Source organism: Streptomyces sp. NPDC024017 (assembly GCF_040638895.1).
In the GTDB taxonomy this organism is placed as follows: domain Bacteria; phylum Actinomycetota; class Actinomycetes; order Streptomycetales; family Streptomycetaceae; genus Streptomyces.
Genome location: NZ_JBEZYZ010000016.1, coordinates 1 through 55,192, shown reverse-complemented (window position 1 = coordinate 55,192; position 55,192 = coordinate 1). Strand labels below are relative to the sequence as shown.

At 71.3% G+C, this 55,192-nt stretch carries 57 protein-coding genes (1 of these 57 cut by a window edge); 31 read left to right on the top strand and 26 right to left on the bottom strand.

The window, feature by feature from the left end:
* Together AB0G20_RS34625 and AB0G20_RS34620 are read left to right on the top strand one after the other, a co-directional pair.
* Window positions 1-1,035, top strand: partial view of an alpha/beta fold hydrolase gene (locus AB0G20_RS34625; protein WP_361309449.1) — the 3' portion only. It extends 93 nt beyond the left edge of the window; the window shows 1,035 of its 1,128 coding nt (coding positions 94-1,128); the start codon falls outside the window, past its left edge; its stop codon occupies window positions 1,033-1,035.
* A gap of 278 nt (window positions 1,036-1,313) precedes the next feature.
* Window positions 1,314-2,714 (top strand): hypothetical protein, encoded by a 1,401-nt coding sequence (locus AB0G20_RS34620; RefSeq protein WP_361309447.1) that lies wholly within the window; start codon window positions 1,314-1,316, stop codon window positions 2,712-2,714.
* 48 nt (window positions 2,715-2,762) lie between these two features.
* Here the strand turns inward: AB0G20_RS34620 and AB0G20_RS34615 are convergent, their stop codons facing one another.
* Window positions 2,763-3,176 (bottom strand): VOC family protein, encoded by a 414-nt coding sequence (locus AB0G20_RS34615; protein WP_361309445.1) that lies wholly within the window; start codon window positions 3,174-3,176, stop codon window positions 2,763-2,765.
* Between the two features lie 252 nt (window positions 3,177-3,428).
* Here AB0G20_RS34615 and AB0G20_RS34610 point away from each other — a divergent pair, with 252 nt between their 5' ends.
* From AB0G20_RS34610 to AB0G20_RS34600, 3 genes are all read left to right on the top strand, one after another.
* Window positions 3,429-5,027, top strand: coding sequence for an ABC-F family ATP-binding cassette domain-containing protein (locus AB0G20_RS34610; RefSeq protein WP_361309443.1), 1,599 nt, complete (start codon window positions 3,429-3,431; stop codon window positions 5,025-5,027).
* Window positions 5,028-5,383: 356 nt separating this feature from the next.
* Window positions 5,384-5,602 (top strand): helix-turn-helix domain-containing protein, encoded by a 219-nt coding sequence (locus tag AB0G20_RS34605; protein WP_010037790.1) that lies wholly within the window; start codon window positions 5,384-5,386, stop codon window positions 5,600-5,602.
* A 151-nt stretch (window positions 5,603-5,753) separates the two neighbouring features.
* Window positions 5,754-6,557, top strand: coding sequence for an enoyl-CoA hydratase/isomerase family protein (locus AB0G20_RS34600; protein WP_361309440.1), 804 nt, complete (start codon window positions 5,754-5,756; stop codon window positions 6,555-6,557).
* A 27-nt stretch (window positions 6,558-6,584) separates the two neighbouring features.
* Here AB0G20_RS34600 and AB0G20_RS34595 read toward each other — a convergent pair whose 3' ends face one another.
* A complete protein-coding gene (locus AB0G20_RS34595) occupies window positions 6,585-7,307 on the bottom strand; it encodes a nucleopolyhedrovirus P10 family protein (protein ID WP_361309438.1) in 723 nt (240 codons plus the stop codon).
* A gap of 83 nt (window positions 7,308-7,390) precedes the next feature.
* On the opposite strand from AB0G20_RS34595, the gene AB0G20_RS34590 reads away from it, so the two are divergent.
* Genes AB0G20_RS34590 through amaP form a run of 5 tightly spaced genes read left to right on the top strand, consistent with a single transcriptional unit; the run spans window position 7,391 to window position 9,766 of the window.
* The gene (locus AB0G20_RS34590) at window positions 7,391-7,864 is read left to right on the top strand and encodes an Asp23/Gls24 family envelope stress response protein (protein WP_361309435.1); all 474 of its coding nucleotides are present in this window, start codon (window positions 7,391-7,393) and stop codon (window positions 7,862-7,864) included.
* 57 nt (window positions 7,865-7,921) lie between these two features.
* Window positions 7,922-8,110, top strand: a complete 189-nt coding sequence (locus AB0G20_RS34585) for a hypothetical protein (protein WP_031142734.1) — start codon at window positions 7,922-7,924, stop codon at window positions 8,108-8,110.
* A gap of 5 nt (window positions 8,111-8,115) precedes the next feature.
* Window positions 8,116-8,490, top strand: coding sequence for a hypothetical protein (locus AB0G20_RS34580; RefSeq protein WP_361309432.1), 375 nt, complete (start codon window positions 8,116-8,118; stop codon window positions 8,488-8,490).
* Complete coding sequence (locus AB0G20_RS34575) at window positions 8,487-9,182, top strand: DUF6286 domain-containing protein (RefSeq protein WP_361309430.1); 696 nt, start codon at window positions 8,487-8,489, stop codon at window positions 9,180-9,182. The genes AB0G20_RS34580 and AB0G20_RS34575 overlap by 4 nt, the downstream gene beginning before the upstream one ends.
* Window positions 9,179-9,766 (top strand): alkaline shock response membrane anchor protein AmaP, encoded by a 588-nt coding sequence (gene amaP, locus AB0G20_RS34570; RefSeq protein ID WP_361309428.1) that lies wholly within the window; start codon window positions 9,179-9,181, stop codon window positions 9,764-9,766. The genes AB0G20_RS34575 and amaP overlap by 4 nt, the downstream gene beginning before the upstream one ends.
* A 10-nt stretch (window positions 9,767-9,776) precedes the next feature.
* On the opposite strand, the gene AB0G20_RS34565 is transcribed toward amaP, so the two are convergent.
* From AB0G20_RS34565 to AB0G20_RS34545, 5 genes are all read right to left on the bottom strand, one after another.
* The gene (locus tag AB0G20_RS34565) at window positions 9,777-10,532 is read right to left on the bottom strand and encodes an SDR family oxidoreductase (protein ID WP_361309426.1); all 756 of its coding nucleotides are present in this window, start codon (window positions 10,530-10,532) and stop codon (window positions 9,777-9,779) included.
* Window positions 10,533-10,537: 5 nt separating this feature from the next.
* Window positions 10,538-12,322 carry a glycoside hydrolase family 15 protein gene (locus tag AB0G20_RS34560; protein ID WP_361309424.1) on the bottom strand — a complete coding sequence of 595 codons (1,785 nt, stop codon included), beginning with the start codon at window positions 12,320-12,322 and terminating at the stop codon, window positions 10,538-10,540.
* Window positions 12,323-12,600: 278 nt separating this feature from the next.
* Window positions 12,601-13,398, bottom strand: a complete 798-nt coding sequence (locus AB0G20_RS34555; protein ID WP_361309422.1) for an SURF1 family protein — start codon at window positions 13,396-13,398, stop codon at window positions 12,601-12,603.
* Window positions 13,399-13,447: 49 nt separating this feature from the next.
* Entirely contained in the window at window positions 13,448-13,681 is a 234-nt protein-coding gene (locus tag AB0G20_RS34550; protein ID WP_078625432.1) for a hypothetical protein, read from the bottom strand.
* 79 nt (window positions 13,682-13,760) lie between these two features.
* On the bottom strand, window positions 13,761-14,762 hold the full coding sequence (locus tag AB0G20_RS34545; RefSeq protein WP_361309420.1) for a DEDDh family exonuclease: 1,002 nt from the start codon (window positions 14,760-14,762) through the stop codon (window positions 13,761-13,763).
* Between the two features lie 278 nt (window positions 14,763-15,040).
* On the opposite strand from AB0G20_RS34545, the gene AB0G20_RS34540 reads away from it, so the two are divergent.
* Window positions 15,041-15,982 (top strand): sterol desaturase family protein, encoded by a 942-nt coding sequence (locus AB0G20_RS34540; RefSeq protein ID WP_361309417.1) that lies wholly within the window; start codon window positions 15,041-15,043, stop codon window positions 15,980-15,982.
* Window positions 15,979-16,659, top strand: coding sequence for a lysoplasmalogenase (locus AB0G20_RS34535; protein WP_361309415.1), 681 nt, complete (start codon window positions 15,979-15,981; stop codon window positions 16,657-16,659). Before AB0G20_RS34540 ends, AB0G20_RS34535 begins: the two co-directional genes overlap by 4 nt.
* Window positions 16,660-16,672: 13 nt before the next feature.
* Here AB0G20_RS34535 and AB0G20_RS34530 read toward each other — a convergent pair whose 3' ends face one another.
* The 4 genes from AB0G20_RS34530 to AB0G20_RS34515 all read right to left on the bottom strand — a co-directional run bounded on the left by AB0G20_RS34530 (window position 16,673) and on the right by AB0G20_RS34515 (window position 21,466).
* Entirely contained in the window at window positions 16,673-17,671 is a 999-nt protein-coding gene (locus tag AB0G20_RS34530) for a CopD family protein (RefSeq protein ID WP_361309412.1), read from the bottom strand.
* 74 nt (window positions 17,672-17,745) lie between these two features.
* Complete coding sequence (locus tag AB0G20_RS34525) at window positions 17,746-18,276, bottom strand: hypothetical protein (RefSeq protein ID WP_361309410.1); 531 nt, start codon at window positions 18,274-18,276, stop codon at window positions 17,746-17,748.
* 77 nt (window positions 18,277-18,353) lie between these two features.
* The gene (locus AB0G20_RS34520; protein WP_361309408.1) at window positions 18,354-19,874 is read right to left on the bottom strand and encodes a S8 family serine peptidase; all 1,521 of its coding nucleotides are present in this window, start codon (window positions 19,872-19,874) and stop codon (window positions 18,354-18,356) included.
* A gap of 62 nt (window positions 19,875-19,936) precedes the next feature.
* Window positions 19,937-21,466 (bottom strand): S8 family serine peptidase, encoded by a 1,530-nt coding sequence (locus AB0G20_RS34515; protein WP_361309406.1) that lies wholly within the window; start codon window positions 21,464-21,466, stop codon window positions 19,937-19,939.
* A gap of 254 nt (window positions 21,467-21,720) precedes the next feature.
* On the opposite strand from AB0G20_RS34515, the gene AB0G20_RS34510 reads away from it, so the two are divergent.
* From AB0G20_RS34510 to moaA, 3 genes are all read left to right on the top strand, one after another.
* Window positions 21,721-22,077 carry a DUF485 domain-containing protein gene (locus tag AB0G20_RS34510; RefSeq protein WP_361309403.1) on the top strand — a complete coding sequence of 119 codons (357 nt, stop codon included), beginning with the start codon at window positions 21,721-21,723 and terminating at the stop codon, window positions 22,075-22,077.
* Window positions 22,074-23,699 (top strand): cation acetate symporter, encoded by a 1,626-nt coding sequence (locus tag AB0G20_RS34505; RefSeq protein ID WP_361309400.1) that lies wholly within the window; start codon window positions 22,074-22,076, stop codon window positions 23,697-23,699. Before AB0G20_RS34510 ends, AB0G20_RS34505 begins: the two co-directional genes overlap by 4 nt.
* 171 nt (window positions 23,700-23,870) lie before the next feature.
* Complete coding sequence (gene moaA, locus AB0G20_RS34500) at window positions 23,871-24,860, top strand: GTP 3',8-cyclase MoaA (protein WP_361309397.1); 990 nt, start codon at window positions 23,871-23,873, stop codon at window positions 24,858-24,860.
* 3 nt (window positions 24,861-24,863) lie between these two features.
* Here moaA and AB0G20_RS34495 read toward each other — a convergent pair whose 3' ends face one another.
* Both AB0G20_RS34495 and AB0G20_RS34490 read right to left on the bottom strand, forming a co-directional pair.
* Window positions 24,864-25,076, bottom strand: coding sequence for a hypothetical protein (locus tag AB0G20_RS34495; RefSeq protein ID WP_361309394.1), 213 nt, complete (start codon window positions 25,074-25,076; stop codon window positions 24,864-24,866).
* A 226-nt stretch (window positions 25,077-25,302) separates the two neighbouring features.
* Window positions 25,303-25,698, bottom strand: coding sequence for a DUF3099 domain-containing protein (locus AB0G20_RS34490; protein ID WP_361309392.1), 396 nt, complete (start codon window positions 25,696-25,698; stop codon window positions 25,303-25,305).
* Between the two features lie 244 nt (window positions 25,699-25,942).
* Here AB0G20_RS34490 and AB0G20_RS34485 point away from each other — a divergent pair, with 244 nt between their 5' ends.
* Window positions 25,943-26,218 carry a GlsB/YeaQ/YmgE family stress response membrane protein gene (locus AB0G20_RS34485; RefSeq protein WP_361309389.1) on the top strand — a complete coding sequence of 92 codons (276 nt, stop codon included), beginning with the start codon at window positions 25,943-25,945 and terminating at the stop codon, window positions 26,216-26,218.
* 60 nt (window positions 26,219-26,278) lie between these two features.
* On the opposite strand, the gene tyrS is transcribed toward AB0G20_RS34485, so the two are convergent.
* The 3 genes from tyrS to AB0G20_RS34470 are packed head-to-tail and all read right to left on the bottom strand — an operon-like array spanning window position 26,279 to window position 30,518.
* A complete protein-coding gene (tyrS, locus tag AB0G20_RS34480) occupies window positions 26,279-27,547 on the bottom strand; it encodes a tyrosine--tRNA ligase (protein WP_361309386.1) in 1,269 nt (422 codons plus the stop codon).
* Between the two features lie 56 nt (window positions 27,548-27,603).
* A complete protein-coding gene (locus tag AB0G20_RS34475; RefSeq protein ID WP_361309383.1) occupies window positions 27,604-28,998 on the bottom strand; it encodes a metallopeptidase TldD-related protein in 1,395 nt (464 codons plus the stop codon).
* Window positions 28,995-30,518 (bottom strand): TldD/PmbA family protein, encoded by a 1,524-nt coding sequence (locus tag AB0G20_RS34470; RefSeq protein ID WP_361309381.1) that lies wholly within the window; start codon window positions 30,516-30,518, stop codon window positions 28,995-28,997. The genes AB0G20_RS34475 and AB0G20_RS34470 overlap by 4 nt, the downstream gene beginning before the upstream one ends.
* A 270-nt stretch (window positions 30,519-30,788) precedes the next feature.
* Here AB0G20_RS34470 and fabG point away from each other — a divergent pair, with 270 nt between their 5' ends.
* The 3 genes from fabG to AB0G20_RS34455 all read left to right on the top strand — a co-directional run bounded on the left by fabG (window position 30,789) and on the right by AB0G20_RS34455 (window position 32,777).
* On the top strand, window positions 30,789-31,493 hold the full coding sequence (fabG, locus tag AB0G20_RS34465; RefSeq protein WP_361309378.1) for a 3-oxoacyl-[acyl-carrier-protein] reductase: 705 nt from the start codon (window positions 30,789-30,791) through the stop codon (window positions 31,491-31,493).
* A 5-nt stretch (window positions 31,494-31,498) separates the two neighbouring features.
* The gene (gene fabI / locus AB0G20_RS34460; protein WP_248501591.1) at window positions 31,499-32,266 is read left to right on the top strand and encodes an enoyl-ACP reductase FabI; all 768 of its coding nucleotides are present in this window, start codon (window positions 31,499-31,501) and stop codon (window positions 32,264-32,266) included.
* 160 nt (window positions 32,267-32,426) lie between these two features.
* Window positions 32,427-32,777 (top strand): hypothetical protein, encoded by a 351-nt coding sequence (locus AB0G20_RS34455; protein WP_361309374.1) that lies wholly within the window; start codon window positions 32,427-32,429, stop codon window positions 32,775-32,777.
* On the opposite strand, the gene AB0G20_RS34450 is transcribed toward AB0G20_RS34455, so the two are convergent.
* A complete protein-coding gene (locus AB0G20_RS34450) occupies window positions 32,755-33,447 on the bottom strand; it encodes an FCD domain-containing protein (protein ID WP_248501593.1) in 693 nt (230 codons plus the stop codon). The genes AB0G20_RS34455 and AB0G20_RS34450 overlap by 23 nt on opposite strands.
* A gap of 70 nt (window positions 33,448-33,517) precedes the next feature.
* Between AB0G20_RS34450 and AB0G20_RS34445 the strand changes: the two genes are divergently transcribed.
* From AB0G20_RS34445 to AB0G20_RS34430, 4 genes are all read left to right on the top strand, one after another.
* On the top strand, window positions 33,518-34,897 hold the full coding sequence (locus AB0G20_RS34445) for a CynX/NimT family MFS transporter (RefSeq protein ID WP_361309372.1): 1,380 nt from the start codon (window positions 33,518-33,520) through the stop codon (window positions 34,895-34,897).
* A gap of 69 nt (window positions 34,898-34,966) precedes the next feature.
* Window positions 34,967-35,083: an SGM_5486 family transporter-associated protein gene (locus AB0G20_RS34440; protein ID WP_097215821.1), complete on the top strand. Its 117-nt coding sequence runs from the start codon at window positions 34,967-34,969 to the stop codon at window positions 35,081-35,083.
* A gap of 165 nt (window positions 35,084-35,248) precedes the next feature.
* Window positions 35,249-35,455 (top strand): hypothetical protein, encoded by a 207-nt coding sequence (locus AB0G20_RS34435; RefSeq protein WP_361309369.1) that lies wholly within the window; start codon window positions 35,249-35,251, stop codon window positions 35,453-35,455.
* Between the two features lie 65 nt (window positions 35,456-35,520).
* Window positions 35,521-36,039, top strand: coding sequence for a histidine phosphatase family protein (locus AB0G20_RS34430; RefSeq protein ID WP_361309366.1), 519 nt, complete (start codon window positions 35,521-35,523; stop codon window positions 36,037-36,039).
* A gap of 57 nt (window positions 36,040-36,096) precedes the next feature.
* Here AB0G20_RS34430 and serB read toward each other — a convergent pair whose 3' ends face one another.
* Together serB and AB0G20_RS34420 are read right to left on the bottom strand one after the other, a co-directional pair.
* A complete protein-coding gene (serB, locus tag AB0G20_RS34425) occupies window positions 36,097-37,323 on the bottom strand; it encodes a phosphoserine phosphatase SerB (protein ID WP_361309364.1) in 1,227 nt (408 codons plus the stop codon).
* 129 nt (window positions 37,324-37,452) lie between these two features.
* The gene (locus AB0G20_RS34420; protein WP_361309361.1) at window positions 37,453-40,212 is read right to left on the bottom strand and encodes a streptophobe family protein; all 2,760 of its coding nucleotides are present in this window, start codon (window positions 40,210-40,212) and stop codon (window positions 37,453-37,455) included.
* Between the two features lie 241 nt (window positions 40,213-40,453).
* Between AB0G20_RS34420 and AB0G20_RS34415 the strand changes: the two genes are divergently transcribed.
* The gene (locus AB0G20_RS34415) at window positions 40,454-42,991 is read left to right on the top strand and encodes an FHA domain-containing protein (protein ID WP_361309358.1); all 2,538 of its coding nucleotides are present in this window, start codon (window positions 40,454-40,456) and stop codon (window positions 42,989-42,991) included.
* Between the two features lie 97 nt (window positions 42,992-43,088).
* Here AB0G20_RS34415 and AB0G20_RS34410 read toward each other — a convergent pair whose 3' ends face one another.
* From AB0G20_RS34410 to AB0G20_RS34400, 3 genes are all read right to left on the bottom strand, one after another.
* Window positions 43,089-43,811, bottom strand: a complete 723-nt coding sequence (locus AB0G20_RS34410; RefSeq protein WP_361309355.1) for a transglycosylase SLT domain-containing protein — start codon at window positions 43,809-43,811, stop codon at window positions 43,089-43,091.
* Between the two features lie 342 nt (window positions 43,812-44,153).
* Window positions 44,154-45,197 (bottom strand): S-adenosylmethionine:tRNA ribosyltransferase-isomerase, encoded by a 1,044-nt coding sequence (locus tag AB0G20_RS34405; RefSeq protein ID WP_361309353.1) that lies wholly within the window; start codon window positions 45,195-45,197, stop codon window positions 44,154-44,156.
* Window positions 45,194-45,892 carry an SDR family oxidoreductase gene (locus AB0G20_RS34400; RefSeq protein ID WP_361309351.1) on the bottom strand — a complete coding sequence of 233 codons (699 nt, stop codon included), beginning with the start codon at window positions 45,890-45,892 and terminating at the stop codon, window positions 45,194-45,196. Before AB0G20_RS34400 ends, AB0G20_RS34405 begins: the two co-directional genes overlap by 4 nt.
* Before the next feature lie 241 nt (window positions 45,893-46,133).
* Between AB0G20_RS34400 and AB0G20_RS34395 the strand changes: the two genes are divergently transcribed.
* The 3 genes from AB0G20_RS34395 to AB0G20_RS34385 all read left to right on the top strand — a co-directional run bounded on the left by AB0G20_RS34395 (window position 46,134) and on the right by AB0G20_RS34385 (window position 48,345).
* A complete protein-coding gene (locus AB0G20_RS34395) occupies window positions 46,134-47,312 on the top strand; it encodes a GAF domain-containing sensor histidine kinase (RefSeq protein ID WP_361309348.1) in 1,179 nt (392 codons plus the stop codon).
* Window positions 47,305-47,946, top strand: a complete 642-nt coding sequence (locus AB0G20_RS34390) for a response regulator transcription factor (protein WP_361309345.1) — start codon at window positions 47,305-47,307, stop codon at window positions 47,944-47,946. Before AB0G20_RS34395 ends, AB0G20_RS34390 begins: the two co-directional genes overlap by 8 nt.
* A 156-nt stretch (window positions 47,947-48,102) precedes the next feature.
* Entirely contained in the window at window positions 48,103-48,345 is a 243-nt protein-coding gene (locus tag AB0G20_RS34385) for a chaplin (protein WP_190897712.1), read from the top strand.
* Between the two features lie 203 nt (window positions 48,346-48,548).
* Here AB0G20_RS34385 and AB0G20_RS34380 read toward each other — a convergent pair whose 3' ends face one another.
* Window positions 48,549-49,337: a hypothetical protein gene (locus AB0G20_RS34380; RefSeq protein WP_361309341.1), complete on the bottom strand. Its 789-nt coding sequence runs from the start codon at window positions 49,335-49,337 to the stop codon at window positions 48,549-48,551.
* A 161-nt stretch (window positions 49,338-49,498) separates the two neighbouring features.
* On the opposite strand from AB0G20_RS34380, the gene AB0G20_RS34375 reads away from it, so the two are divergent.
* The 3 genes from AB0G20_RS34375 to AB0G20_RS34365 all read left to right on the top strand — a co-directional run bounded on the left by AB0G20_RS34375 (window position 49,499) and on the right by AB0G20_RS34365 (window position 51,907).
* On the top strand, window positions 49,499-50,296 hold the full coding sequence (locus AB0G20_RS34375; RefSeq protein WP_361309338.1) for an ABC transporter ATP-binding protein: 798 nt from the start codon (window positions 49,499-49,501) through the stop codon (window positions 50,294-50,296).
* 96 nt (window positions 50,297-50,392) lie between these two features.
* A complete protein-coding gene (locus AB0G20_RS34370; RefSeq protein WP_361309335.1) occupies window positions 50,393-50,824 on the top strand; it encodes an NfeD family protein in 432 nt (143 codons plus the stop codon).
* Between the two features lie 132 nt (window positions 50,825-50,956).
* A complete protein-coding gene (locus AB0G20_RS34365; protein ID WP_361309332.1) occupies window positions 50,957-51,907 on the top strand; it encodes an SPFH domain-containing protein in 951 nt (316 codons plus the stop codon).
* Between the two features lie 61 nt (window positions 51,908-51,968).
* Here the strand turns inward: AB0G20_RS34365 and AB0G20_RS34360 are convergent, their stop codons facing one another.
* The 3 genes from AB0G20_RS34360 to AB0G20_RS34350 all read right to left on the bottom strand — a co-directional run bounded on the left by AB0G20_RS34360 (window position 51,969) and on the right by AB0G20_RS34350 (window position 54,048).
* Window positions 51,969-52,475, bottom strand: a complete 507-nt coding sequence (locus tag AB0G20_RS34360; protein ID WP_361309329.1) for an HNH endonuclease — start codon at window positions 52,473-52,475, stop codon at window positions 51,969-51,971.
* Window positions 52,476-52,685: 210 nt separating this feature from the next.
* Complete coding sequence (locus AB0G20_RS34355; protein ID WP_361309326.1) at window positions 52,686-53,225, bottom strand: YbhB/YbcL family Raf kinase inhibitor-like protein; 540 nt, start codon at window positions 53,223-53,225, stop codon at window positions 52,686-52,688.
* A gap of 40 nt (window positions 53,226-53,265) precedes the next feature.
* On the bottom strand, window positions 53,266-54,048 hold the full coding sequence (locus AB0G20_RS34350) for a sporulation protein (protein ID WP_361309323.1): 783 nt from the start codon (window positions 54,046-54,048) through the stop codon (window positions 53,266-53,268).
* Window positions 54,049-54,192: 144 nt separating this feature from the next.
* Between AB0G20_RS34350 and AB0G20_RS34345 the strand changes: the two genes are divergently transcribed.
* Window positions 54,193-54,834, top strand: a complete 642-nt coding sequence (locus tag AB0G20_RS34345) for a DNA-3-methyladenine glycosylase (protein ID WP_361309320.1) — start codon at window positions 54,193-54,195, stop codon at window positions 54,832-54,834.
* The last annotated feature ends 358 nt before the right edge of the window (window positions 54,835-55,192 follow it).

Sequence of the window (55,192 nt, the reverse complement as noted above, 5' to 3'; positions counted from 1 at the left end):
GCGCTCAAGGCGCCCCCCGGCAGGCCCCTGCCCACCGAACCCCGGCTCACCGTGCACGGCACCGCCGCCGGGCAGGTCAGCCTCACCCGGGACCTCGCCGCCCTGCGCCCCGGCCGTTACGGCCTCTCCGGCGACGGCTCCCACGCGGTCGTCGGGCCCGTCCTGACCGGCGCCACGCACCCCGCCGACACCGTCGTACGCCGCCTGGAGAGCATCACGCACGGCACGCTGAAGTCCGGGGACAAGGTGTGGCTCACGCCCAACGTGTACGTCGGCAACCCCAGCGCCGCCCTCGGACTCGAACACGCCGACGTCGACGTCCCCGGCGAACTCGGCTCCCTGCCCGCGTGGTTCGTGCCGGGCAAGCGGGACACCTGGGTGATCGCCGTGCACGGCCTGGGCACCACCCGGGAACTCGCCATGAACGTCATGCCGTTCCTGCACCGCAGCCACTTCCCGGTGCTCGCCCTCGCCTACCGAGGCGACCTGGGCGCACCCCGTCCGCCCGACGGCCTGAACCACCTCGGCGAGACCGAGTGGCGCGACCTCGACGCGGCCGTCCGCTACGCCGTGCGCTACGGAGCCCGCCAGGTCGTCCTGCACGGCTGGTCCACCGGCGCCACCATGGCCCTGCGCGCCGCCGCCCGCTCGGGGCTGCGCGACCGCGTCGCCGGGCTCGTCCTGGACTCCCCGGTGCTCAGCTGGGAGGCCACCCTGCGCGCCCTCGCCTCGGCCCGCCGCACCCCGGGCGCGCTGCTGCCCCTCGCGGTCCGCGCCGCCCAGGGCCGCACCGGCCTGACCGGCGACCGCGTCGCGGGCTCGGCCCCGTCCGACGGGCTGCGCGTCCCGGCGCTCGTCTTCCACGGACCGGACGACACCGTCGCCCCCTGGCAGCTCTCGCGCCGCCTCGCCGACGCCCGCCCCGACCTGGTCGCCCTGCGCACCGTCGGCAACGCCCCCCACGGAGCCATGTGGAACGCCGACCCGAAGGCCTACGAGGAGGCGCTCCGGCGCTTCCTGACGCCCCTCATGTGACCCCGTCCACGTCCAATGTGACCCCGTTCACGCCCACCCGCCGATGCGGCCTCCCGCGCCGGTCTCTCGCGCACCCCCCGTTCACGCCCCCTTCGCCCCGTCGCAACCGAGTCCCGTCCCGCTCTTCTGCGACCGGTCGCGAGGATTCCGTTTAGCGTCGTACCAGTGGCCTGTTCCCGGCCCTCGACCACTCCCGGGAACCGGTGCGTTGGCCATCCCCGTCGCCCGCCGTGACATTCCGTTTGGGTTTTCGGACCGTCAACCGGAAGACTGCACCCGTGACGTCCCGTATCCCGCGCGACTCCAGGCTTCGACTCGTCCGCCCGCGACCCCTGGCCGCCGCCCCCCAAGCGATGAACCAGCGGCGCTCGCGCCGCCCCGCACCGCGCCCTCCGGAGGGCACCCCGGCACCGGCGGAGCTGGCCAGAATGGCACGCTCAGGTCTGGCCGCCGCGGCCCGCGTCGCCCGCTGGGCCGACGCCGCGCTCGGCCCCGGCCGGGACAGCGCCACCGACGACGGCAAGGCCACGCTCTCCGACGCGACCGCCGAACGCGCCGCCCGCGAACTGGGTCTGACCCCGGCTCAGGTCAGAGCCGACTGGGACACCGCCCGCCTCGCCGGCCTCGTCGAGGTGCACGGCGACAGTGCCCGCCCCGGCTGGCGGCTGCGCGCCTGGGACCGCGACGACAGCGCCGTGCTGCGCGGCTGGGTCGCGCTCTTCGACGCCTGGTCGCTCGCCCATCCGGAGCCCGCGGGCCAGGAGCCCGCCGCCGTCGCCGAGGTCGTCTCCGCCATGCCGCAGGCGCTCTCCTTCCTCCAGCTGTCCGCCGGCCCCGTCCCCGTGGAGCAGCTCCTCGACCTCCTGGAGCAGCGCGTCACCGAGCTGCGCACCGCCCGCTGCGAGATCCCCTACGGCCCGCAGCCCGAGCCGACGGCCGAACCGGCGCCCACCGACGCCCCGCTCGCCCCCCTGCTCGACTGGGCCCTGCGCGCCCTCGCCTCCGTCGGCGCCCTCACCTACGGCGACGGTCAGGCCACCCTCACCCCGCTCGGCAACTGGGCCGTCTGGGTCAAGCTGGAGCAGATCTGCGTCGCCGCCCAGAGCCCTGCCGGGAACATCGAGCAGGCCGCCGACGACATGCTCCGCGGCTGCGCCCAGCTGCGCCCCAACGCGGCCCGCGCCGAATACCGCGCCTGGCTCGCCGCCCGCCCCGTCGGCAGCGCCGTCACCGAGCTCCTCGGCGCCGCCCGCGGCGAGGACGCCCTGCTGCGCGGCCTCGCCTTCGAGGCCCTGCGCGTGGTCGGCGCCCCCGCCGAGCCGGACGTCCGCGGCGTACTGGACGAGCCCACGCTCAGGCCGTACGCGCTGCTGTGGCTGGCCGAGCACGACGGGACCGACCCCGAGGACGCCCACGAGGTCCTCACCCGCGAGGAGGCGACCTGGCTGTGGGTGGACACCGCCGCCGCCGTCGCCGACCACGGTGAGGCGCCGCTGCTCGTCCGCCACCTGGAGTCCGCGGTGCAGCCGACCGTCCCGATGCTCCTGGACGAGGTACGCGCCGTGGGGCACCCGCGCACCGTGCAGGTCCTGGTCGCGCTCGCCGCCGCACACCCCGACCCGGCCCTGGCCAAGGCCGTGCGCCGGGCCGCGTTCCAGGTGCACACCGGCGGCAGCTAGCCCCCGCGGCCCGCGCCGCGGGCCGCCTGTCAGCCGTCCTGTGGAGTGTCAGCCCGCTATCTCGGGCGCGTACGTCCCGAAGCTCCACACATTGCCCTCGAGGTCCCGAGCCATGTAGTCCCGCGAGCCGTAGTCCTGGTCCGTCGGGGGCATCAGCACCTCCACGCCGTGCTCCACGGCGCGGCGGTGGTGCCCGTCCACGTCGTCCACCACGACGTACACCCCCGTGGTGCCCGCCTCCTTCATGGCCGCGTCGAACACACCGCCGCGCCCCTTGGAGCCGACCATCACCGCGCCGTTGCCCTGCGCCAGCTCGGCGTGCATCACCGAGCCGTCCTCGCCCTCGTACACCGACAGCTCCGTGAAACCGAAGGCCTCCGTGAGCTGCCGGATCGCCGCTTTCGCGTCCGCGTACAGCAGCGTGGGGTAGACGCTCGGACGCCCGCCGGACATGCCTGCCATGGCGATCACTTCCTCGTGGCTCGCTGTGTGTCCCGCCGCCGGGAGGAGCCGGAGTCCGGCCCGCTGTTCAGTCTTCCACCGGCCACTGACAACGGCCCTCCGTCCGGCCGCCGGTGATCGAACACCCGCACGCAGAAAAAGTGGTTGCACGTCCCCGTTAGAATGTCCCCATGGCCATTCTCCTCGCGCATTAGACGGCGGGAACGTCCTCAGCCGTCCATCCCGCCCCCGTATCCGCCCTGGAGTCTGTCCGTGATCTCCGCCTCCGGTATCGAGCTGCGCGCCGGTGCCCGCGTCCTCATCGAAAACGCCTCGTTCCGCATCGCCAAGGGCGACCGCATCGGCCTGGTCGGCCGCAACGGCGCGGGGAAGACCACCCTCACCAAATGCCTGGCGGGCGAGGGCATGCCCGCCGGCGGCGCCATCACCCGCTCCGGCGAGGTCGGCTACCTCCCGCAGGACCCCCGCACCGGCGACCTCGACATCCTCGCCCGCGACCGCATCCTGTCCGCTCGCGGCCTGGACGTACTGATCCGCAAGATGCGCGACAACGAACAGCGCATCGCCACCGGCCAGGGCTCCACCCGCGAGAAGGCCCTCAAGCAGTACGAGCGCCAGGAGACGGAGTTCCTCACCAAGGGCGGATACGCCGCCGAGGCCGAGGCCGCCACCATCGCCGCCGCGCTCAACCTGCCCGACCGGGTGCTCGGCCAGCCGCTGCACACCCTCTCCGGCGGTCAGCGCCGCCGTATCGAGCTGGCCCGGATCCTCTTCTCCGACGCGGACACCCTGCTGCTCGACGAGCCCACGAACCACCTCGACGCCGACTCGATCGTCTGGCTGCGCGACTACCTGAAGACCTACCGCGGCGGCTTCATCGTGATCTCCCACGATGTCGAGCTGGTCGAGACGGTCGTGAACAAGGTGTTCTACCTGGACGCCAACCGTGCCCAGATCGACATCTACAACATGGGCTGGAAGCTCTACCAGCAGCAGCGCGAGGCCGACGAGAAGCGCCGCAAGCGCGAGCGGCAGAACGCCGAGAAGAAGGCCTCCGCGCTGCATTCGCAGGCCGACAAGATGCGGGCCAAGGCCACCAAGACCGTCGCCGCGCAGAACATGGCCCGCCGGGCGGACAAGCTGCTGGCCGGCCTGGAGGCCGAGCGGAAGTCCGACAAGGTCGCCAAGCTGCGCTTCCCCGAGCCCTCCCCGTGCGGCAAGACCCCGCTCATGGCCGAGGGTCTGTCGAAGTCCTACGGCTCGCTGGAGATCTTCACCGACGTCGACCTGGCCATCGACAAGGGCTCGCGCGTCGTCATCCTCGGCCTCAACGGCGCGGGCAAGACGACCCTGCTCCGCCTTCTCGGCGGTGCGGAGCAGCCCGACACCGGCAAGGTCATCGAGGGCCACGGCCTCAAGCTCGGCTACTACGCGCAGGAGCACGAGACCCTCGACCCGGAGCGCACCGTCCTGGAGAACATGCGCTCCGCCGCCCCCGACCTGGACCTGGTGGAGGTCCGCAAGACGCTCGGCTCGTTCCTGTTCTCCGGCGACGACGTCGACAAGCCCGCCGGTGTCCTCTCCGGCGGCGAGAAGACCCGCCTCGCCCTCGCCACCCTCGTGGTGTCCTCGGCGAACGTGCTGCTCCTCGACGAGCCGACCAACAACCTCGACCCCGCCAGCCGTGAGGAGATCCTCGGCGCGCTGCGCACCTACAAGGGCGCGGTCGTCCTCGTCACGCACGACGAGGGCGCGGTCGAGGCGCTCCAGCCGGAGCGGATCATCCTGCTGCCCGACGGCGTCGAGGACCTGTGGGGCGCCGACTACGCGGATCTCGTCGCCCTCGCTTGATCGCACGTCTCCTTCGCTTGATCGAAAGCGTGATCAACGGCGTATGGATCATTCGGCCTAGCGGTGATCCATCATCTGTGTGAGATCTCCTCGTACCGAGGTGTGTCCTACATCGATTTCGCGGCCGAGCCCCCGATTCTTCCGGGCTCGGCCGCTCCGCCTTTCTGACCTGGCGTTTTCCGGAACAATCCGTTCGGCCGTACGGACATCACTCTGCGGAATTCCGTATTCCGCATGTGGGGATGCGCTCCCGTCGTCACAACCTTGTCTCACGGACCTTGCCGAATGGGTGGCCATGAAGGCCCGGAGGGGTGATCATGAGGAGACCAGAGCGCACTTCCCATGAGGAGGCACGGGTGGCCGAGACTCTGAAGAAGGGCAGCCGGGTGACCGGCGCCGCGCGCGACAAGCTCGCGGCAGACCTGAAGAAGAAGTACGACGCCGGTGCGAGCATCCGGGCGTTGGCCGAGGAGACCGGCCGCTCGTATGGCTTTGTGCACCGCATGCTCAGTGAGTCGGGCGTCACGCTGCGAGGGCGTGGCGGGGCGACCCGGGGCAAAAAGGCCACGGCCTGACCCCGGGTGGCCCCTCGGCTTCGATGGTGGCCACCCGGTCGGTCGACTGATCGGCCGGGTGGTTACTGTGCAGTCACTTAAGCGTGGCCTGCTACGGCGGTGAAGCCGTCGTACGGGCGCGCAAGACGACCGCACACATCGGAGGCGTCCCATGGCTTCGCCTGACAAGGACCTCGTTCCCGTACTCGACAAGGACGGCGTACGGCTCACCGTCGACGACGCGATCGCCACGGTGACGCTGACCAACCCGGCCAAGCGCAACGCGCAGAGCCCCGCTCTGTGGCGGGCGCTGACCGAGGCCGGGCGGCAGCTGCCGGGCTCCGTCCGCGTCGTGGTGCTGCGGGCCGAGGGCCAGTCCTTCTCGGCCGGGCTCGACCGGCAGGCGTTCACGCCCGAGGGCTTCGACGGCGAACCGTCGTTCGTCGACCTCGCGCGCGGCGCCGACGCCGAGTTGGACGCGACCATCGCCGAATACCAGGAGGCGTTCACCTGGTGGCGGCGCAGCGACATCGTCTCCGTCGCCGCTGTCCAGGGGCATGCCATCGGGGCGGGCTTCCAGCTCGCCCTCGCCTGCGACCTGCGCGTCGTCGCCGACGACGTGCAGTTCGCCATGCGTGAGACCAGCCTCGGACTCGTGCCCGACCTGACGGGTACGCATCCGCTGGTGGGACTCGTCGGATACGCCCGCGCGCTGGAGATCTGCGTGACCGGGCGCTTCGTCACGGCCGAGGAGGCCGTGAACACCGGGCTGGCCAACCTCGCCGTGCCCGCGGAGCAGCTCGACGACACCGTGCGCGATCTCGCGTCGGCCGTGCTCGCCGCGCCCCGCGACGCGGTCATCGAGACCAAGGCCCTGCTGCGCGGCGCCCAGGACCGCACGTACGAGGAGCAGCGCACGGCGGAGCGCCAGTCCCAGGCCCGCCGGCTGCGGGACCTCGCGGGCGTCGGGGACTGAGGACCGCCGGGCCGCAGGGGAGCGTGGTCAGCCGATCGCGCTCACCACGACCGCCACCGTCGGGTGATCCGGCAGCACGCGCCTGACCGCCCTCCGGACCTCGCGGGCCACGTCCCTGGCCCGCTGGTCCGCGCCCACCGCCAGCTCCAGCCGGACATGGCGGTGCGGCAGCGCGGCGCCCTCGCGGGGGAGTTCCTCGATGTGCACGGGGTGGCCCAGCGTGCCGGTCAGATGGAGCACGCCCTGCACCCCGAGCGCGGCGGCGGCCACCCGGCCCTCGTCGCCGCCCCCGGCCAGTGCGGCACTCGGCGGCTCGGGAAGGCGTGCGGCGATCCCGGCTTCCCCGGGCCCCTCCTCCTCCAACAGCCCCGTCACCCGCAAGTCCACCTCCGCCACCGTCAGGCCGAGCCGCTGCGTCGCGGCGGTCGCCAGCGTCGCCCGCAGCAGGGACGCCGTCGTCGGCAGGGGTTGCGAGGCCGTCGCGGCGAACTCCGCCGTCACCCGCAGCGGGCCGGGCGGCAGAGCACTCGGCGGAGCCGGTACGGCCGGCTCCGCGGTCTCCGCCGTATCGGCGACTGCGACACGGAGCGCGTCGAGGCGCACGCCCTGCGCGTCCCACGCCGCGCTCCGCAACACCGCCTCGGCTGCCCGCTCCGCGATCCACGCGCCGTCCCGCGCGTCACCCAACGGCAGAAGCCTGCCGATTCCCAGCTGATGTCTCACTGCCTGTGTCCATCGATCGGCCGTCATTCCTCCAGCCTGCCGCATCAGAGGCGCGCTTCCACGCAACCGTGCTTACGGTGGTCCAAGGACGACGAAAAGGACATACGGCGATGACTGACATGACCGAGAACCGGGGCGGGGAAACCGAGACCGCGGCGGTACGCAGGAGCCCGCTGGCCAAGCACAGTGGCGGAGACGCCGGTTCCCGCGGCCGGACGACCATCGCGGACGGCGTCGTGGAGAAGATCGCCGGCCTCGCCGCACGCGACGTCGACGGTGTGCACGCCATGGGCAGCGGCCTGTCCCGCACGTTCGGAGCAGTGCGCGACCGCGTACCCGGCGGCCAGAAGTCGGTGTCGCGCGGTGTGAAGGCCGAGGTCGGCGAAGTGCAGGCGGCCCTCGACCTGGAGATCGTGGTCGAGTACGGCGTGTCGATCGCCGATGTGGCCCGCGACGTACGGGAGAACGTCATCACCGCCGTGGAGCGGATGACCGGCCTGGAGGTCGTCGAGGTCAACATCGCGGTGAGCGACGTGAAGCTGCCGGACGAGGAGGAAGAGGAACCGGAGCGCCGAATCCAGTGAGGCACGGGCCATCGGACAACGGCACAACGGCACAGCGGCTGAGGAGCTGAGGAGCGCATGAGCATGGCCGTGGTCGGCATGATCGCCGGCATGGCGCTGGCCTTCGCCGGATATTTCGGCGGATTCGGTGCCTTCTTGCTGGTGGCGGCACTGGGCGCCGTCGGCTTCGTCGTCGGCCGGTTCCTGGACGGGGACCTGGAGTTCGGCGACTTCTTCCGTCCTCGCGAACGTGAACGGCGGCGGTGACGCCCATGAGTACGGCGGCCGGAGAGCTGGACAGACCCCTGAACGTCGTCCCGCCGGGCGAGCGCGGCGCGACCCGGATCGCCGACCGGGTCGTCGCGAAGATCGCCTCGCAGGCGGCCCGCGAGGCCGTCGGCACGCTGCCGCCCGGCGTCGACCGGCCCTCCGCGTCCGTCGCCGTCCACCACGAGGTCGCCCACGTCCGGGTCCACCTCGAACTCGGCTATCCCTGCGACATCGGCGCCCGCTGCCGCACGGTGCGTCACCGAGTCGTCGAGCGGGTGAGCACCTTGGCGGGCATGCAGGTGCCGGAGGTCGTCGTCCAGGTGGAGCGGCTGCACCTGATCGCGGCGCCCGGCGCGGGACAGGGGAGGACGCAATGAGCGAACCCCAGGACACTCAGCCCCCCGAGGGCAGCACACAGCGCCTGCCCGTCCTCGACAAGCAGGAGACGGACAACGGCAACGGACTCGACCGGTCCGAGTCGTCGGGCACCTCCGGGCCGCCGCCCGAACTCGAGGGCAAGGGTGGCCGCGTGGGCCGCTTCTGGTCGGCGCGCCGCGTCCCCGCGGGCATCGTCGCCCTGCTGCTCCTGGGCCTCGCCGGGCTGTTCCTCTACGACATCGTCTCCGTGCGGGCCGGCCGGCCCGGCATGGGCTGGCGCCGGGAACTGGCCCGACAGCTCGCCGAACGGCCCCTCGACGACACGTGGGTGCTCGTCGGCGCGGGGATCGCCGCCGCCCTCGGCCTCTGGCTGCTGATCCTGGCCCTCACGCCCGGCCTGCGGGACGTGCTCCCGATGCGGCGCACGCACACCGACGTACGCGCCGGACTGCACAGGGACGCCGCCGCCACCGCGCTGCGGGACCGGGCCATGGAGGTGGCCGGCGTGCAGTCGGCACGGGTGCGGGTGCGCCGGAGGCGGGCGAAGGTCCGTGTCGTGTCGCACTTCCGTGAACTGGACGACGTACGAACCGAGCTGGACGACGTGCTCGCCGACGCGGTCCGCGGACTGGGGCTGTCCCGGCCGCCCTCGCTGTCGGTGCGGGTCCGGCGGCCCGGCCGGAAGGGGTGAGAGCGGTGCTCAGGACCGTCAATCGCGTGTTCCTCGGCCTGGTGGGCCTGATCCTGCTGGTGCTGGGCGGCTCCGTCCTGGCCGTCGGCCTCGGCGTCTCGGCGCCCTCGTGGTGGATCCACGACGGCAAGCACGACGTGCTGCTGACCAACGCCGAGCGCACCCGCTGGCGCGACGACGGCTGGTGGTGGCCGGTCGTCATCGCCGCCCTCGCGGTCCTGCTGCTGCTCGCCCTGTGGCGGCTCGTCGCCGTCCTGCGCCGGCGCCGCCTCGCCGAGGTCCTCGTCGACACCGGCGACGGCGAGGGCGCGCTCCTGCGCGGCCGGGCCCTGGAGAACGTCCTCACCCAGGAGGCGGACCACATCGACGGCGTGGACGGAACCCAAGCCCGTCTGAAGGGCGGGCGCAGCACCCCCGAGGCGCACGTACGCCTCGCGCTGGAGCCGCACGTGGACCCGGGCACGGCCCTGAACGACTTCACGACCGGCGCCCTCACCCATGCCAGGACATCGGCGGGCCTTGCCTCACTTCCGGCGGAGGTGAGGCTCAAGGGCGTCAAGCACGGTGCGGAACGGGTGAGTTGAGCAGGGTCTCTCAGAACCCGTGCCGTGCTCCGCCGTCGACCGGCACCATGACGCCGGTCAGATAGGAAGCCGCCGGCGACATCAGGAACGCCGCCACCCGGCCGAACTCCTCCGGAGCCCCGTACCGCCGCAGCGGAATCCGCGACTCCGAGGCCGCCCGGGTCGCCTCGGGATCCGCCGACAACGCGTCCAGCTGCCGTACCCGGTCGGTGTCGATCCGCCCGGGCAGGACGCCGACCACCCGGATCCCCCGCGGCCCCAGCTCGTCGGAAAGGGACTTGGCGAACCCGGCCAGCCCCGGCCGCAGCCCGTTCGAGATGGTCAGCCCCGGAATCGGCTCGTAGACCGACCCGGACAGCACGAACCCGATGACACCCCCGGCCTCCATACCGGCGGCCGCGGCGCGAGCCAGCCGTACCGCGCCGAGGAAGACCGACTCGAACGCCGTCTGCCACTGCTCGTCCGTGTTGTCCGCGACGAACCCGGCCGGCGGCCCGCCCACGCTGATCAGGACGCCGTTGAAACGGCCGAAGTGCTCCCGCGCGGCGCCGATCAGCACGGCTGCCGCGTCCGGGTCCGCGTTGTCGACGGCCACCCCGACCGCGTTCGGTCCCAGCTCGGCCGCCGCTTCGGCGACACTCTCCTCGTCCCGCCCCGAGACGACCACCTTCGCCCCGTCCGCGACGAGCTGGCGCGCGGTGGCGTTGCCGAGGCCTCGCGTGGCCCCGGTGACGACGTACACCCGGTCCTTCAGTCCAAGATCCATGGTCCCTATCCTGCCCCGTCCTCACCGAACAGGGCGAGGGCGGTGTTCACCAGCCCGATGTGGCTGAACGCCTGCGGGAAGTTGCCGAGGTGCCGGCCGGTCACCGGGTCGAACTCCTCGGACAGCAGCCCGACGTCGTTGGCGAGCCCCGCCAGCCGTTCGAACAGCTCGCGGGCCTCCTTCGCGCGGCCCGTCATGTACAGGGCGTCCGCGAGCCAGAACGAGCACACCAGGAAGGCGCCCTCGCCGCCGGGCAGCCCGTCGACGTCCGCGTCCTCCGTGCTGTAGCGGCGCACGAAGCCGTCGCGGGACAGCTCCTCGCGGACCGCGTCGATCGTGCCGATCACCCGCGGATCGTCCGGAGGCAGGAAGCCGACGCGGGGGATGAGCAGCAGCGCCGCGTCCAGTTCACGTGAGCCGTAGGACTGCGTGAAGGTGTTGCGTTCCGGGTCGTAGCCCTTCTCGCACACCTCCTGGTGCACCTCGTCGCGCAGCGCGCGCCAGCCGTCCAGGTCGCCGCCCAGCTCCGGATGGAGCTCCAGGGTGCGTACGCCGCGGTCGGCGGCCACCCACACCATCACCTTCGAGTGCACGAACTGGCGCCGGTCGCTGCGCACCTCCCACAGCCCCTCGTCCGGTTGCCGCCAGTGGGTCCGCAGGAAGTCCAGCAGAGCCGTCTGCAGCGCCCACACGTCCGGCTGGGCGGACAGGCCCGACTCGCGGGCGAACGACAGGGAGTCCATGACCTCGCCGTAGACGTCCAGCTGGAGCTGCTTCACGGCGTCGTTGCCGATGCGTACGGGGGCGGACCCGAGGAAGCCGGACAGCCACGGCAGCTCGAACTCGGGCAGCCGTCGCTCGCCCGCCACGCCGTACATGATCTGCAGGTCCGCGGGGTCGCCCGCGACCGCGCGCAGCAGCCAGTTCCGCCAGGCCTCCGCCTCCTCCTGGTAGCCCGCGGCGAGCAGCGCGTTCAGGGTGAGGGTGGAGTCGCGCAGCCAGCAGTAGCGGTAGTCCCAGTTGCGCACCCCGCCCGGCTCCTCGGGCAGTGAGGTGGTGGGGGCGGCGACGATGCCGCCCGTCGGGGCGTAGGTGAGCGCCTTGAGGGTGATCAGGGAGCGGACGACGGCGTCCCGGTACGGGCCCTTGTAGCGGCAGCGCGACACCCAGGCGCGCCAGTCCTCCACGCTGTGGCGCAGTGCGTCGTACGGGTCGACGAGCGGCGGGCGGGGCTCGTGGGAGGGGTGCCAGGTCAGGACGAAGGCGACCTTCTCGCCCTTCTTGACGGTGAACTCGGCGTGCGTGCCGTAGTCCTCGCCCCAGCTGGTCACCTCCGGCTCGCTGCGCAGCCAGGTCGAGTCCGGGCCGGCGACGGCGACGCGGTGGCCGTCGGTTCGGCGCACCCAGGGGACGATCGAGCCGTAGTCGAAGCGCAGCTTGAGGGCGCTGTGCAGCGTCACCTCGCCGTCGAGACCCTCGACGACGCGTACGAGGTCGGGGGCGCGGTCGCGCTGGGGCATCAGGTCGGTGACCCGGACCGCCCCCTGCTCGGTCTCCCAGTCGGTGTCCAGGACGAGGGTGTCGCGGCGGTAGGCACGCCGGGTGCAGCGGTCCGCTCCCACGGGGGCGATGCGCCAGTAGCCGTTGTCCTCGTCACCGAGCAGTCTGGCGAAGCAGGCGGCCGAGTCGAAGCGGGGCAGACACAACCAGTCGACGGATCCGTCCGTACTGACCAGGGCCGCGGTCTGCTCGTCGCCGATGAGCGCGTAGTCCTCGATGCTGGGGTGCACGGAGTGCGGGTTCCCGGCAACTCGGCGTGGCAATCAGGGCGGGGGCCGGGGGAGTGATGCGTCCTGGCCGAGAGGGACGTGGCGCCGAGGAGCCCGGATCAGCCGCGGCAGGCCGGGCCTTGACGCGGGCTGGTCCGGCCCGGTCCGGCGGGCGGGTCCGCTCGGTCCCTGCCGGGTTGGACCTCGATGTGGACTACGTTCCGCCGGAGCCGGTCGGAGCCGGTCGGAGCCGGACGCGGTCCGCTCGGTTCAGGTCGGCCGGGTAGCGGGCGTGATGTCTACACCGCTGCCGGTTCGGATTCCGTCGTGTCGGATTCCTCCGCTGCCTTCTGGGTCCGCTCGCGGGCCTCGCGGCGGGCCAGGATCACCCAGCCGACCGGGACGGCCGCTGAGAACAGCCACCACTGGACGGCGTAGGCGTAGTTCAGCGCGGCGTCCTCCTTGCCGGGGTTGCCCATCAGCTCGGGGGTGTCGCCCTTGGGCTCGGGGGCCGTCTGGGCGATGTAGCCGCCGAGTACCCGGGCGTCCAGGCGACGGGCCTGCTGCTCGCTGTTGATCAGCATGATCTGCCGGTCCGGCAGGCCCTGGAGGTTCTTGATGCCGCTGGCCTCGGTCGTCTCGTCGGGCATCAGCCGCCCCTCGACGGTGACCTCGCCACTCGGCGGTGCGGGGACCTTCGGGAACGTGGTCTGGCTCGGGCCGTCGGAGGGGATCCAGCCCCGGTTGACCAGCAGCACCTTGCCGTCGTCCAGGACGAATGGGGTCAGGACGTGGTAGCCGACCTCGTCGTCGGAGTTCGTGCGGCGGCGGACGACGACCTCGTCCTCGGTGTCGAAGCGGCCCTTGGCCGTCACGGTGCGGTACCGCTCGGCGCTGGTCACGGTGTGCCCGGGCGCGGTCAGCTTCTCCACGGGCACCGGCTCGGCCGCCAGCGCGTCGGTGACCAGCTGGTTCCGGGCGGTGCGCTCCTCGTAGCGATGCATCTGCCAGATGCCCAGCCTGATCATCGTGGGGATGAGAAGCAGGGCGATCAACGTGAGGATCACCCACTGCCGGGACATCAGGAAGCGGTACACCCCACGACCGTACAACTCGGTCGTGGGGTGTATTCAGGCGGGTACGGGTTCACACCTTGTCGACAATTCCTACCTTTCCCTCCGCGCGGGCGCAGTGGGCGCCGCAGTACCAGTGGCCCTCGACCTCGACGCCCTGGCCGATGATCTGCACCCGGCAGTGCTCGCAGATGGGGGCCATACGGTGGATCGCGCAGGAGAAGCAGTCGAAGACGTGCACCGCGCCCTGCGCGTGCACCTCGAAGGTCATTCCGTACTGATTGCCACATACCTCACATGTCGCCATGCGCCACAGGGTGAGCCGTCGTCCCCCTGCGGGCGAGTGGTCGCCGGGCGAGTCGCCCGGCAATCACCCGTCCGTACGGTCACCCCTCCGACGCGGGCTCCACATCCGCGAGGAGTTGCCCGAACGCCGCCTCGTCCACGACCGGCGTGCCGAACTGCCGGGCCTTGACGACCTTGGACGTGCCCGAGTCCGGGTCGTTCGTGACGAGCAGGCTGGTCAGCCGGGACAGGCTCGTGGCCACGTGCAGCCCGGCCTCGGTCGCGCGGTCCTCCAGCAGGTCCCGCTCGACGGAGGTGTCACCCGAGAAGGCGACCCGCATGCCCTGCTTGAGCCGCCCGCCCTCCTCGTACCGCCCGGGGTTGGGGTAGGGGCAGGCGGGGCGCTTGCGGGACGGGCGCCAACTGCCGGGCCGGTAGCTGCCGTAGCCGCCGGGGCCCGCCTGCTGCCCGATGCGGGGCGCGGCGGGGCGGTCCGTCCACTCGGTCAGCGGCCGGCACTCGTGCAGCGGCAGCCGTACGTTGTTCGCCGCCGCCGCCCGCAGGCTCGGCCGGAACGCTTCCGCCAGCACGCGCGCGTCGTCCAGCGCGTGGTGCGCCCGCTGCTGGACGACGCCGAAGTGCGCGGCGAGGGATTCCAGCTTGTGGTTGGGCAGCGGCAGCCCGAGCTCCTTGGAGAGCGCGATGGTGCACAACCGCTGCCGCACCGGCGCCTCGCGCTCGGCGCGTGCGTACTCCCGGGCGATCATCTGCCAGTCGAAAACGGCGTTGTGCGCGACGAGCACCCGCCCCGCCAGCCGGGCGGTGAACTCCTCGGCGATGTCCGGGAAGAGGGGTGCCCCTTCGAGCGCCTCGCTCGTCAGTCCGTGGATCCACACGGGGCCCGGGTCGCGCTCGGGGTTGACCGTCGTGTACCAGTGGTCCTCGACCTCGCCGCGCTCGTCCAGCCGGTAGACCGCCGCGGAGATGATGCGGTCGTCCCGGGCCAGGCCCGTGGTCTCCACGTCAACGACCGCGTACCCCTTGGGATACGCGGCCGGCCACGGCGTGGCAGAGAACACTGCGGTCGTCAGGTCTTCCAGCATGGTCCCTGAGGATACGGGCCATGACTGACAGCGCCGTCCGTCAGGGGCGCCCGCCGGGCTCTTCCGATGCCCCCTCAGGCGTGTTGTCCGGTCTGTCCGTTCGCGGGGCGTACGTCTGATCGATACTCAGTCGATCTGCCGGGCGTCTCGTCCGCCGACGTCCGTCTTCGCCCCGTACGGGATTGGCGGAGATCGCCAAGAAGCAAGCGCGTACCGTCGGTAATACTTGTGGGTAACAACGTCTAGTCGGGGCACGACGGCGGTCCTACGGTGCTTGCATGCCGAACCTGCCCGATGTCGTGCTGTGGTCCATCCCCGCCTTTGTGCTGCTCACCGTGGTCGAAATGGTGAGCTACCGCTTCCATCCCGACGAGGACGCGGAGGGCTATGAGGCGAAGGACGCCGCGACGAGCGTCGGCATGGGGCTCGGCAGCCTCGTCTTCGACTTCCTGTGGAAGATCCCGATCCTGGCCGTCTACACGGCCCTGTACGAACTCACGCCGCTGCGCGTGCCCGTGCTGTGGTGGACCGTCCCGCTGATGCTGCTCGGGCAGGACTTCTTCTACTACTGGTCCCACCGCGGCCACCACGTCATCCGCATCCTGTGGGCCTGCCACGTCGTCCACCACTCCAGCCGGAAGTTCAACTTCACCACCGCGTTGCGCCAGCCCTGGACGTCCCTGACCGTGTGGCCGTTCTACGTCCCCCTCATCGTCGCCGGCGTGCACCCCGCCGCGCTCGCGTTCTGCTCCTCCGCGAACCTCGTCTACCAGTTCTGGATCCACACCGAGCGCATCGACAAGATGCCCCGCTGGTTCGAGTTCGTCTTCAACACCCCGTCGCACCACCGCGTCCACCACGCCTCCCAGGGCGGCTATCTGGACCGCAACTTCGGCGGCATCCTCATCGTCTGGGACCGGCTGTTCGGGTCGTTCGTCGCGGAGACCGAGCGGCCCCGGTACGGGCTGACCAAGAACATCGGCACGTACAACCTGCTCAAGGTGGCCACGCACGAGTACGTGTCCATCGCCAAGGACCTGAGGGCGGCACGCAGTTGGCGCGAGCGCGCGGGCCGCGTGTTCCGGGGGCCGGGGTGGGGACCGGGGCCGGCCGCCGCACCCGCTGCGTCACCGGCCGCCGCACCGGCTCCGTCACCGGCCGGCACGGCCACGCCCCTCGGTGAGACCGCGCCGGTCCCTGAGAAGAGCACGTCCGCGTGAATTCCCCGCGCCTCCTCCTGGCCGCCTTCGGCCTCGCCGCCGCCGTCGACCTCGTCTCCCTCGCGGCCGGTTTCGACGCCGGGCACGCCGTCGCCAAACCCCTGCTGATGCCGCTCCTGGCCCTGTGGGCCGCCCTGCGCAAGGCACCCCGGCCGCTCCTGGGCGCCCTGCTGTTCGGCTGGGGCGGGGACGTCCTGCTGCTGTCGGACGCCGAGCCGGCCTTCCTCGCGGGCATGGCCTCCTTCGCGGCGGGGCACGTCTGCTACCTCGTGCTCTTCGCGACGTACGGCAGCCGGAACGCGGTCCCACGCGCGCGTGCGGGCGTCCTGGCGTTCGGCTACGCCGCCGCCCTCGTCACGACCGTCGCGCTGCTGTGGCCGGACCTGCCCGCCGACCTGCGCGTGCCCGTCGCCGGCTACAGCCTCCTGCTCACCGCCATGGCGTACCGGTCCGCCATCCGGCTCGGCCTCTTCACAGGGCTCGGCGGGGCGCTGTTCCTGTTGTCCGACACGCTCATCGCGACCGGTGTCGCCGAGTGGCCGCAGCTGCCCCGGCCGGACTTCTGGATCATGCTCACGTACATCGCCGCGCAGGCCCTGCTGGCCGGCGGCACACTCGGGGCGCTCGACGCGCGCAGGGCACCGGCCGCGACGTACGGCGAGATGCGCGCCGTCTGAGACGCGACCGGCGTCACCAACGGATGGGCACCGGAAGCGCCGTCAGCAGTCCGGACGCCGCGACCGCCAGGCCCAGGGCGGCCACCTCGGCCCGGGCCGGCGCACAGGCGGTCAGCGGGTCGGCCGCCCGGCGCAGCCGTCGCCGGGCCCACACGGCCAGGGCGGCGACGACCACCACGAGGAGCACCTTGGCGAGCAGCGCGCGCCCGTACGCCGTCCCCGTCAGCTGCTCCAGGACCGTCCCCGGCGGCATCCGGCGCAGTGAACTGCACACGCCCGTCACGGTGATGGCGGCGAGCAGCACGACCGCCACGCGCGCGTAGAGGCCCAGCAGTGCCGCCCCGGGCGCCGTGCCGTTCCGGCCGGACCGGAGGCGCAGGGTGCGCAGCGCGTGGAGGAGTCCCCCCGCCCACAGGGCCGCGCAGGTCAGATGGACGAGCGTCAGCCCGGAGCCGGTCAGCGGGCTGTGCTCGGTCGTGGGGTGTGCGCGCAGGGCCTCGGCGACGATCACGGCGGCCAGCGGCCACACCTGCGTGACCGGCCGGCGCGACACCGCGCACAGCCCCGCCACCAGGAACGCGTTGACCTCCAGCAGGGCGAGCTTGCCGTCCCGGGACGCGTAGAGCCCCCCGACGTCGATGTCCGCCACCTCGCCCGGCACGAGATTGCCGGTGGCCACGAGCGTGGCGAGCCCGAGGGCGGCCGCGAAACCGGCGGCGGCCGCGAAAGGGGACCAACTGCGGGGCACGGCCGGGTGCCCGGTCTCCGTGCCGGGCAGCGAACACGCCAGCCGGTTCACGAACAGTTCGCCGACGGGTATGCACAGCGCCGCGAACAGCACGGTGCGGAGCAGGGCTATGCCGCCGGCGCCGGGCACTTCGGCCTCCCCGGTGCCGTGCAGCGCGGCGGACGGGCCGAGCAGCGGGATCAGCGCGGCCAGTGCCACCAGCACCAGGACCGCGACGGCCCGGCCCGCACCGGTGGGCCGCAGCGGGCCGCGCGAATCGGTCACCCCGGGTATGGGTCTTGGCGAAGTCACCCCAGGATCTTCACCAACCTCCACACGGCCGGGCAAGTCGGCAGAACTCAATCAACCCGGGACGCGGCCGACCACCACAGCCGCACCTCCCTGTACTCGTCCGTCGGCCGCAGCTCCCACCCCTGGGCGAGCGCGACCTCGGCGACGTACCAGCCGCCGACGCCCCGGTAGACCCGCAGGGGTATCGCACACTCCACGGGCGGCTTCGGCTTCTTCGGCTCGGCCGGTGCCGAGGCCCGGGCGGTCCACTTCGCGACCGCCTTGTCCACTCGCGCCTTGTAGTGGTCGACGTCGCCCTCATGACGCAGCTCCGGCCAGGTCACGCACCAGGAGGCCAGGCGCGCGACGCCACCGAGCATCCTGTCCGTGGCCTTCAGGAAGCGGGTTTCGAAGGTGGTGCTGAAAGGAGTGATGGCATCGGCGAACAGACTCAACACGAAGAGCGCGGCCGCCACAGCCGCCCACAGCACACACACCACCGGAAACCACACCACACTCCCGGCGAACCGCAGCGCCAACTGCCACTGCGGCCGCGCGGGTCGGGCTGTCCAGGTCGCCGGATCCTCGTACACGTCCATGACAAGGAATCCTGCCGCAGACGCGAAGCGGGCCGGACGGGTGTCCCCGCCCGGCCCGGATCACCTTCACACGAGCTCTACTTGGTCACCGCGTCCAGTGCGTCAGCGATACCCCAGCCGTAGAAGCCGTTGCGGTTCTTCGAGCCCTCGCACACCGCGTCGATCTTGCCGTCGGCGTTGATGTCGTACGGGTCCGTGCACGGCGTGGCGTCGGCCTCCGCGTACAGCAGGGCCTTCACCAGGGCCGGAGAGGCGTACGGGTGCGTCGACTTGATGAGGGCGGCGACGCCCGCGACGTGCGGGGACGCCATCGACGTACCGGCCATGTAGCCCCACTTGCCGCCCGGCAGCGTGCCCAGGATGAGGCCGCTCGTGGCCGGCGCGTCCGGCTTCTGGTAGGCGGTCGAGTCACCGCCCGGGGCGGCTATGTCCGCGACGCCCAGCCCGTAGTTGGAGAAGGACGACTTGATGCCCTTCGCGCCCGTCGAGGCGACCGTGACGACGCCCGGCAGCTGGGTCGGGATGTCGAGGCACTTCGAGGGGTCGACGACCCGGTCGCCCGGCGTGGTGTCGTTCGGGGACGACGGGTCGGTGATCTCGTCGGAGGCCAGGTCGTAGTTCTCGTTGCCGGCCGCCGCGACGTTGACCGCGCCCTTCTTCTCCGCGTACCGCGAGGCCCGGGTGACGGCGTCCACGAGCGCCTTCTGGTCCGGGTCGTTCTTGCAGTTGAAGTACCAGGGGTCCGTGTAATAGCTGTTGTTGGTCACGTCGACCCCGTGCTCGGCCGCCCACACGAAGCCGCACACCACGGCCTCCGTGTAGAAGAAGCCGGCCGTGGTGGACACCTTGATGCCGGAGACCTTCACGCCGGGGGCGACACCGGTCATGCCGACGCCGTTCTTGGCGGCGGCTATCTCACCGGCGACGTGCGTCCCGTGCGGGCTCTCCTCGGCGCTCGGCCGCCAGGCCCCGTCGGACGTGTCCGGCTTGCCCGAGACGCAGTTGACCGACGCCTTGCGGTCGAAGTTGGGCGCGATGTCGGGGTGGGTGTCGTCGACGCCGGTGTCGATCACGGCGACCGTGACCTTGTCGCTGCCCAGCGACTTCTCGTGCGCCTTGTCCGCCTTGATCGCGGGCAGGTCCCACTGCTGGGGCTGCAACGGGTCCTGCCCGGCCGGGGCCTCGGCCCGGGCGACCTCGGCCGCGCTCAGCACCTTCGGCGCACCCAGGTCGCCCGTCGACGCCGACGGCAGCGGTGCGGTGCGGGTGGCACCGGCCGACTGGACCCCGCGCACCGTGCGGATGGTCTTGGCGAAGTCGGGGTTCGACGAGTGGACGACGATGACGCCGATCTGGTCGTACGACGTCACGATCGTGCCGCCGGCCTTGCCGACGGCCTTCTTCACGTACGCCGAAGTGCCGTGTCCCGGCTTGACGTTGACGACGTAGCTGAGCGAGGTCGCGTCGGCCGAGACCGCCGCGGGGGCGTCGTCGGCGGCCGTGGCCGTGGTGTTCGGCAGGAACGCGAGGGCCGTTGCCATGGCCATCCCGGCCGGGATCGCGACGGCGCGACGGTAGCGCGCGTACGGCGCAGTCATGGTGTCTCCAGTTCGTTCACGGTACGAGCTGATGGTGCGGAGGGTCTCGGTGGCGAGCCGGGTCACTTGACCGCGCGCAGCGCGTTGACGATGCCGTACCCGTAGAAGCCGTTGAGGCGTTTGCCGCCCTCGCACACCGCGTCCTGAGTGCCGTCGCCGTCCTGGTCGTAGGACGTGGGGCAGGCGGTCGAGTCGGCCTGCGCCTTCAGCATCGCCTGGAGCTGGGCCGGGGAGGCCCAGGGGTGCTTGGACTTCAGCAGCGCGGCGACCCCGGAGGCGTGCGGCGAGGCCATCGAGGTGCCCTGCAGGAAGCCCCACGTGCCGTTCGGCAGGGTGGACAGGATGCGGCCGTCCTTCGAGGGCGTGTCCGGTATCTGGTAGCGGCGGTCACCACCCGGCGCGGCGACGTCGACGACGCCCTTGCCGTACGTCGAGAAGTACGACTTCTGGCTGTTGACGCCCGTCGAGCTCACCGTGACGACACCCGGCAGCTGGGTCGGCACGTCGAAGCACTCGTGCGGGTCGATGGTGCGCTCGACCGGGGTGGAGTCGTCCGGGCTGGAGTCGTCGACGATCGCGTCGGAGTCCAGGTCGTGGTTGGAGTTGCCCGCCGCGGCGACGTTGAGCGTGCCCTTCTTCTGGGCGTACAGCTGCGCCCTGTTGACCGCGTCGACGATGGCCCGCTGGTCAGGGTCGTCCATGCAGTTGTACAGCCACGGGTCGACGTAGTAGCTGTTGTTCGTGATCTCGACGCCGTGGTCGGCGGCGAACACGAACGCGCACACGACGCTCTCCGGGTAGAAGAGGCCGTTCGCCCGGTCGGTCACGTTGATGCTGGACACCTTCACACCGGGAGCGACGCCCGCCACGCCGACGCCGTTGCGGGCGGCGGCTATCTCACCCGCGACATGCGTGCCGTGGTAGTCCCCGGCGGTGTAGGGCCGCCAGGCGCCCTCGCTGGTGTCGGGCTTGCCGCCGGCGCAGTTGGCGGACTGGGACGCGGAGAAGTTCGGGGCGATGTCGGGGTGGGTGTCGTCCACGCCGGTGTCGATCACGGCGACGGTCACCTTGCGGCTGCCCGGGTTGATCTGTGCGGCCTTGTCGGCGCCGATCGCGCGCAGGTCCCACTGGTCCGCCTCGAGGGGCTCGCTCTCGGGCGCCTTCGCCGAGGCGGCCTCGGTGCGCTCGGCCTGGGCGGACGTCAGGTACTCGACCGCGCCCTCCTCCTTCGTCCCCGCGGCCGTCAGCGGCGTCGTCCGCGTCGCACCCGCCGACTGGACCCCGCGCACCGTGCGGATGGTCTTGGCGAAGTCGGGGTTCGAGGAGTGGACGACGATGACGCCGATGCGGTCGTACGTGGCGACGACCGAGCCGTCGGCCTTCCCGATCGCCTTCTTCACCGACGCGATCGTGTGGCGGTCCACCTTGGTGTTGACGACGTACGCCAGCTTCGGCGCGTCCGCCGTCCGGGTGGCCGACTCCGTGTGCGGGGCCGCCGACGCGGCGGCCGGCAGGAAGCCCAGCGAGGCCGTCAGGGACAGCACGACGGGCACGGCGAGAGCGAGCCGGCGTCTGGAACGCAAGTGAGACATGGGGTCTCCACATCCTCCGGAAACGAAACCGGCCCGAGGCACAGGTGGTGCTCGGGCAGGTACATGACGTGGTGGTGCAGGGCGAAGCTATCCCGGCCTCTCGCTGGCCAGCAACGCTTTGTCGAAACGACTTCGGAAAGAACGCCGGGCCTTTGAACCGGTTCTCGCATGCCGCCGTGACGTTGAACAAGGAGCGCGAGGACACTCGCCTCCGCCCCCGTACACAACCGCTTCCGTCATTGCGAGGAGACTCCGTGGCCACCGACACACCGCCCCCCTCGAAAGAGCAACACAAACTCCCCTCACCCGAGGAGTTCACCGAGGTGCAGGAGAGCGCGGAGTTCGGTGAACTGCGCCGCTCCTACCGCTCCTTCGCCTTCCCGCTGACCGTCGGCTTCATCGCCTGGTACCTGCTGTACGTCCTGCTCTCGAACTACGCGGGCGGCTTCATGGGCACCAAGCTCTTCGGCAACATCAACGTCGCCTTCGTCCTCGGCGTCGCCCAGTTCGTCACCACGTTCCTCATCGCCTGGTGGTACTCGCGGCACGCCGCCGCGAAGCTCGACCCCAAGGCCGAGGCCATCAAGACCCGGATGGAGAGCGGCGCATGAGCCCCGTACAGCAGACCTTCCTCGCCGCGAACGAGGCCAGCGAGCACCGCCCGCTGATCATCACCCTGTTCGCGCTGTTCGTCCTCGCGACCCTCGGCATCACCATCTGGGCGGGCCGCCAGACCAAGGACGCCGCCGACTTCTACGCCGGCGGACGCCAGTTCAGCGCCTTCCAGAACGGCCTCGCCGTCTCCGGCGACTACATGTCCGCCGCGTCGTTCCTCGGCATCGCGGGCGCGATCGCCATCTTCGGCTACGACGGCTTCCTCTACTCCATCGGCTTCCTGGTCGCCTGGCTGGTCGCCCTGCTCCTGGTGGCCGAGCCGCTCCGGAACTCCGGCCGCTACACCATGGGCGACGTCCTCGCGTACCGCATGCGCCAGCGCCCGGTCCGCACCGCCGCCGGTACCTCCACGATCGTCGTGTCGATCTTCTACCTGCTCGCCCAGATGGCCGGTGCGGGCGTCCTCGTCTCGCTGCTCCTCGGCATCACCTCCGACGCCGGCAAGATCCTCATCGTCGCCCTCGTCGGCCTCCTGATGATCGTCTACGTCTCCATCGGCGGCATGAAGGGCACCACCTGGGTCCAGATGGTCAAGGCCGTGCTGCTGATCGGCGGCACCATCCTGATCACCTTCCTGGTGCTGCTGAAGTTCAACTTCAACATCTCCGACCTGCTCGGCACGGCCGCCGAGAACAGCGGCAAGGGCGCCGCCTTCCTGGAGCCCGGCCTGCAGTACGGCGCGACCGGCACCTCCAAGCTGGACTTCATCTCCCTGGGCATCGCCCTGGTGCTCGGCACCGCCGGTCTGCCGCACATCCTGATCCGCTTCTACACGGTGCCCGACGCCAAGGCCGCCCGGAAGTCGGTGAACTGGGCGATCGGCATCATCGGCGGCTTCTACCTGATGACCATCGCGCTCGGCTTCGGCGCCGCCGCGCTCATCTCGCAGGAAGAGATCATCGCCTCCAACCCGTCCGGCAACACGGCGGCACCCCTGCTCGCGCTGCACCTCGGCGGCGTCGACTCGACCTGGGGCGCGATCCTGCTCGCCACGATCTCGGCGGTGGCCTTCGCGACGATCCTCGCCGTCGTAGCCGGCCTCACCCTCGCCTCGTCGTCGTCCTTCGCGCACGACATCTACGCCAACGTCATCCGCAAGGGGCAGGCCTCCGGCGCCGAGGAGGTCCGCGCGGCCCGCTGGGCGACCGTCTTCATCGGTGTCGTCTCCATCGGCCTGGGCGCCCTCGCCCGCGACCTGAACGTGGCCGGCCTGGTCGCGCTCGCCTTCGCGGTCGCCGCCTCCGCCAACCTCCCGACGATCCTCTACAGCCTGTTCTGGAAGCGCTTCACCACCCAGGGCGCGCTGTGGTCGATCTACGGCGGTCTGATCGTCGCCGTCGGTCTGGTGCTGTTCTCGCCCGTCGTCTCCGGCGACCCCAAGGCGATGTTCCCCGAGGTCGACTTCGCCTGGTTCCCGCTGAAGAACCCGGGCATCATCTCCATCCCGTTCGGCTTCCTCATGGGCTGGCTCGGCACGGTCCTGTCCAAGGAGGAGCCCGACGCCAAGAAGTACGCGGAGCTGGAGGTCCGGTCCCTGACCGGCACCGGAGCCCACTGAGCACGACCCTTCCCCCGCGGCCGTGTCGTAGGAACCTCCAGGTCCCTGCGGCCCGGCCGCGTCCCGCGTCGTGGGATCGGGCCTGTGGCGTTGTCGGTGCGGTCACGTAGGCTCGCAGGTGACGGAGAAGCAGAGCCGCACGCACGATCCGCGACGAGGGAGGGGGCCCACGTGCTCATCGACACCTACGGCCGGGTGGCCACCGACCTGAGGGTCTCACTGACCGACCGGTGCAATCTGCGCTGTACGTACTGCATGCCCGAGGAGGGCCTGCAGTGGCTGGCCAAGCCGGACCTGCTCACGGACGACGAGATCGTCCGCCTGATCGACATCGCGGTCACGTCCCTCGGGATCGAGGAGGTCCGCTTCACCGGCGGCGAGCCCCTGCTGCGCCCGGGCCTGGTCGGCATCGTCGAGCGCGTCGCGGCCCTCGAAGCGCGCCCCCAGATGTCCCTCACCACCAACGGCATCGGCCTCAAGCGCACGGCGGCGGCCCTGAAGGAGGCGGGCCTGGACCGGGTCAACGTCTCCCTCGACACACTCCGCCCGGACGTCTTCAAGACCCTCACCCGCCGCGACCGCCACAAGGACGTCATCGAGGGCCTGCACGCCGCCCGCGACGCCGGCCTGACCCCGGTCAAGGTCAACTCGGTCCTGATGCCGGGGCTCAACGACGACGAGGCCCCCGACCTGCTGGCCTGGGCCGTGGAGCACGACTACGAGCTGCGCTTCATCGAGCAGATGCCCCTGGACGCCCAGCACGGCTGGAAGCGCGACGGCATGATCACGGCCGGCGACATCCTGACGTCCCTGCGCACGCGCTTCGAGCTGACCGCAGAGGGCGAGGAGAAGCGCGGCTCGGCCCCGGCGGAGCGCTGGCTCGTCGACGGCGGCCCGCATGTGGTCGGCGTCATCGCCTCCGTGACCCGCCCGTTCTGTGCGGCCTGCGACCGCACCCGCCTGACGGCCGACGGCCAGGTCCGCACCTGCCTGTTCGCCCAGGAGGAGACGGATCTGCGCGCCGTCCTGCGCTCGGGCGCCCCGGACGAGGAGATCGCCCGCATCTGGCGCCTGGCGATGTGGGGCAAGAAGGCGGGAGCGGGCCTGGACGACCCGACGTTCGTGCAGCCCGACCGGCCGATGTCGGCCATCGGGGGCTGAGACCTAGTCGGTCTCTTCCCACTCCTTCAGCAGGACGACGTCCTTCAGGAACCCGCGCACGCCGAGGAACTGCGACAGGTGCTCGCGATGCTCCTCACAGGCCAGCCAGGTCTTGCGCCGCTCCGGCGTATGGATCTTCGGGTTGTTCCACGCCAGCACCCACACGGCCTCGGCCCGGCAGCCCTTCGCGGAACAGATGGGCGTCTCGTCACTCACAGCTTCGTCTCACCACTGCACACAGAAAAGGCGACGCCGAGCAGCCACGGGGGGAGCTGCCCGGCGTCGGTCCGTCGCTCCGACGGGGGATGCGGAGCGCGTACGAAGTATGTCACGGGTAACCCCGAGCCCGGCACTGGAACAACGTGATTGATCTGAGCTTTTCTTGAGCTTGGCGGGAAGATGACTTCCCTTGGTGATCTCCCGTGTTTTCCGCTCGGGCGCCCTACTGTTCGTGCGACTCGCTCCGCGCACCCGTCCCCGGCCCGGACACGGCATCTTCCGCGACGGATTCCGCGGGGCCGTCCTGCGCACCCGGCGGCGTGATCATCGGACGCGTCGGCGCCGCCACGAACGTCGACGGCAGAGACGGCGCGTTCTCGCGCCCGGCGTTCGCGATCACCACCGCGATGTACGGCAGCACCAGCCCCAGCACCAACGCCACGATGGCGACGTGCCGCTCGACGTTCCACAAGGTGGCCGCGAGGATCACGGAGATCGTGCGGACCGTCATCGAGATCACGTACCGGCGCTGCCGCCCGCGTACGTCTTCCTGAAGTCCCGTCCGGGCGCCGGTGATCCGGAAAACCTGGACGTTGCCGCCGCCATGCTGCTTCCGCATCGCATTCCACCATCCGCCCGTATCGGACTCTCCCCGCCCCGTAGCAGCCCTCGGCCGGTCGGGGAACCTGACCGGGACAGCTCCCACGTTACGCCGCGGCTGGGCCGGCCACGAGACCGGGTGGCGCACCGCCCGGGCGAACGGCCTGCGCCGTCCCGCGTACGGCCCGCGTCGGCATGCGGCGTACGACGCCCGGGCCGACACTGGCCGTAGTGCTCGCGTCAAGCCGTACGAGGAGGCAGCGATGGGCTGGTTGTGGGCGATCATCGTAGGACTGGTACTCGGCCTGCTCGCCAAGGCGATCATTCCGGGCAAGCAGCACATTCCGCTGTGGCTGACCGTCATCCTCGGCATGATCGGCGGCATCGCCGGCAACGCCATCGCGCGGTCGGCCGGTGTCGAGGCCACGGCGGGCATCGACTGGTGGCGGCACATCTTCCAACTGGTGGCCGCGCTCATCCTCGTCGGTCTGGGTGACCGGGCCTGGACGGCGGCCAGGGGAGAAAAACGCCGGGCATGACGGGGCGCACGGCAAGGGGGGCGGTCTCCGGCACCGGAGACCGCCCCCTTCCGCGCACTCTCAGCCGCCCGTGACCTCGACCGCGGCCAGGTTCTTCTTGCCCCGGCGCAGCACCAGCCAGCGGCCGTGCAGCAGGTCCTCCTTGGCGGGGACGGCGTCCTCGCCGGCGACCTTGACGTTGTTCACGTAGGCGCCGCCCTCCTTGACCGTGCGGCGCGCGGCCGACTTGCTGGCCACCAGGCCGACCTCGGCGAACAGGTCCACCGCCTGGCCGAGTTCGGCGACCTGGATGTGCGGCACCTCCGACAGGGCCGCGGCCAGCGTCTTCTCGTCGAGCTCCGCCAGCTCGCCCTGCCCGAAGAGGGCCTTGGACGCGGCGATCACGGCGGCCGTCTGGTCGGCGCCGTGCACCAGCGTCGTCAGCTCCTCGGCCAGCGCGCGCTGTGCGGCACGGGCCTGCGGACGCTCCTCGGTCTGCTTCTCCAGTTCCTCCAGTTCCTCGCGGGAACGGAAGGACAGGATGCGCATGTACCGGGAGATGTCCCGGTCGTCCACGTTCAGCCAGAACTGGTAGAACGCGTACGGCGTCGTCATCTCCGGGTCGAGCCAGACGGCGCCGCCCTCGGTCTTGCCGAACTTGGTGCCGTCCGCCTTCGTCATCAGCGGCGTGGCCACGGCGTGGGCGGTGACGTCCGGCTCCAGGCGGTGGATCAGGTCCAGGCCCGCCGTGAGGTTGCCCCACTGGTCGCTGCCGCCGGTCTGCAGGGTGCAGCCGTGCCGGCGGTACAGCTGCAGGAAGTCCATGCCCTGGAGGAGCTGGTAGCTGAACTCCGTGTAGCTGATGCCCTCGGAGGACTCCAGGCGCCGGGCCACGGACTCCTTCGTCAGCATCTTGTTGACGCGGAAGTGTTTGCCGATGTCGCGGAGGAACTCGATCGCGGAGAGGTTCCCCGTCCAGTCGAGGTTGTTGACCATGACGGCCGCGTTCTCGCCCTCGAAGTCCAGGAACGGTTCGATCTGGGCGCGCAGCTTGGCGACCCAGCCGGTGACCGTCTCCGGGGAGTTCAGCGTGCGCTCCGCGGTCGGACGCGGGTCGCCGATCAGGCCCGTGGCGCCGCCGACCAGCGCCAGCGGCCGGTGACCTGCCTGCTGGAGCCGCCGCACGGTGAGCACCTGCACCAGGTGCCCCACGTGCAGCGACGGCGCCGTCGGGTCGAAACCGCAATAGAACGTGACGGGACCGTCCGCGAGCGCCTTGCGCAAAGCGTCCTCGTCAGTGGACAGGGCGAACAGCCCGCGCCACTTCAGCTCGTCGACGATGTCCGTCACGGTTCTCGTGTCTCCTCGATGATCTTCGGGCAGTCGGGTGACAGCCGACTACGAGGTTATACGCCCTGGCTGACAGAGCTCATATTGAAATCGGGGACGCGCAGCGCCGGCATCGCCGCCCTGGTGAACCAGTCGCTCCATTCCCTCGGCAGCGTCTTCTCGGTCCGCCCCGCCTCCGTGGCCCGGCCGAGCACTCCGACGGGCGACTCGTTGAACCGGAAGTTGTTCACCTCGCCCGTCACCTCGCCGTTCTCGACGAGGTAGACGCCGTCCCGGGTCAGGCCGGTGAGCAGCAGCGTCGCCGGGTCGACCTCGCGGATGTACCACAGGCAGGTCAGCAGCAGCCCGCGCTCGGTGCTCGCCACCATCTCGTCCAGGGAGCGGTCCTCGCCCCCGTCCAGGACGATGTTGTCGATGCCCGGCGCCACGGGCAGTCCGGTCAGGCCGGCGCTGTGCCTGCTGGTCGTCAGGTGCCGCAGCTCGCCCTCGCGCATCCACTCGGTGGCCGCGAGCGGCAGCCCGTTGTCGAACACCGACTGGTCGCCCCCGGAGGAGTGCGCGATCACGAAGGGCGCCGACTCCAGGCCCGGTTCGTTCGGGTCGCTGCGCAGGGTCAGCGGCAGGTCGGTCAGCTTCTCGCCGACCCGCGTGCCCCCGCCCGGCTTGGAGAACACCGTGCGGCCCTCGACCGCGTCCCGGCCCGACGCCGACCACATCTGGTAGATCAGCAGGTCCGCCACGGCCGTCGGCGGCAGCAGCGTCTCGTAGCGCCCCGCGGGCAGCTCCACGCGCCGCTCGGCCCATCCGAGGCGCACGGCCAGCTCCGCGTCCAGGGCCGCCGGGTCGACGTCCTTGAAGTCCCGGGTGGAGCGCCCGGCCCACGCTGACCGGGTCCGGTCCGGCGACTTGGCGTTCAGCTCCAGCGTCCCGTTCGGCTGGTCGTGCCGCAGCCGCAGTCCCGTGGACGTGCCGACGTACGACGACACGAGCTCGTGGTTGGCGAAGCCGTACAGCTCGCGACCGCCCGCACGCGCGCGTGCGAACGCCTCGCCGAGAGCGGGAGCGAAGTCGGCGAACACGGCGGAGGAGGTCTCGGTGGGCGCCTCCGTGAACTCCGGCGACTGTGCCACGCCCGTGACCAGCGGCTGTGCGTCCTCGGCGGGGGCGGCGCCGCGCGCGGCGGCCTCGGCGGCCCGCACCAGCGGCTCCAGCTCGTCGGGGGTCACGGCGGACCGTGACACGACCCCCGAGGCCGTGCCCTCCTTGCCGTCCACCGTGGCGACGACGGTGAGCGTGCGCCCGCGGGTGACGCCGTTCGTGGTCAGCGCGTTGCCCGCCCAGCGCAGGTTGGCGGTGGACTGCTCGTCGGCGATGACGACACAGCCGTCCGCCCGGGACAGTTCGAGGGCGCGCTCGACGACCTCGTGCGGCTTGCTGGAACGCGCGCTCATCGACCGGCCTCCTGGGTCGTGTTGAGGATGTTGACGCCCTTGAAGAGGGCCGACGGGCAGCCGTGCGACACGGCCGCGACCTGGCCCGGCTGGGCCTTGCCGCAGTTGAAGGCGCCGCCGAGCACGTAGGTCTGCGGTCCGCCCACCGCGGACATCGAGCCCCAGAAGTCGGTGGTCGTCGCCTGGTAGGCGACATCGCGCAGCTGCCCGGCGAGCCGCCCGTTCTCGATCCGGTAGAAGCGCTGACCCGTGAACTGGAAGTTGTAGCGCTGCATGTCGATCGACCAGGACCGGTCGCCGACGACGTAGATGCCGCGCTCCACACCCCCGATCAGGTCCTCGGTCGACATCCCGGCCGGGTCCGGCTGCAGCGACACGTTGGCCATGCGCTGCACCGGCACATGCCCGGGGGAGTCGGCGTAGGCGCAGCCGTTGGACCGCTCGAAGCCGGTCAGCTTCGCGATCCGCCGGTCCAGCTGGTAGCCGACGAGCGTGCCGTCCTTGACCAGGTCCCAGGACTGGCCTTCGACGCCCTCGTCGTCGTACCCGATGGTGGCCAGGCCGTGCTCGGCGGTGCGGTCGCCGGTGACGTTCATCAGCTCCGAGCCGTACCGCAACCTGCCCAGCTGGTCGAACGTGGCGAAGGACGTCCCGGCGTAGGCGGCCTCGTAGCCGAGCGCCCGGTCGAGCTCGGTGGCGTGACCGATGGACTCGTGGATGGTCAGCCACAGGTTGGACGGGTCGACGACCAGGTCGTACAGGCCCGGATCGACGCTCGGCGCGCGCATCTTCTCGGCGAGCAGCTCCGGGATCCGCTCCAGCTCGCCCTCCCAGTCCCAGCCGGTGCCCGTCAGGTACTCCCAGCCGCGTCCCACGGGCGGCGCGATGGTGCGCATGGAGTCGAACTCGCCGCTCGACTCGTCCACCGACACCGCGTTGAACACCGGGTGCAGCCGCACCCGCTGCTGCGTGGTCACGGTCCCGGCGGTGTCCGCGTAGAACTTGTTCTCGTGGACCGTGAGCAGTGAGGAGTCGACGTGGTCGACGCCGTCGGCCGCCAGCAGCCGGGCACTCCACTCCGCGATCAGCCCGGCCTTCTCCTCGTCGGGCACGGAGAAGGGGTCGGTCTCGTACGACGAGATCCACGTCTTCTCGGCGTGCACCGGCTCGTCGGCCAGCTCGACCCGCTCGTCCGAGCCGGCCGCCTTGATCACCTGCGCGGACAGCTTGGCCATCGCCACCGCCTGCCCGGCGACCCTGGCGGCGGCGTCCATGGTGAGGTCGACGCCGGACGCGAAGCCCCACGTACCGCCGTGCACCACCCGCACCGCGTACCCGAGGTCGGTGGTGTCCGACGATCCGGCGGGCTTGGCGTCCCGGAACCGCCAGGAGGCGCCCCGCACCCGTTCGAACCGGAAGTCCGCGTGCTCGGCGCCCAGCGCACGCGCGCGTGCGAGGGCCGCGTCGGCGAGGGCGCGTAGGGGGAGGGCCGTGAAGGCCTCGTCGATGGTATGAGGCACCGCCGTCTCTTTCTGTCGAGGTGACCGTGGTTGCCGTGCGTCCGGCTGCTCCGATCATGTCGTCCATCCCGCGCGCGGGCCATGAGTTTCCGGAGCCGGACCCGGGACTTTCTGTAGGGATCCGACAGTGAGTCCCGTACGCCACTGTCGGTGCCCGATTGTCCGCGGGCCTGCCCGGACCGATAGGTTTTCGGGGAAGCCGCCTGTCATCACCGCCTGTCGTCCAGGCGCCCGGGGCGGGTATCAGACCGCTATGGAAAGGGTGATCCGTTGAGCCGCTCGGTTCTCGTCACCGGAGGCAACCGGGGCATCGGCCTCGCCATCGCCCGCGCTTTCGCCGATGCCGGCGACAAGGTCGCCATCACATACCGCTCGGGTGAGCCGCCGGCCGGCTTCCTGGCCGTCAAGTGCGACATCACCGACGCGGAGCAGGTGGAGCAGGCCTACAAGGAGATCGAGGAGACCCACGGCCCCGTCGAGGTTCTCGTCGCCAACGCCGGCGTCACCAAGGACCAGCTCCTGATGCGCATGTCCGAGGAGGACTTCACCTCGGTCATCGACACCAACCTCACCGGCACCTTCCGCGTCGTCAAGCGTGCCAACCGGGGCATGCTGCGCGCCAAGAAGGGCCGCGTCGTGCTCATCTCCTCCGTGGTCGGACTGCTCGGCTCGGCCGGGCAGGCGAACTACGCCGCCTCCAAGGCCGCCCTGGTCGGCTTCGCGCGTTCCCTTGCCCGGGAACTGGGCTCGCGCAACATCACCTTCAACGTCGTCGCACCCGGCTTCGTCGACACCGACATGACCAAGGTGCTCACCGACGAGCAGCGCTCCGGCATCGTGTCGCAGGTGCCGCTCGGCCGGTACGCCCAGCCGGAGGAGATCGCCGCCGCGGTGCGGTTCCTCGCCTCGGACGACGCCTCGTACATCACTGGAGCCGTCATTCCCGTTGACGGCGGACTGGGAATGGGTCACTGATCACCATGAGCGGAATTCTCGAGGGCAAGCGCATCCTGATCACCGGTGTGCTGACGGAGTCCTCCATCGCCTTCCACACCGCCAAGCTGGCCCAGGAGCAGGGCGCCGAGATCATCCTCACGGCGTTCCCGCGCCCCACGCTGACCGAGCGCATCGCCAAGAAGCTGCCCAAGCCCACCAAGGTCATCGAGCTCGACGTGACCAACGACGAGCACCTCGGGCGCCTGGCCGACATCGTCGGCGAGGAGCTCGGCGGCCTCGACGGCGTCGTCCACTCCATCGGCTTCGCCCCGCAGGACGCCCTCGGCGGCAACTTCCTCAACACGCCGTTCGAGTCGGTCGCCACGGCCATGCACGTCTCGGCGTACTCCCTGAAGTCGCTCACCATGGCCTGCCTGCCGCTGATGCAGAACGGCGGCTCCGTCGTCGGTCTGACGTTCGACGCGCAGTTCGCCTGGCCGCAGTACGACTGGATGGGCCCGGCCAAGGCCGCCCTGGAGGCCACCAGCCGCTACATGGCCCGCGACCTGGGCAAGCAGAACATCCGCTGCAACCTGGTCTCGGCCGGTCCGCTCGGCTCCATGGCCGCCAAGTCCATCCCGGGCTTCGGCGAGCTGGCCTCCGTGTGGGACTCCCGCTCCCCGCTGGAGTGGGACCTGAAGGACCCCGAGCCGGCCGGCCGCGGCGTCGTCGCCCTGCTGAGCGACTGGTTCCCGAAGACCACCGGCGAGATCGTCCACGTGGACGGCGGTCTGCACGCCATCGGAGCCTGATCTCCCCCGCGTCACCGACGCCCCGTTTCCCGCAGCGCGCGGGGAGCGGGGCGTCACCCGTTCGGCTCACCCGGCCGGGCGGGCGGGGCCACAACTGGGCAGTCTGGAGTACGCGTTCACCACGCGATGCCCTCCCCAGCACGGCCGAGGAGGTCCCCTTGTGCGCTTGTCCCGCCGAACGGCCTCACTGTCCCTCGCCGTCGCGCTCGTGCTGACCCTGGCGTACGAGGCGGTGCCCCACGCGCGCGTGCCCGCCGACCGGGACGAGTCGGCGGACCCCTTCGGCGCCGCGTGCCGGGTCCGCGTCACCGGTTCCAAGGTGACCGTCCACTGCCACAACCCGTACCCCGAGACGGACCGTGTGAGCCTGCACGTCGAGTGCGCCCGCTGGTGGGACATCGACACCGACAGTTCCCCGGTGGCGGCCGGGCCCGCGCAGACCGTGCGGCTGACCGGGCGGTGCTGGAAAGAGATCGGCGACGTGTGGATCAGTCACCGGCGGGAGAGCTGATCCCGCCCAGGCGGCACAGGAACGGGTAGCGGGCCGCCTCCGCCGCGGCCGTGTCCGCCTCGCCCGCGCGGATCGCCTCGAGCAGCCGCCCGTGGTCCATGTGCGTCTCCGGGGTCAGCTTCTCGCCGACGTCCTCGCGCAGCCAGTCCCGCAGCACCTCGCCCAGGTCCGCGTACATGGCCGTCATCACGTCGTTGTGGGAGGCGGACACGACGGCCAGGTGGAAGGTCGCGTCCGCGGTGACGAACGCCTCCTTGTCGCCCGACTCCCAGGCCTCCTCGCGCCGCAGCAGCAGGGCGTCGAGCTGCTTGAGGTCCTTCTCCGTACGCCGCTCGGCGGCCAGCCGGGCGGCGGCCGACTCCAGCGTGGAGCGCAGCTCGGCGATGTGCCGGGGGTCCGCCTCGGCGAACCGCCGCTGCATCACGCCCGCCAGCTCGCTCGTCGCCACGACGTACGTGCCGGAACCCTGGCGGATGTCCAGCAGGCCGTTGTGCGACAGGGCGCGGACGGCCTCCCGGACCGTGTTGCGGGCGACACCCAGCTGCTCGACCAGTTCCGGTTCGGTCGGGATCCGGGAGCCGACCGGCCACTCGCCCGAGGTGATCTGGGCCCGCAGCGCGGCGATGACCTGCTCGGACAGGGCCGAGCGACGGGGATGGCTCAGAGGCATGGCTCACCTTCGCACGACCGGGGCGCCCGGAGGCAACCGAGGACTGGACAGTCAATCATCCTATGATTCTATGATGGGGCTCATGGCTAGTGAGGAAACCCGGACGACGACGCCCCCGACCGTACGCAGCTCGGCCGCGCACGACGCCGGGAAACCGGGCGGCGCGTCCACCCGCGCGTGGACGATGCGGCTGCTCGTCGTCGGCATCGTGCTGTCCGCGCTGAACCTCCGCCCCGCCATCACCAGCCTCGGCGCCCTCCTGGAGGAGGTCCGCGACGGGCTCGGCATGAGCGGCAGCGTGGCCGGACTGCTCACCTCCGTGCCGCCGCTGTGCTTCGCCGTCTTCGGCGTCATGGCCCCGCGGCTCGCCCGCCGCTTCGGGGCGGGCGCCGTGGTGTGCGCCGGCATGGCCGCCATCGCCACCGGCCTGATCGTCCGGCCCTACGCCGGCGGCACGGCCGGCTTCCTGGCCGGCAGCGCCCTGGCCCTCATGGGCATCGCCGTCAGCAACGTCCTGATGCCGGTCATCGTCAAGCACTGGTTCCCCGACCGCGTGGGTTCCATGACCGGCCTGTACTCGATGGCCCTCGCCCTCGGCACGGCCCTCGCCGCCGCGGTGACGGTCCCCCTGACCGACACCCTCGGCGGCAGCTGGCAGACGGGCCTGGCCCTGTGGGCGGGGCTCGCCGTGGCGGCGGTCCTGCCGTGGCTGCCCTTCGTCCGGGGGCGCGTCACGCCGCCCGGGGCGGGGGAGAGGACCGCAGGGACGGAGACCGGCGGCGACGCGCCCGTGCAGGGCCGGGAAACGGCTGCACGGACGCAGGCCGCCGACTCGACGGAGCACGCGCGCGTGCAGACGCCTCGGCTGCGGATGACCCGGAGCCGTACCGCCTGGGCCCTGGCCGTCTTCTTCGGGCTCCAGGCCACCGCCGCCTACGTCACCATGGGCTGGATGGCGCAGATCTTCCGCGACGCCGGAGTGCCCGCCGGCACCGCCGGGCTGCTGCTGGCGGTCACCATGGTGATGGGCGTGCCCCTGGCCTTCGTCATACCCCGCCTGGCCACCCGGCTGCCCCACCAGGGCCCCATCGTGATCGCCCTGGGCGTCTGCGGCCTCGCCGGCTACGCCGGGCTGTATCTCGCACCCGCCGCCGGCGCCTGGGCCTGGGCCCTGCTGCTCGGCGTCGCCAACTGCGCCTTCCCGCTCGCCCTGACCATGGTCGGCATGCGGGCCAAGACCGGCCCGGGCGTGGCCCAGCTGTCGGCGTTCGCGCAGAGCACCGGCTACCTGATCTCCATCCCCGGCCCGCTCCTGGTGGGCGTCCTCTACCAGCACAGCGGCGGCTGGGGCCTGCCGATCGCGCTGATGAGCGCCCTGATGATCCCGCAGATGGCCGTCGGCTTCCTGGCCGGCCGCGACCGCACGGTCGAGGACGAGGCCGCCCGCTGAGCCACGCCCCGGGGGACCGGCAGTCACCCCGGGGCGCCCGACATGGACGGGGGGTGGGAGACTTGCCCCATGCCAGTGCTCGACCCGAATCCCCAGCACGGTCAGAAGAAGATGCTGCTCGTGTTCGGCGCGTTCTTCGCGATCTTCATCGTCATCGCCGTCATCGCGACCATCGCCTCGCCATGACCGGTGCTCACACGGCCCTTGGTGGGGTTAGCCCCCCTGTCCCCTAGGGGGTGAGGGTCAGGGTCAAGTGGGTGGATCACCGGATGGGTCGGCAGCCACGGATTCCGTAGCTTCGAGTGTGTGACCGCGAGACGGTCACCGACCACTCGGAGAGCGGAGGCACCCATGTCGGCCCCCACGCACACCCGGCCCCACCCGGCGACCCGGGCCGGTGCCGCCGGCCGGCTGCCCTGGTGGGCCCTCGCCCTGCCCGTGCTCGCCTTCACCGCACTGCTCGCCCTGATCCTGCACCCGTCCGACGCGCACGCGGCCACCGGCGACCCGGCGATCACGCACCTCTTCGAGCGTGCGCAGCAGCTGGTGGCCCGCTGATCACGGCCGAAGCCGGTGGTCAACTCCCTGCGCCCCGTGGCGTGTTTCATGCGAAGCTGGATCTCATGAGCGTCGCAGAATCCCGCAGGATTGTCCTCTTCCGCCATGCGAAAGCCGACTGGCCACAGGTCACCGATCACGAGCGTCCGCTCGCCGACCGGGGCCGAATGGACGCGGCGGAGGCCGGGCGCAGGCTGACCGACACCGGTATCGCCTTCGACCTGGCCCTCTGCTCCACCGCGGTCCGGACCCGGGAGACCTGGAAGCTCGCCGTCCATGAGTTCCCGCAGCGGCCGAAAACGGTCTACGAGGAGCGGATCTACGATGCCTCGCCGGGCGAGCTGATCGCCCTGCTCAACGAGACCCCCGACGACGTGCAGAACGCCCTCATGATCGGGCACAACCCGGGCATCCAGGGCCTCGCCGACGTCCTGGCGGGCTCGGGCGAGGACGAGGCCCGGGAGCGGATGACCCGCCGTGGGTTCCCGGCCTCCGCCTTCGCCGTGCTGTCGTTCACCGGCACGTGGAAGAGCCTGGAGCCGGGCGTGGCCACGCTGCGGGACTACTGGGCGCCGGCCGAGTGACGATCTCCGCATGACAGGGGCCCGGCACCGCACGGTGCCGGGCCCCTGCTGGTCGGTTCAGACGATGTCGAGGGTGTCCGCCGCCTCGACCTCTTCGCGCGTGATGCCCAGCAGGTACAGGACCGTGTCCAGGAAGGGGAAGTTCACCGCGGCGTGCGCGGCCTCGCGCACCACCGGCTTGGCGTTGAAGGCGACACCGAGACCGGCCGCGTTCAGCATGTCCAGGTCGTTGGCGCCGTCACCGATCGCCACCGTCTGCGACAGCGGCACCCCCGCCTCCGCGGCGAACCGGCGCAGCAGCCGGGCCTTGCCCGCGCGGTCGACGATCTCGCCGGTGACCTTGCCCGTCAGCCTGCCGTCGACGATCTCCAGGGTGTTGGCCTGGGCGAAGTCCAGCCCGAGCCGTTCCTTCAGATCGTCCGTGACCTGCGTGAATCCGCCCGAGACGACACCGACTTGGTAGCCGAGCCGTTTCAGCGTACGGATCAGGGTGCGGGCGCCCGGCGTCAGCCGCACCTCGCTGCGCACCTTGTCCACGACCGAGGCGTCCAGGCCCTCCAGCAGCGCCACGCGCGCGTGCAGGGACTGCTCGAAGTCCAGCTCCCCGCGCATCGCGGCCGCGGTCACCTCGGCGACCTTGTCCTCGCAGCCGGCGTGCGCGGCGAACAGCTCGATGACCTCGTCCTGGATCAGCGTCGAGTCGACGTCCATGACGACCAGGCGCTGCGCGCGCCGGTACAGGCCGGCGGCTACGACCGCCACGTCGATACCGAGCCTCGCCGCGTCCGTCACCAGGGCGGTGCGCAGCGGTTCGGTCTCCACGCCGGAGACGGCGAACTCGACAGCGGTCACGGGGTACTTGGCGAGCCGGAAGATACGGTCGATGTTGCCGCCGGTCTTCGTGATCCGTGCCGCGATCGCGGCCGTCGCCTCCGCGGTGAGCGGGTGCCCGAGCACGGTGACCAGGGAGCGGCCCAGCCCTCGGGGGCGGTTGTCGCCGAGGCCGGAGATGATCTCCGCCTGCATCTTCATCGACTCGGCCCAGCTGTGGACGGTCGCCCGCAGATCTCCCTCGAGGCCGGGGGGCGGTTCGGTCACGAGCGCGCACAGCACCATTCGGCCACGGGTGACGACCTGCTCGATGTCGACGACGTCGACGGAGTAGGCGGCAAGGGTGTCGAAGAGGCCGGCGGTGATGCCCGGCCGGTCCTTGCCGAAGATCTTCACAAGGAGGGTGGGGACGTCGGCAGGGACGTCGGAAGACGAGGTCTGCGAAGCACTCATGGTGGTTCCACCGTATCCGGCGGGCAGGGCACACCGCCCCCGAGGTCCGTCTGGCGGACAGCGAACACTGCATGGCGCGGCGATGGCGTGAACCTTACGTACCGGTACGGCGCCCGGCGCACTCGCCGGTCACCTCCCACCGCGCGGTTTCCGTGGTGGCGGCGGGGGAGGCGGAGGCGGCGGCCCCTCCTCGGGCCGCGCCGGCGGCCCGTTCCCGTTCCTCGGCCCGGGCGACTGCCGCGGACCACGCGGAGGCGGCCCGACCGGCCGTACGACGGTGGGGGCGCCGTAGACGTCGCCGGGGTCGGGGGGTTCGTCGTCGGGCGGCCCGGGCTGATCGGGTTCCGGGGCTCGGTTCGGGCGCTGCGGCGGGACGGGGCGCTGCGGCGGGCCAGGGCGCGGGGGTCGCCCGGGTGGTGGGGGGCCGTCGGGCGGTGGGGGTCCGTCGGTGCTTGGGAGTGGTGCGGGGTGGTGGGGTGTGCCGGGGCTCGACGCCGGCCCGGGGTGCGGGGCATGGCCGGGGCCGGGGTGATGCCGGTCCGGCCGGGGCTCCTCACCGGGGCGCCGCCGCACGGCTCCCGGCTGCTGCTCCTTGCCACCCTGCCGTCCCTCTCCGTACTCCGGCGGACGGTCCGGCGTGCGCTCCTGGCCCCGGGGCCTCGCGTCCTCCGGCTCTTGCAGTTCGTCCGGCACGCGGAGGTAGGGGTTGGTGTCCGGGTTCGGCGGCCGGTACGGCGTGCCCGGTGCGTACGGCCCGGCTTCCTCGCCGCGTGACGCCCCCGCGCCTCGCTCCGCGCCCCGACCTCCGGGCCTCCCGGCACCGGCATCGTCCCCGGGTCGCACTGCGCCGACCCCCGGCCACGCCTGCCCACTGCCCTCGTCGTACCTCGCCGGGCCCGGGCGGCTCCAGCTCCCGGCCGGTCCGGCCCCGGCATCGTCCCCAGGCCGCCCCGTGCCGGTCTCTGGCCTGGCCGGTCCGGTGCTGTCGTCCTTTGCCGCCGGGCCCTGGTCGCCCCAGGTTTCGGCCCGGCGGACATGGGCTTCGTAGCCAGGTCGACCTGTGCCGGTCGTTGGCCTGGTCTGTCCGGTGCTGTCGTTGTTTCCCGCCGGGTGGGGGTCGCCCCAGGCCTCCGCGTGCCCGGCACCGGCATCGTTCCCAGGTCGCCCCGTGCCGGCGCCCGGCCAGGCCTGCCCACCGCCCTCGTCGTATCCCGCCGGGCCAGGGCCGCCCCAGGCCTCCGCGTGCCCGGCACCGGCATCGTCCCCAGCCCGCCCCGTGCCGGCCCCCGGCCACGCCTGCCCACCGTCATCGCCGTACTCCGCCGACCCCCGGCCGCCCCAGGCCTCTGACTCCCCGGCACCGGCACCGGCATCCGCCCCGTAGTCAGCCCACCGAGCACCCGCTCCGGGCCCAGCCCACCCCACCCCCGCCGCCCCGTACTCGGACCACCCAGCGCCCGGCAGGCCCTCCGCCCCGTCGACCCGGGCGGCCGGTCCCTCCCCCCGAGCCGACGCCGTAGCCCGTCGGCCCGCCGCCCCACACCCCCACGCGAGCAACGCCCCCGCCGCCCCGGCCCCCGCGCCCCACACCGCGCCCAGCAGCAGGGCCATGCCGAGGTGGCCGTGCAGTTCGATGCCCGCGCCGAACGCGTCGAAGCCGAGCACGGTCAGGGAGGCGGTCACGGAGACGTCCGTCAGCCAGGCCAGCAGCGGCAGGGCGAGCGCGGTCGCGACCCCCAGCCGCAGCGCGCACCGGCCCGCGAAGCGCAGGGGACCCGGGCCCTCCGCCCCCGCCCGGACCGGCGTCCGCACCCCCGTCAATACGCCCGCGAGCAGCACCGTCGACGCGGCCGCCACCGCCAGCAGCCACACCCGCCCGTCCAGCTCGGCCAGCCGGCCCATCGTCACCGCCCCGCCGGACTCGGCACCGAGCAAGTCGTCCAGCGGGTCCGGCAGGAAGCGGGTCAGTTCGCCCGTCGCGCGTCCGTCCCACGGCACGAAAAGGCCGATCGGCACTCCCAGCCACACCCCGTTCGGCGCCCCGAGCAGCGTCGCACCGGCGATGCGCTCGGGACGGTCGTCGCCGATCGCCGCGTACGCCGCCGCCGCGCACCCCGCCGCCACCGCCACCAGCAGCACGGTCACCACCGCTGACACGGCAGGCCGCACGACCCGGTGCACGGCCTCCCAGCCCCGCGGCAGTGGCGTACGGCGCGAGGCCAGCAGCGCGATGAGGAGGATCCCGGCCGACCAGCCGAACCCGCCGAGCAGCGTCGGGGCGGTGTCGACCGTGAAGCCGACCGCAGCCTGCGCGTCGACCAGGTCGCCGAGCCGGTCCGGCAGCAGCCCCCCGACGTCCCCCAGCCCCGGGATCTCGACGCCCCCGCTCCCGCCGGTCACGTCGTCCAGCCCCAGGGACCCCCCGTCGATCGTGATGACATCGTGCCCCGCCCACGCCAGCCCGCCCAGCATGACGACGAACAGCGCCACCACCGACCCCGCCCGCGCGAGCAGTTCGGCCGGCGAGATCACAACTCCCGCCGCCCGCAAGGACCGCAGGAAGAACCACGACAGCAGCACCGCCCCGACCAGGCTCACCCCCAGTGGCGTGATCTCGATGGCCGTGTCCGCCTCCGCGCCCGTGAGGCCGAACGCCGACACATCACCGGACGGCGTGACCGAACCACCCGCCCCGAGGGCCACCACCGCCGCGGTCATCGGCCCCAACGAGCCCGCCGTGTCCGCCTCCAGCAGCCGCAGACCCAGCGCCGCCGTCCCCGCCATCCCGATCAACGCCCAGCTCACGGCGGCCACGGTGGACATCAGCACGTCCCCCCACGGCACGCGCACGTCGTCCCTCGCCGCTTCGAGCCCTGCGGCAGCACTCATGGCAGACCCCCCGATCCGCTGCGCGGCGGGAACACCACGCATGTCCCCCTCGCGTCGAAATACCACTCTCCGGCCCGGTTTCAACCCCGTCAACGGAATCGGCTGATGCGTCCGGACGCGGTCTTCACAAGGCCCGACTTTCGGTCAGGGGGCCGCTCCTGAAATAGTTCCCCCCGATGTTCGACATCCCTAGACTCCCCATGTCGGGGGATAACTCGGGGGACAACTCAGTGGGGCTGGAGTGCCGGAACTCGTACTGGAATCAAACGGACGTACCTGGACGCTCGATCCGTCCAGGGCATACACCCTCGGACGTGATCCGCAGGGGGACGTCGTCTTCGACGACGCCAGGGTCTCCTGGCGTCACGCCACGGTCAGCTTCAACGGCCGCAGTTGGGTCATCGAGGACCACGGCAGCACCAACGGCACGTTCGTGCAGGGGCAGCGCATCCATCAGATGGAGCTCGGCCCCGGCTCGGCCGTCAACCTCGGCAACGCGACCGACGGCCCGCGCCTGAACCTGTCCGGCGCCGCGGCCTCCGTCGCCACGCCGCAGGCCCAGCCCCAGCAGCAGCCGTACGCCGCGCAGGGCGCGAACCCGGGCTGGGCGCCGCAGGCCCCCGCCCAGCAGCCGCCGCACCAGCAGCCGCAGCAGCAGGCCCCCCAGGCCGGCTGGCAGCAGCCGCAGCAGGCCGCGGCGCACATCCCGCAGCAGCAGGGTCCCGGTGGTGTCGCGGGGGCACCGCCGGTCTACGGCGACCGCAGCCCGACCACGTTCCACCAGTTCTCCCTCGGCCGTGTGATGCGCATCGGCCGTGCCCTGGAGAACGAGCTGGTCGTCTCCGACCTGCAGGTCTCCCGGCACCACGCCGAGTTCCACGCCACGCCCGACGGCCGCATGGAGATCCGCGACCTCGGCTCCCACAACGGCACGTACGTCAACGGCCAGCCCATCGCCAAGGGCGGCTCGCAGCTGCTCGGCCCGACCGATGTCGTCGGTGTCGGTCACTCGACGTTCCGCATCGTCGGCGACCGGCTCGAGGAGTTCGTCGACACCGGTGAGGTCTCCTTCTCCGCCCGTCATCTGACCGTCACGGTCGACGGCGGCAAGCAGATCCTCAAGGACGTCTCCTTCGGCGTCCCGGAGAAGTCGCTGATCGCGGTCATCGGCCCGTCCGGCTCCGGCAAGTCGACCCTGCTCAAGGCGCTCACCGGCTACCGCCCCGCCAACCAGGGCGAGGTGCTGTACGACAACCGGAACCTCTACAAGCAGTTCGCCGAGCTGCGCCAGCGCATCGGTCTGGTCCCGCAGGACGACATCCTGCACAAGGAGCTGACCGTCAAGAAGGCCCTCAAGTACGCGGCCAAGCTGCGCTTCCCGGCCGACACCACGGCCGCCGAGCGCGAGGCCCGCATCGACGAGGTGCTGCGCGAGCTCAAGCTCGACATCCACAAGGACAAGAAGGTCACGTCCCTCTCCGGCGGCCAGCGCAAGCGCGTCTCGGTCGCCCTGGAGCTGCTCACCAAGCCGTCGCTGATCTTCCTGGACGAACCGACCTCCGGTCTCGACCCGGGCATGGACCGCGACGTCATGCAGCTGTTGCGCGGCCTGGCCGACGACGGCCGTACGGTCCTCGTCGTCACCCACTCGGTGGCCGAGCTGGCGATCTGCGACAAGCTGCTGGTGATGGCGCCGGGCGGCTCGGTCGCCTACTTCGGCCCGCCCGAGGAGGCGCTGAACTTCTTCGGCTACGACACCTGGGCCGACGTCTTCTCCGCCTTCGAGAACTACCGCGACTACGACTGGGCGGGCCGCTGGAAGGGCTCGCAGCACTACCAGATGTACGCCGCGGACATCGACGCCGTTGCGCCGCAGTCCGTACAGGTTCCGCAGATGCAGGCGATGAAGCCGCCGAAGCCGCAGGGCTGGATGTCCCAGTTCGTCACACTTGTCCGGCGTTACGTCTCGGTGATCGCGTCCGACAAGGGCTTCCTGGCGCTGATGGTGATCCTGCCGGCCGTGCTCGGCGCGGTGAGCCTGCTCATCGACGCGGACAAGGGCCTGCTGCCGAACCCGGCCAACCCGGAGACCGGCAGGATCATCCCGAACGGCACGGCCACCACGGTCCTGCTGATCCTCGCGGTCGGCGCCTGCTTCGCGGGCGCGGCGAACTCGGTCCGCGAGCTGATCAAGGAACGGGTCATCTACGAGCGGGAGCGCGCGACCGGCCTGTCCCGCTCGGCGTACCTGATGTCGAAGGTGTTCGTGCTCGGCATGATCACCGTGCTCCAGGGTCTGCTTGTCGGTGTCATCGGCTTCTCCAGCCGCGAGATCCCCGAGGAGGGACTGATCCTCGGCGGCGCCACCCTCGTCGAGCTCTCCATCCCGATCATGGCGCTGGGCTTCACGTCGATGATGTTCGGCCTGATCATCTCCTCGCTGGTGAAGACCGCCGAGAAGACCATGCCGCTGCTGGTGATGTTCGCCATCATCCAGGTCGTCTTCACCGGCTGCCTGTTCGCCCTGCACGGCTCGATCGGCGTCAACCAGTTCTCGTTCCTGATGCCGTCGCGCTGGGCGGTCGCCGCCGCCGGTGCCACGCTGGACTTCAACAAGATCAGCCCGCCCGAGACGGCCGGCGACACCGACCCGCTGTGGGAGCACACGGCCGGGGCCTGGGCCATGGACATGGGCGCGCTCCTCGTCCTCGGTGTGATCTGCGGCTTCTTCGTGGCCCGCTTCCTGCGCCGCCACGAGCCCGAGGTCATGCGCAAGTAGTCACCGCGGTACGACACGACGCCCGAAGGGCGGCACCCCGTCAGGAGGGTGCCGCCCTTCGGCGTACCTACAGCTGTCCCAGAGGTCCGCGCCGACCTCAGTACGCGCTGTCGACGTTGTCCATGGAGCCGTACTTGTCGGCCGCGTAGTTGCAGGCGGCGGTGATGTTGGCTACCGGGTCGTAGATGTCCCAGGAGGTACCGGGGACGTGCCAGTGCTTGAAGGTCGGCGGGATGACCTGGAGCAGGCCCTTCGACGGGATGCCGTTGATGGCGTTGATGTCCCAGTTGTTGATCGCCTTCGGGTTACCCGAGGACTCCCGCATGATGTTGCGGTGGATGCCGTCGTAGGACGCCGGGATGTCGTGCTTCTTCAGGATGGCGAGCGACTCGCGGATCCAGCCGTCGAGGTTGTTCGGGTAGCTGACGACCTTCTTGGCCTCGGCGCGCTTGGCGGCGCGGCTCGCGGCCTCCTTGGCCTGGCGTGCGGCCTCGGCCTTCTTCTTCGCCGCCTCGGCGGCGGCCTTCTTCTTGGCGGCGGCCGCGGCGTCGGCCTTCTTCTTCGCCGCGATCTGCTCGGCCTTCAGGCTGGCGCCGGCCATCTGGTCCGTGACGCTCGCCTTGACGTCCTTGATCTGCTGAGTGCTGTACGCCACCGCAGCCGGCTGAGCGGCCTCGGTCGTGGTCTTGGTCGAGGCGCCGCTCGGTACCGCGGAGAACCCGATGGCGGCGGCGCCGAGGGTGGCGACACCCGCCATGGCGATCTTGTGGTGACGGGTCAGGCTTCGACTCTGAGCACGGCTGAAGATGTTCTTGGGCATGCTGCGTGGACCTCTTCGAATAGCGCGGGAGTCGCTCGGCGTCCGGCGTTGGACTCGGTGTGTTTCCGACACAAACGCCGCGGAGGTGAACCCACGGCGCTGAGCGACGTCGCCAATTCTTAGCGGCCGCAAAATGGCGTGGCAAAGGTGTGACGTACGAAGGAAGATAGTGGATCAGGGATGGGTAAATCGGGGCAGATTGGACTATCCGTGCCGCTCAAAAGGTGCGGCTTTGTCTCCTACGCCCCTTCGTACGTGACGTGCGCCCTATGCGCGGGCTCACATCGGGCGGCGTGCGTTCTCACTGCCAGTTGGACAAGCGATGCTGTGTGTGAGGCCCTTTCACGGCAGTACGAGGTGCACGTCCCCGAACTCGTGCCACAGGTACCGGCCCTGGAGCGCGGCCTCGTATCCCCGCTGGATCGCCACGCGCCCCGCGACCGCCTCCAGCATCAGCAGATGCGAGGCCTCGGGCTCGTGCAGCCCGGTCAGCAGCCCGTCCACCACCCGCACCCCGCGCTCCGGCGTGACGACGAGATCCGTCCACCCCGCCCGTGCGCGCACGACCCCGTCCGCGCCCGCCGCCGACTCCACGGCCCGCACCGCCGTCGTCCCGACCGCCACCACCCGGCCCCCACCGGCCCTCGCGGAGTCGATCAGCCGCGCGGACGCCTCGGGCACCGCGAAACGCTCCGGGTACGGCGGCTCGTGCGCCTCCGTCGAGGCCACCCCCGTGTGCAGCGTGACCGGCGCGAACTGCACCCCCCGGCTCACCAGCTCCGCCACCAGCCGCGCCGTGAAGGGCCGCGCCGCGCTCGGCATCTCCGCACTGCCCGTCCCGTCCGCCGACGGCAGCGCGAACACCGTCTGGTAGACGGACAGCGGCTGGTCCCGCTCCGTGTACGCATAGCGAATGGGCCGCCCGTACTCCCGCAGCAGCCCCGGCACCCCCGGCCCGGACACCCGCGCCCACCACAGCCGCTCACCCCGCCCGTTCAGCGGCTCCTCCAGTACGAGCCGTACGCGCCCCGGCAGGCACACCTCCCTGCCCGCGGGCCCACCCGCACGCGCGCGCGTGGTGCCCCGCCCGTCGGGCTCCCGCAGCTCCACCGCCCAGCGGCCGTCGTCCCCGCACGTGGAGAAATGCACCACCACACGCGCGTGCCCGGTCCATCCGTCCACGGCCGCCGCCAGCGTGGCCGAGGTGTTGACCACGAGCACATCCCCGGCCCGCAGCAGCAGCGGCAGCTCCGTGAACGTGCGATGCGCCACCTCGGCACCCCGCGACACCAGCATCCGTACGGCGTCCCGCTCCAGCCCGGGCCCCCGCTGCTCGACGGGCACCCGGGCCGACAGCTCCGCCGGTACGCGCACGGCCAGGGTCATCGGGCCCCGTCCAGCAGCGCCGGAGCCCCGTACCGCCCGCTGACCGGACGCTCGTCCAGCAGCCGGAGGAACCCCGGCACCACGGCCGCCGGCTCCGGCCGCGGCTCCCGGTCGTCCGGTACGGCCGCCGCGTACAGGTCCGTGGCCATGTCCCCGGGATCCACCGCCCAGACCCGCAGCCCCGGCTCCTCCACCGCGAGTACGGACGCCAGATGGTCCAGGGCCGCCTTGGACGCCCCGTAGCCGCCCCAGGTCTCGTACGCCTCGGCGGCCGCGTCCGAGCTGACCGCGACGACGGTGCCCGCCCGCGAGGCCCGCAGCAGCGGCAGCGCCTCCTGGACCAGGCCCAGCCCGGCCACCAGGTTCACCTCCATGGCCCGGCGCAGCCCCTCCAGCGGCAGTTCCTCCAGCCTGACCAGCGGCTCGGCGCCCAGCGCGCTCGCGTTGTGCACCAGCAGGTCGACGCCGCCCAGCCGCCAGGCCGCCGACACCAGCGCCGCCCGGTGCGCGGCGTCCGTGACGTCCCCCGGCAGGGCGCTCACGCGTGTGCCGTGCGCGGAGACGGCCCCGGCCGTGTCCGCCAGCGCCTCGGCCCCCCTGGCGTCGAGCACCAGGTCCCAGCCCCGCCCGGCCAGGGCCTCGGCCAGCGCCCGCCCCAGGCCCTTCGAGGCCCCCGTGATGATCGCAACCGGCATGATCCGCTCCGCTCCCTCGTCGTGACCGCGTGCCCTCAACGTAGGAACGGAGAGGCCCGGGCCGCCTCGGACGCGGGCCGCAATCCGCCGGGTCCCTTCGGCCTACGCCACCGGCCCGCCGCCCCCGGCCCTACGCCGTCCCACCCGGCCGTCTCGGCCCCGCGACCTAGGTCCACCGGACCGGACGCCCGCCGCCACCGGTCCGATCCGCGCCGTCCCAGCCCGCCGGTACCGTGAGGACATGAGTCACGGTCCCCGGTCCGGCCTCGCCGCGGTGAGCTCCGCGTTGCTGGCCATGAGCAGGCATCTCGAGGTGCGCGACGTCCTCAAGACGATCGTCGCCTCGGCCCGCGAGCTGCTCGACGCGCAGTACGCCGCGCTCGGCGTCCCGGACGACCACGGCGGCTTCGCCCAGTTCGTGGTCGACGGCGTCAGCGAGGAGCAGTGGAAGGCCATCGGACCCCTCCCGCGCCAGCACGGCATCCTCGCCGCGATGCTCCACGAGGCCAGGTCCGAGCGCCTCGCGGACGTCCGCAAGGACCCCCGCTTCGAGGGCTGGCCGAAGGCCCACCCGGACCTGGTCGACTTCCTGGGCCTGCCGATCCGCGACGGCGACGAGGTCATCGGCGCCCTGTTCCTCGCGAACAAGCTGCGTCCTGAGGGGGGAGACCCTCCACACCCCCCGTGCCCCGAGCCGGAAGGCGGTTGCGGCTTCACCCCGGACGACGAGGAACTGCTCGGCATCCTCGCCCAGCACGCCGCGATCGCCCTCACCAACGCCCGCCTCTACGAGCGCAGCCGCGAACTGACCATCGCCGAGGAGCGCTCCCGCCTCGCCCACGAACTGCACGACGCGGTCAGCCAGAAGCTGTTCTCCCTCCGCCTGACCGCCCAGGCCGCGGCCCGCCTGGTGGACCGCGACCCCTCCCGCGCCAAGGGAGAACTCCAGCAGGTGGCCGCCCTGGCCGCCGAGGCGGCCGACGAACTGCGCGCCGCGGTCGTCGAGTTGCGCCCCGCCGCCCTCGACGAGGACGGCCTCGTCGCGACCCTCCGGACGCAGATACAGGTCCTCGACCGGGCCCACAGCGCCCGCGTCACCTTCGCCGGTCACGGCGTGAAGGCCCTGCCCGCCTCCCAGGAGGAGGCACTCCTGCGCGTGGCCCAGGAGGCCCTGCACAACGCCCTGCGCCACTCCGGCGCCGACCACGTCGACGTGACCCTGGACCGCCGCGGCGGCGGAGCCGTCCTGCGGGTCACGGACGACGGCGACGGCTTCGACCCGAACGCGGTCCGCCGCGCGGGACGCCACCTCGGCCTGGTCTCGATGCGGGACCGGGCGAGCGGCGCCGGCGGCACGCTGACCGTGGAATCGGAGCCCGGCAAGGGCACCGTGATCGAGATGGAGGTTCCCGGTGGCTGACGCAATCAAGGTGCTGCTCGTCGACGACCACCAGGTCGTCCGCCGGGGCCTGCGCACCTTCCTCGAAGTGCAGGACGACATCGAGGTCGTCGGTGAGGCGGCGGACGGTGCCGAAGGAGTCGACCGCGCCGAGGAGTTGAGGCCCGACGTCATCCTCATGGACGTCAAGATGCCGGGCATGGACGGCGTCGACGCCCTGCGCAGACTCCGCGAACTGGACAACCCCGCGCGCGTCCTGGTCGTCACCAGCTTCACCGAGCAGCGCACGGTGGTCCCGGCCCTGCGCGCCGGCGCCGCCGGGTACGTCTACAAGGACGTCGACCCCGACGCCCTCGCCGGAGCCATCCGCTCGGTCCACGCCGGGCACATCCTCCTGCAGCCGGAGGTCGCCGGCGCCCTGCTGGCGCAGGAGGAGACCAACTCGGGCACCGGAAGGGCCGGTTCGCTCACCGAGCGGGAGCGCGAGGTCCTCGGCCTCATAGCGGACGGCCGCTCCAACCGGGAGATCGCCCGCGCGCTCGTCCTCTCCGAGAAGACCGTCAAGACCCACGTCTCGAACATCCTGATGAAACTCGACCTGGCCGACCGAACGCAGGCCGCCCTGTGGGCCGTTCGCCATGGCGTGACCGGCTGACAGGCCCACCCCACGGCAACGCGGAAGGTTGCGTTCCGGACCGAGATTCATACTGTCGTGGGAACGTCCCTCACATGGCGCAACCTCGGCGGATCTCCGCCGTTCTCCAGTGCGTGCTGCGGCGCCTGCCGCGGCAATCGCAAGGAGGGCTCAGAAGTGAAGAACCTGAAGAAGGCAGCGGCCGTGACGATGGTGACGGGTGGCCTGCTGGCCGCCGGCGCGGGCATGGCCTCCGCCACCAGCGCGCACGCCGACGGCCAGGCCGTGGGCTCCCCGGGCGTCGGCTCGGGCAACGTCGTCCAGGCCCCGGTGCACGTCCCGGTCAACGTGTCCGGCAACAGCGTGAACGTCGTGGGCGTCCTGAACCCGGCCTTCGGCAACCTCGCCGTCAACCACTGACGCTCCACCTCCGTCTCCGAGCCGGAGGTGACACCGGCCTCCCGGTCCTGCCCGGGAGGCCGGTCAGGCATGAGTGCCGTGCAGTGCCGGTGACGTGATGCAGCCCGTCCGGCGCTTGAGGACGAGGCCGTTCAGGCCGACGGGGGTCTGGGGGCGAAGCCCCCAGGTACCTCGTACAAACGCCGGCTACCGGAAACCGGCAGTCACCGCACCCCCCGCTCCCGCTCCTCCACAACGGAGTTGTACGCCGCGACCTGCGCCCGCCGAGCCGTCCGCTCCACCGGCCGCAACGCCTCCCGCCGCGCAGAGATCTCGGACGAACTCACCGCACCCCCGTGCCCGCTCTCCGTCGCCACGGTGATCAGCGTCCCCACCCGCTGCGCCAGCTCCAGCACCCGCACCGCCCGCGGCGGATACCCCGGCGCCAGCACCTCCCGCCCCCGCTCGGCCCGCGCCCGGTACGCGTCGACCGCCGCCTCCGCCACCGGCCCCGACCCGGCCACGTCCAGCCGCGTCAGCACCTCGGTTGCCTCCCGCAGGGCCTCCGCCAGCTCCCGCTCCGCCTCGCCCAGCGACGGCACATCCGCGGGCGGCGCCTCCCGCACGGGCAGCACATGCCACACGACCTCGACGTGCACATCACCCTCGGGCCCTGCCTCGTACACCTCCGGCACCAGCCCGAACGCCGAGCCGTAACAGACCACCGCCTCCTCGGCGTCCAGCGCCCGCGCGTTGAACTCCGGCGGCCCGCTCAGCCCCAGCGGATGCCCCGGCGCGGGCAGCGCGACCCGCAGCCCGGACACCCCGAGCGCCCGCAGCCGCCCCAGCGCGAGCGTCAGCCCCACGGGCGCCGACTCCCCGGGCAGTCCCTCCACACGGTGCACCGCGTCCTCACCGACGATGGCGAGCACAGCGTCATCCGGCGAGACAAGTCCGGCCAAAAGGGCATTTCCCCAAGCTGCGAGACGTCCAGCACGTGGTTCCGAGAGCATGCCTCCACCCTAGGACCCTCCAAGGACCGGACCGAGGGAATGTCCCGGCCGACCGGTGGCGTAGATTTCATGGAGGGCTGCGCCCACCGGCGCGGCGGACCGAGCCACAGGCTTACGCGACAGCCGAGACCGGCCACACTGCAAGGGGAGACAACGCGCTCATGAGCGATGTTCTGGAGCTTCAGGACGTATCCGTGGTCCGTGAGGGCCGGGCTCTGGTGGACCAGGTCTCCTGGTCGGTCAAGGAGGGCGAGCGCTGGGTCATCCTCGGCCCGAACGGCGCCGGCAAGACCACCCTCCTCAACCTCGCTTCCACCTACCTCTTCCCCAGCTCGGGCACCGCCGCCATCCTCGGCGAGACCCTCGGCCGCCCCGGCACCGACGTCTTCGAGCTGCGCCCCCGCATCGGCATGGCCGGCATCGCCATGAGCGAGAAGCTCCCCAAGCGCCAGACGGTCCTGGAGACGGTCCTGACCGCCGCGTACGGCATGACCGCCACCTGGCACGAGGACTACGAGGACATCGACGAGCAGCGCGCCCGCGCCTTCCTCGACCGCCTCGGCATGAGCGAGTACCTGGAGCGCAGGTTCGGCACCCTCTCCGAGGGCGAGCGCAAGCGCACCCTGATCGCCCGCGCCCTGATGACCGACCCCGAGCTGCTCCTCCTCGACGAGCCCGCCGCCGGCCTCGACCTCGGCGGCCGCGAGGACCTCGTCCGCCGCCTCGGCCGTCTCGCCCTCGACCCGATCGCCCCCTCGATGCTCATGGTCACCCACCATGTCGAGGAGATCCCCCCGGGCTTCACCCACGTCCTCATGATCCGCCAGGGCAAGGTCCTCGCCGCCGGCCCGCTGGAGCTCGAACTCACCTCCCGCAACCTCTCCCTCTGCTTCGGCCTCCCGCTCGTCGTCGAACAGTCGGGCGAGCGCTGGACCGCGCAGGGCCTCCCGCTCTCCTGAGCCTGCCCACTCATTACTCAAATCCCAGGGTAAGAACGGGATTTCACACCGCGGGCGCCCTGTCGGCGACAGGGCCCGCGGACCTACCATGACCATGTGGAAATCGACGCATGGCTGTGGTGGCTGATCGGCGCGGCAGCGCTCGGCATCGCGCTCGTGGTGACCGCGATGCCCGAGCTCGGCATGCTGGCGGTGGGCGCCATCGCCGCGGCGGTGGTCACCGGCGTCTTCGGCGGCGGAGCCGTCGCCCAGGTCGTGGTCTTCGCCGTCATCTCGACCGCGGGCATCGCCGTCGTACGGCCCATCGCGAACCGGCATCGTGCCCAGCGACCCCAACTCGCCACCGGCGTGGACGCGTTGAAGGGCAGACAAGCCGTCGTCCTGGAACGCGTCGACGCCTCCGGCGGCCGGATCAAGCTGGCCGGCGAGGTCTGGTCGGCCCGCGCCCTCGACACCGGCAGCGCCTACGAAGTAGGCCAGGAAGTCGATGTCGTGGACATCGAGGGAGCCACCGCGATCGTCATGTGACCTCGCAGGACGTAACTGGAGTGAACTCCTCGCCAGCTACGCGACGGTCTGTCAGACTCGACCAGCAAGATCTTCGACAACCATAAGATCTGCCGAAGGCGCCGAAGCGGAGAAGGGACACGGGGAACGACGATGGAACCGGTCATCATCGTCCTGATCATTCTGGTGGTGTTGGTCTTCATCGCCCTGATCAAGACGATCCAAGTCATCCCACAGGCCAGTGCGGCCATCGTCGAGCGCTTCGGGCGCTACACGCGGACACTCAACGCGGGCCTCAACATCGTCGTCCCGTTCATCGACACCATCCGCAACCGCATCGACCTGCGTGAACAGGTGGTGCCCTTCCCGCCGCAGCCGGTGATCACCCAGGACAACCTGGTCGTGAACATCGACACCGTCATCTACTACCAGGTGACCGACGCACGGGCCGCGACGTACGAAGTCGCCAGCTACATCCAGGCGATCGAGCAGCTCACTGTCACCACGCTCCGCAACATCATCGGTGGCATGGACCTGGAGCGGACCCTGACCTCCCGCGAGGAGATCAACGCGGCCCTGCGCGGTGTCCTCGACGAGGCCACCGGCAAGTGGGGCATCCGCGTCAACCGCGTCGAACTCAAGGCGATCGAACCGCCCACCTCCATCCAGGACTCGATGGAGAAGCAGATGCGCGCCGACCGGGACAAGCGCGCCGCGATCCTCCAGGCCGAAGGTGTCCGGCAGTCCGAGATCCTGCGCGCCGAAGGTGAGAAGCAGTCCCAGATCCTGCGCGCCGAGGGTGAGGCCAAGGCCGCCGCCCTGCGCGCCGAGGGCGAGGCCCAGGCCGTCCGCACGGTCTTCGAGGCCATCCACGCCGGCGACCCGGACCAGAAGCTCCTCTCCTACCAGTACCTCCAGATGCTCCCCAAGATCGCCGAGGGCGACGCCAACAAGCTCTGGATCGTCCCCAGCGAGATCGGCGACGCCCTCAAGGGCCTCTCCGGCGCCATGGGCAACTTCGGCGGCATCGGCGGCGGCAACGGCGGCGCGTCCGGAGGCGGCGTCCCCGCCCAGGAACGCCGCGAGAAGCCGTCCATCGACTGACCCGGCACGCACGAAGGGGGCCCGCTTCCCAGGGAAGCGGGCCCCCTTCGTACGACAGACCCTAGGCCGCGGGCTGGGCCAGCCACCCCGGCAGCGCGTCGAAGTCGTCCTGCCCCAGCGCCAGCAGCATCGCGTCCGCCGGAGTCGGCTCGAACGGCTGCCGCAGCAGCGGCATCCCCGCCTCCTCCGGAGTCCGGTTAGCCTTACGGTGATTGTCCTGCGCACACGAGGCCACCGTGTTCAGCCACGAGTCCTGACCCCCCTGGGACCGCGGCACCACGTGGTCCACGGTCGTCGCCCGCCTCCCGCAGTACGCGCACCGGTTCCGGTCCCTGATCAGCACACCCCGCCTCGACCACGGCGCTCGTCTTCGGAACGGCACCCGTACGTACTGGCAGAGCCTGATGACCCGGGGCGCCGGTATGTCGACCGCGGCTCCCCGCATCCGCAGTTCGGGGTGGGCCTGCTCGACGACGGCCTTGTCCTGAAGCACCAGAACGACGGCTCGATTCAACGTCACCGTCGACAGCGGCTCGAAGCTCGCGTTCAGTACCAGCGTGTCCCGCATACCAGCCCACCTCCCGTGTGCACCGGCCCACCCCCTGGCGGGCTGGGATCAACTCTGGCCGGGCACGCCGAGATGGACAACGCAATATCTGCTGCTCTCACGAGGGGTGACCCCCGCGACCCCCGGCAACAAAAATGCCCGCTCCTGATCAATTCCAAGACCAGGAGCGGGCAAACGTTCCGTGAACGCCGGGATCGGCAGGCGGCTTCCTCAGCCCTCGGCGGGCACCTCGTACTCACCGATCAGCTGGGCCCGCCCGATCGTGTGGAACCGCAGGTTGAAGCCGACCACGGCGGGCGACGCGTCCGCGTCCGGACCGAGCTTCTCCTGATCCACGGCGTACACCGTGAACACGTACCGGTGCGGCCCGTCCCCGGGCGGCGGGGCGGCCCCGCCGAACTCCTTGCCGCCGTAGTCGTTACGAGCGTGGATCGCGCCGTCCGGCAGACCCTCGAACTTGCCGCTGCCCGCACCGGCCGGCAGCTCGGTCACCGACGCCGGGATGTCGAACAGCACCCAGTGCCAGAACCCGCTGCCCGTCGGAGCGTCGGGGTCGTAGCAGGTCACGGCGAAGCTCTTGGTCTCGGGCGGGAAACCCTCCCACCGCAGCTGCGGCGAGGTGTCGCCGGCGGCCTGGACCTGAGCGTCCTTGAGCGTCGCACCTTCCTGGACGTCCGCGCTCGTCACCGTGAACGACGCAACGGGCGGATGGAAGTCGTGGGGGAGCGGCCGCCGCTTGAGCTCGGTCACCTCGATACCTCCTGATCGTTTCTTGCAGTCGCCCCCGAGCCTAGAACCAGTTGCGCTTGCTGCCGACCTCGGACAGCCACTGGTTGAGATAGGCGGTCCAGTCGGTCCCCTGGTAGTCGTTCAGACCCACCTGGAACGACCGGAAGGTGTCGCTGCTCTCGCTGAACAGCCCCGGCTTCTTGTCCATCTCCAGCACCACGTCCATCGTGTGCTGGTCGGCCACGAAGCTCAGCTCGACCTGGTTCAGCCCGCGGTACTGCTGCGGCGGGTGGAACTCGATCTCCTGGTAGAACGGCAGCTTCTGCCGCGTACCCCGGATGACACCGCGCTCCATGTCCGCGTTCTTGAACCGGAAGCCCAGCTGGACGAACGCGTCCAGGATCGCCTTCTGCGCCGGCAGCGGGTGCACGTTGACCGGGTCCAGGTCACCGGAGTCCACCGCACGCGCGATCTCCAGCTCGGTGGACACCCCGATGTTCATGCCGCGCAGGGCCTGACCGTCGATCATCGTGATCGGCGTCTCCCACGGGATCTCGAGACCGAACTGCACCGCGTGCACCGCGTTCGCCTGCAGCTCGAACGCCCCACCCAGCCGCGACTTCGTGAACTCGATGTCCTGCTTGTACTCCTGGTCGCCGCTCTCCACCTCGACCTTGGCCTGCAGCCCGACCGAGAGCCCCTCGATCTGCTGGTTGACGGACCCGCCCTGGATGCGCACCTCGCCCTGGACGACACCGCCCGGGACGACGTTGACCTCGTGCAGCACCGTCTCGACCGAAGCCCCGCCGGCCCCCAGGCTCGCGAGCAGCTTCTTGAACGCCATGTCTCTCCCTCTCGCCCACTACGGGTGGATCCTTGATCCATACAAACGCGATCCGGCCGTGGCCGGTTCCATGCCCCACCCTGGCAAGGCCGGTGCCCGACGGCCACCCCGCGGCACCACTCGTCTCCAGTACCCTCGGACGGCATGATCGCGACCCCTGACCGTACGCCCCTGTCCAGGGAGTTCTTCGACCGGCCCGTCCTCGATGTCGCCCCCGATCTCCTCGGCCGCATCCTGGTACGCAGCACCCCGGACGGTCCGATCGCACTCCGCCTCACCGAGGTGGAGGCCTACGACGGCGCTGACGATCCCGGCTCCCACGCCTATCGCGGCCGCACGGCCCGCAACGGCGTGATGTTCGGTCCGCCCGGCCATGTGTACGTCTACTTCACCTATGGCATGTGGTTCTGCATGAACCTTGTCTGCGGCCCCGAGGGAAAGGCGAGCGCGGTCCTGCTCCGCGCCGGCGAGATCATCGAGGGCGCCGAACTGGCCCGCACCCGTCGACTCTCGGCCCGCAACGACAAGGAACTGGCCAAAGGCCCCGCCCGCCTGGCCACGGCCCTGAACGTGGACCGCTCCCTGGACGGCACGGACGCGTGCACCTCCGAGGACACCCCGCTCCGCATGCTGACGGGCACCCCCGTCCCCTCCGACCAGGTACTCAACGGCCCCCGCACCGGTGTGGGCGGCGACGGAGCCGTGCACCCCTGGCGCTACTGGGTCGCCAACGACCCGACGGTGAGCCCCTATCGAGCCCATGTCCCGCGACGTCGCCGAAGTTGACGCGCCCTGCCGAGGTGCGTAATGTAGCCCGAGCCGTTGAGCCGGGTATGGCAATCGCCAGCAACCGGAAGCGGCCAAACCACTACCTAGCGATTCCCCTCAGCAGGGGCGAATTCTGCGTGCCCGCATGCCTGAATTCGGCGCCAACGAACTCGATTATGAGTTGGACGGCGAATCCGCTAACGTAGTGAATGTCGAAAGGCCGACGAGCGAAAGCCCGGGCCGAACGGCAAATCCCGCCGACAGGGAATCGGATCGAAAAGGATCTGATAGAGTCGGAAACGCAAGACCGAAGGGAAGCGCCCGGAGGAAAGCCCGAGAGGGTGAGTACAAAGGAAGCGACCGTTCCTTGAGAACT

Bases quoted from the DNA above. Each gene is read 5' to 3' on its own strand.
- AB0G20_RS34615 (WP_361309445.1), bottom strand. From the start codon at position 3,176: ATGGCAGGCATGTCCGGCGGGCGTCCGAGCGTCTACCCCACGCTGCTG.
- AB0G20_RS34600 (WP_361309440.1), top strand. From the start codon at position 5,754: ATGGCTTCGCCTGACAAGGACCTCGTTCCCGTACTCGACAAGGACGGC.
- AB0G20_RS34595 (WP_361309438.1), bottom strand. From the start codon at position 7,307: ATGACGGCCGATCGATGGACACAGGCAGTGAGACATCAGCTGGGAATC.
- AB0G20_RS34590 (WP_361309435.1), top strand. From the start codon at position 7,391: ATGACTGACATGACCGAGAACCGGGGCGGGGAAACCGAGACCGCGGCG.
- AB0G20_RS34585 (WP_031142734.1), top strand. From the start codon at position 7,922: ATGAGCATGGCCGTGGTCGGCATGATCGCCGGCATGGCGCTGGCCTTC.
- AB0G20_RS34580 (WP_361309432.1), top strand. From the start codon at position 8,116: ATGAGTACGGCGGCCGGAGAGCTGGACAGACCCCTGAACGTCGTCCCG.
- AB0G20_RS34575 (WP_361309430.1), top strand. From the start codon at position 8,487: ATGAGCGAACCCCAGGACACTCAGCCCCCCGAGGGCAGCACACAGCGC.
- AB0G20_RS34565 (WP_361309426.1), bottom strand. From the start codon at position 10,532: ATGGATCTTGGACTGAAGGACCGGGTGTACGTCGTCACCGGGGCCACG.
- AB0G20_RS34550 (WP_078625432.1), bottom strand. From the start codon at position 13,681: ATGGCGACATGTGAGGTATGTGGCAATCAGTACGGAATGACCTTCGAG.
- AB0G20_RS34545 (WP_361309420.1), bottom strand. From the start codon at position 14,762: ATGCTGGAAGACCTGACGACCGCAGTGTTCTCTGCCACGCCGTGGCCG.
- AB0G20_RS34540 (WP_361309417.1), top strand. From the start codon at position 15,041: ATGCCGAACCTGCCCGATGTCGTGCTGTGGTCCATCCCCGCCTTTGTG.
- AB0G20_RS34525 (WP_361309410.1), bottom strand. From the start codon at position 18,276: ATGGACGTGTACGAGGATCCGGCGACCTGGACAGCCCGACCCGCGCGG.
- AB0G20_RS34520 (WP_361309408.1), bottom strand. From the start codon at position 19,874: ATGACTGCGCCGTACGCGCGCTACCGTCGCGCCGTCGCGATCCCGGCC.
- AB0G20_RS34515 (WP_361309406.1), bottom strand. From the start codon at position 21,466: ATGTCTCACTTGCGTTCCAGACGCCGGCTCGCTCTCGCCGTGCCCGTC.
- AB0G20_RS34505 (WP_361309400.1), top strand. From the start codon at position 22,074: ATGAGCCCCGTACAGCAGACCTTCCTCGCCGCGAACGAGGCCAGCGAG.
- AB0G20_RS34490 (WP_361309392.1), bottom strand. From the start codon at position 25,698: ATGCGGAAGCAGCATGGCGGCGGCAACGTCCAGGTTTTCCGGATCACC.
- AB0G20_RS34485 (WP_361309389.1), top strand. From the start codon at position 25,943: ATGGGCTGGTTGTGGGCGATCATCGTAGGACTGGTACTCGGCCTGCTC.
- AB0G20_RS34475 (WP_361309383.1), bottom strand. From the start codon at position 28,998: ATGAGCGCGCGTTCCAGCAAGCCGCACGAGGTCGTCGAGCGCGCCCTC.
- fabI (WP_248501591.1), top strand. From the start codon at position 31,499: ATGAGCGGAATTCTCGAGGGCAAGCGCATCCTGATCACCGGTGTGCTG.
- AB0G20_RS34450 (WP_248501593.1), bottom strand. From the start codon at position 33,447: ATGCCTCTGAGCCATCCCCGTCGCTCGGCCCTGTCCGAGCAGGTCATC.
- AB0G20_RS34445 (WP_361309372.1), top strand. From the start codon at position 33,518: ATGATGGGGCTCATGGCTAGTGAGGAAACCCGGACGACGACGCCCCCG.
- AB0G20_RS34440 (WP_097215821.1), top strand. From the start codon at position 34,967: ATGCCAGTGCTCGACCCGAATCCCCAGCACGGTCAGAAGAAGATGCTG.
- AB0G20_RS34435 (WP_361309369.1), top strand. From the start codon at position 35,249: ATGTCGGCCCCCACGCACACCCGGCCCCACCCGGCGACCCGGGCCGGT.
- AB0G20_RS34430 (WP_361309366.1), top strand. From the start codon at position 35,521: ATGAGCGTCGCAGAATCCCGCAGGATTGTCCTCTTCCGCCATGCGAAA.
- serB (WP_361309364.1), bottom strand. From the start codon at position 37,323: ATGAGTGCTTCGCAGACCTCGTCTTCCGACGTCCCTGCCGACGTCCCC.
- AB0G20_RS34420 (WP_361309361.1), bottom strand. From the start codon at position 40,212: ATGAGTGCTGCCGCAGGGCTCGAAGCGGCGAGGGACGACGTGCGCGTG.
- AB0G20_RS34410 (WP_361309355.1), bottom strand. From the start codon at position 43,811: ATGCCCAAGAACATCTTCAGCCGTGCTCAGAGTCGAAGCCTGACCCGT.
- AB0G20_RS34405 (WP_361309353.1), bottom strand. From the start codon at position 45,197: ATGACCCTGGCCGTGCGCGTACCGGCGGAGCTGTCGGCCCGGGTGCCC.
- AB0G20_RS34400 (WP_361309351.1), bottom strand. From the start codon at position 45,892: ATGCCGGTTGCGATCATCACGGGGGCCTCGAAGGGCCTGGGGCGGGCG.
- AB0G20_RS34395 (WP_361309348.1), top strand. From the start codon at position 46,134: ATGAGTCACGGTCCCCGGTCCGGCCTCGCCGCGGTGAGCTCCGCGTTG.
- AB0G20_RS34380 (WP_361309341.1), bottom strand. From the start codon at position 49,337: ATGCTCTCGGAACCACGTGCTGGACGTCTCGCAGCTTGGGGAAATGCC.
- AB0G20_RS34375 (WP_361309338.1), top strand. From the start codon at position 49,499: ATGAGCGATGTTCTGGAGCTTCAGGACGTATCCGTGGTCCGTGAGGGC.
- AB0G20_RS34365 (WP_361309332.1), top strand. From the start codon at position 50,957: ATGGAACCGGTCATCATCGTCCTGATCATTCTGGTGGTGTTGGTCTTC.
- AB0G20_RS34360 (WP_361309329.1), bottom strand. From the start codon at position 52,475: ATGCGGGACACGCTGGTACTGAACGCGAGCTTCGAGCCGCTGTCGACG.
- AB0G20_RS34350 (WP_361309323.1), bottom strand. From the start codon at position 54,048: ATGGCGTTCAAGAAGCTGCTCGCGAGCCTGGGGGCCGGCGGGGCTTCG.
- AB0G20_RS34345 (WP_361309320.1), top strand. From the start codon at position 54,193: ATGATCGCGACCCCTGACCGTACGCCCCTGTCCAGGGAGTTCTTCGAC.